The 57,671-nt window shown below is 45.0% G+C and carries 57 protein-coding genes (2 of these 57 running past the window's edge); 13 read left to right on the top strand and 44 right to left on the bottom strand.

The genetic code is table 11. The features are described 5' to 3' along the window. The 6 genes from ppiD to tig form a co-directional block, all read right to left on the bottom strand. A protein-coding gene (ppiD, locus tag HOP38_RS03985) for a peptidylprolyl isomerase (RefSeq protein WP_198557453.1) crosses the window boundary here: on the bottom strand, positions 1–1,794 show its 5' portion. 66 nt of this gene lie to the left of the window's left edge; the window shows 1,794 of its 1,860 coding nt (coding positions 1–1,794); its start codon is at positions 1,792–1,794; its stop codon lies beyond the left edge, outside the window. Between the two features lie 185 nt (positions 1,795–1,979). Then, positions 1,980–2,252 (bottom strand): HU family DNA-binding protein, encoded by a 273-nt coding sequence (locus HOP38_RS03980; RefSeq protein ID WP_006075676.1) that lies wholly within the window; start codon positions 2,250–2,252, stop codon positions 1,980–1,982. Between the two features lie 195 nt (positions 2,253–2,447). Beyond that, complete coding sequence (gene lon / locus HOP38_RS03975; RefSeq protein ID WP_038229802.1) at positions 2,448–4,799, bottom strand: endopeptidase La; 2,352 nt, start codon at positions 4,797–4,799, stop codon at positions 2,448–2,450. A gap of 117 nt (positions 4,800–4,916) precedes the next feature. Beyond that, positions 4,917–6,197 (bottom strand): ATP-dependent protease ATP-binding subunit ClpX, encoded by a 1,281-nt coding sequence (gene clpX, locus HOP38_RS03970; RefSeq protein WP_038229801.1) that lies wholly within the window; start codon positions 6,195–6,197, stop codon positions 4,917–4,919. Positions 6,198–6,320: 123 nt separating this feature from the next. Further along, the gene (gene clpP / locus HOP38_RS03965) at positions 6,321–6,944 is read right to left on the bottom strand and encodes an ATP-dependent Clp endopeptidase proteolytic subunit ClpP (protein ID WP_038229800.1); all 624 of its coding nucleotides are present in this window, start codon (positions 6,942–6,944) and stop codon (positions 6,321–6,323) included. A gap of 105 nt (positions 6,945–7,049) precedes the next feature. Continuing rightward, a complete protein-coding gene (tig, locus tag HOP38_RS03960) occupies positions 7,050–8,354 on the bottom strand; it encodes a trigger factor (RefSeq protein WP_038229799.1) in 1,305 nt (434 codons plus the stop codon). Between the two features lie 560 nt (positions 8,355–8,914). Between tig and HOP38_RS03955 the strand changes: the two genes are divergently transcribed. The 3 genes from HOP38_RS03955 (at position 8,915) to HOP38_RS03945 (ending at position 12,340) form a co-directional block, all read left to right on the top strand. After that, entirely contained in the window at positions 8,915–10,705 is a 1,791-nt protein-coding gene (locus tag HOP38_RS03955) for a sensor histidine kinase (protein WP_198557452.1), read from the top strand. A 3-nt stretch (positions 10,706–10,708) separates the two neighbouring features. Continuing rightward, positions 10,709–12,055, top strand: coding sequence for a sigma-54-dependent transcriptional regulator (locus HOP38_RS03950; RefSeq protein ID WP_006075547.1), 1,347 nt, complete (start codon positions 10,709–10,711; stop codon positions 12,053–12,055). Positions 12,056–12,151: 96 nt separating this feature from the next. Beyond that, positions 12,152–12,340: a hypothetical protein gene (locus HOP38_RS03945; RefSeq protein WP_006075546.1), complete on the top strand. Its 189-nt coding sequence runs from the start codon at positions 12,152–12,154 to the stop codon at positions 12,338–12,340. A gap of 32 nt (positions 12,341–12,372) precedes the next feature. Here HOP38_RS03945 and HOP38_RS03940 read toward each other — a convergent pair whose 3' ends face one another. The 17 genes from HOP38_RS03940 to lafA all read right to left on the bottom strand — a co-directional run bounded on the left by HOP38_RS03940 (position 12,373) and on the right by lafA (position 28,730). After that, complete coding sequence (locus HOP38_RS03940; RefSeq protein WP_006075545.1) at positions 12,373–13,734, bottom strand: TRAP transporter large permease; 1,362 nt, start codon at positions 13,732–13,734, stop codon at positions 12,373–12,375. Positions 13,735–13,736: 2 nt separating this feature from the next. Beyond that, positions 13,737–14,390, bottom strand: coding sequence for a TRAP transporter small permease (locus HOP38_RS03935; protein WP_198557451.1), 654 nt, complete (start codon positions 14,388–14,390; stop codon positions 13,737–13,739). Between the two features lie 80 nt (positions 14,391–14,470). Then, complete coding sequence (locus tag HOP38_RS03930) at positions 14,471–15,469, bottom strand: TRAP transporter substrate-binding protein (protein WP_031493103.1); 999 nt, start codon at positions 15,467–15,469, stop codon at positions 14,471–14,473. Positions 15,470–15,711: 242 nt separating this feature from the next. Continuing rightward, positions 15,712–16,968 carry an ABC transporter substrate-binding protein gene (locus HOP38_RS03925; RefSeq protein ID WP_038223373.1) on the bottom strand — a complete coding sequence of 419 codons (1,257 nt, stop codon included), beginning with the start codon at positions 16,966–16,968 and terminating at the stop codon, positions 15,712–15,714. 98 nt (positions 16,969–17,066) lie between these two features. Next, complete coding sequence (locus HOP38_RS03920) at positions 17,067–18,521, bottom strand: ATP-binding protein (RefSeq protein ID WP_198557450.1); 1,455 nt, start codon at positions 18,519–18,521, stop codon at positions 17,067–17,069. A 3-nt stretch (positions 18,522–18,524) separates the two neighbouring features. Beyond that, positions 18,525–19,253, bottom strand: a complete 729-nt coding sequence (locus HOP38_RS03915; protein WP_006074338.1) for a response regulator — start codon at positions 19,251–19,253, stop codon at positions 18,525–18,527. A gap of 161 nt (positions 19,254–19,414) precedes the next feature. After that, on the bottom strand, positions 19,415–20,872 hold the full coding sequence (locus tag HOP38_RS03910) for a protein adenylyltransferase SelO (RefSeq protein WP_198557449.1): 1,458 nt from the start codon (positions 20,870–20,872) through the stop codon (positions 19,415–19,417). Between the two features lie 418 nt (positions 20,873–21,290). Further along, on the bottom strand, positions 21,291–21,581 hold the full coding sequence (locus HOP38_RS03905) for a hypothetical protein (protein WP_006074335.1): 291 nt from the start codon (positions 21,579–21,581) through the stop codon (positions 21,291–21,293). Continuing rightward, on the bottom strand, positions 21,574–22,542 hold the full coding sequence (locus HOP38_RS03900) for an OmpA family protein (protein WP_124941227.1): 969 nt from the start codon (positions 22,540–22,542) through the stop codon (positions 21,574–21,576). Before HOP38_RS03900 ends, HOP38_RS03905 begins: the two co-directional genes overlap by 8 nt. A gap of 16 nt (positions 22,543–22,558) precedes the next feature. After that, entirely contained in the window at positions 22,559–23,425 is an 867-nt protein-coding gene (gene motA, locus HOP38_RS03895) for a flagellar motor stator protein MotA (protein ID WP_006074333.1), read from the bottom strand. Continuing rightward, on the bottom strand, positions 23,413–24,120 hold the full coding sequence (locus HOP38_RS03890; RefSeq protein ID WP_006074332.1) for a sigma-70 family RNA polymerase sigma factor: 708 nt from the start codon (positions 24,118–24,120) through the stop codon (positions 23,413–23,415). The genes motA and HOP38_RS03890 overlap by 13 nt, the downstream gene beginning before the upstream one ends. 9 nt (positions 24,121–24,129) lie before the next feature. Further along, a complete protein-coding gene (locus tag HOP38_RS03885) occupies positions 24,130–24,564 on the bottom strand; it encodes a flagellar biosynthesis sigma factor (protein ID WP_124940757.1) in 435 nt (144 codons plus the stop codon). A 2-nt stretch (positions 24,565–24,566) separates the two neighbouring features. Continuing rightward, positions 24,567–25,124 carry a flagellar hook-length control protein FliK gene (locus tag HOP38_RS26195; protein WP_423250087.1) on the bottom strand — a complete coding sequence of 186 codons (558 nt, stop codon included), beginning with the start codon at positions 25,122–25,124 and terminating at the stop codon, positions 24,567–24,569. 623 nt (positions 25,125–25,747) lie between these two features. Next, positions 25,748–26,050 (bottom strand): hypothetical protein, encoded by a 303-nt coding sequence (locus HOP38_RS03875; RefSeq protein ID WP_006074329.1) that lies wholly within the window; start codon positions 26,048–26,050, stop codon positions 25,748–25,750. Beyond that, positions 26,034–26,438: a flagellar export chaperone FliS gene (gene fliS, locus HOP38_RS03870; protein WP_006074328.1), complete on the bottom strand. Its 405-nt coding sequence runs from the start codon at positions 26,436–26,438 to the stop codon at positions 26,034–26,036. Before fliS ends, HOP38_RS03875 begins: the two co-directional genes overlap by 17 nt. A 12-nt stretch (positions 26,439–26,450) precedes the next feature. Continuing rightward, positions 26,451–27,773, bottom strand: a complete 1,323-nt coding sequence (fliD, locus tag HOP38_RS03865) for a flagellar filament capping protein FliD (protein WP_198557447.1) — start codon at positions 27,771–27,773, stop codon at positions 26,451–26,453. Between the two features lie 66 nt (positions 27,774–27,839). Then, on the bottom strand, positions 27,840–28,730 hold the full coding sequence (gene lafA / locus HOP38_RS03860; protein ID WP_124940754.1) for a lateral flagellin LafA: 891 nt from the start codon (positions 28,728–28,730) through the stop codon (positions 27,840–27,842). A 165-nt stretch (positions 28,731–28,895) separates the two neighbouring features. Here lafA and HOP38_RS03855 point away from each other — a divergent pair, with 165 nt between their 5' ends. After that, complete coding sequence (locus HOP38_RS03855) at positions 28,896–30,983, top strand: flagellar biosynthesis protein FlhA (protein WP_124940753.1); 2,088 nt, start codon at positions 28,896–28,898, stop codon at positions 30,981–30,983. Between the two features lie 66 nt (positions 30,984–31,049). On the opposite strand, the gene HOP38_RS03850 is transcribed toward HOP38_RS03855, so the two are convergent. Further along, positions 31,050–31,565, bottom strand: coding sequence for a glycine zipper 2TM domain-containing protein (locus tag HOP38_RS03850; RefSeq protein WP_198557446.1), 516 nt, complete (start codon positions 31,563–31,565; stop codon positions 31,050–31,052). A gap of 192 nt (positions 31,566–31,757) precedes the next feature. Between HOP38_RS03850 and HOP38_RS03845 the strand changes: the two genes are divergently transcribed. Both HOP38_RS03845 and HOP38_RS03840 read left to right on the top strand, forming a co-directional pair. Next, positions 31,758–32,111, top strand: a complete 354-nt coding sequence (locus tag HOP38_RS03845) for a hypothetical protein (RefSeq protein ID WP_124940751.1) — start codon at positions 31,758–31,760, stop codon at positions 32,109–32,111. 63 nt (positions 32,112–32,174) lie between these two features. Beyond that, on the top strand, positions 32,175–32,774 hold the full coding sequence (locus tag HOP38_RS03840; protein ID WP_124940750.1) for a thiol:disulfide interchange protein DsbA/DsbL: 600 nt from the start codon (positions 32,175–32,177) through the stop codon (positions 32,772–32,774). Between the two features lie 68 nt (positions 32,775–32,842). Here the strand turns inward: HOP38_RS03840 and flgA are convergent, their stop codons facing one another. The 19 genes from flgA to HOP38_RS03745 form a co-directional block, all read right to left on the bottom strand. Beyond that, entirely contained in the window at positions 32,843–33,550 is a 708-nt protein-coding gene (gene flgA / locus HOP38_RS03835; RefSeq protein ID WP_198557445.1) for a flagellar basal body P-ring formation chaperone FlgA, read from the bottom strand. Continuing rightward, positions 33,543–33,962 carry a hypothetical protein gene (locus HOP38_RS03830; RefSeq protein ID WP_198557444.1) on the bottom strand — a complete coding sequence of 140 codons (420 nt, stop codon included), beginning with the start codon at positions 33,960–33,962 and terminating at the stop codon, positions 33,543–33,545. The genes flgA and HOP38_RS03830 overlap by 8 nt, the downstream gene beginning before the upstream one ends. Next, entirely contained in the window at positions 33,952–34,239 is a 288-nt protein-coding gene (locus HOP38_RS03825; protein ID WP_198557443.1) for a flagellar biosynthesis anti-sigma factor FlgM, read from the bottom strand. Before HOP38_RS03825 ends, HOP38_RS03830 begins: the two co-directional genes overlap by 11 nt. Positions 34,240–34,299: 60 nt before the next feature. Continuing rightward, the gene (locus tag HOP38_RS03820) at positions 34,300–35,307 is read right to left on the bottom strand and encodes a hypothetical protein (RefSeq protein ID WP_198557442.1); all 1,008 of its coding nucleotides are present in this window, start codon (positions 35,305–35,307) and stop codon (positions 34,300–34,302) included. A gap of 13 nt (positions 35,308–35,320) precedes the next feature. Then, a complete protein-coding gene (locus HOP38_RS03815) occupies positions 35,321–36,325 on the bottom strand; it encodes a FliG C-terminal domain-containing protein (RefSeq protein ID WP_006074317.1) in 1,005 nt (334 codons plus the stop codon). Between the two features lie 25 nt (positions 36,326–36,350). Further along, a complete protein-coding gene (fliF, locus tag HOP38_RS03810; protein ID WP_198557441.1) occupies positions 36,351–38,024 on the bottom strand; it encodes a flagellar basal-body MS-ring/collar protein FliF in 1,674 nt (557 codons plus the stop codon). 14 nt (positions 38,025–38,038) lie between these two features. Then, positions 38,039–38,422 (bottom strand): flagellar hook-basal body complex protein FliE, encoded by a 384-nt coding sequence (fliE, locus tag HOP38_RS03805; RefSeq protein ID WP_124940746.1) that lies wholly within the window; start codon positions 38,420–38,422, stop codon positions 38,039–38,041. 21 nt (positions 38,423–38,443) lie between these two features. After that, positions 38,444–39,361, bottom strand: a complete 918-nt coding sequence (locus HOP38_RS03800) for an OmpA family protein (RefSeq protein WP_198557440.1) — start codon at positions 39,359–39,361, stop codon at positions 38,444–38,446. Between the two features lie 8 nt (positions 39,362–39,369). After that, positions 39,370–40,254, bottom strand: a complete 885-nt coding sequence (flgL, locus tag HOP38_RS03795; protein WP_198557439.1) for a flagellar hook-associated protein FlgL — start codon at positions 40,252–40,254, stop codon at positions 39,370–39,372. Positions 40,255–40,264: 10 nt separating this feature from the next. Continuing rightward, a complete protein-coding gene (gene flgK, locus HOP38_RS03790; RefSeq protein WP_198557438.1) occupies positions 40,265–41,644 on the bottom strand; it encodes a flagellar hook-associated protein FlgK in 1,380 nt (459 codons plus the stop codon). Further along, complete coding sequence (locus HOP38_RS03785) at positions 41,644–42,240, bottom strand: rod-binding protein (protein ID WP_198557437.1); 597 nt, start codon at positions 42,238–42,240, stop codon at positions 41,644–41,646. The genes flgK and HOP38_RS03785 overlap by 1 nt, the downstream gene beginning before the upstream one ends. Further along, positions 42,240–43,367, bottom strand: a complete 1,128-nt coding sequence (locus tag HOP38_RS03780) for a flagellar basal body P-ring protein FlgI (protein ID WP_006074310.1) — start codon at positions 43,365–43,367, stop codon at positions 42,240–42,242. The genes HOP38_RS03785 and HOP38_RS03780 overlap by 1 nt, the downstream gene beginning before the upstream one ends. Next, entirely contained in the window at positions 43,367–43,999 is a 633-nt protein-coding gene (gene flgH / locus HOP38_RS03775) for a flagellar basal body L-ring protein FlgH (protein WP_420883069.1), read from the bottom strand. Before flgH ends, HOP38_RS03780 begins: the two co-directional genes overlap by 1 nt. A 129-nt stretch (positions 44,000–44,128) precedes the next feature. Next, on the bottom strand, positions 44,129–44,914 hold the full coding sequence (gene flgG, locus HOP38_RS03770) for a flagellar basal-body rod protein FlgG (protein ID WP_006074308.1): 786 nt from the start codon (positions 44,912–44,914) through the stop codon (positions 44,129–44,131). 11 nt (positions 44,915–44,925) lie between these two features. Then, on the bottom strand, positions 44,926–45,660 hold the full coding sequence (locus tag HOP38_RS03765) for a flagellar basal body rod protein FlgF (RefSeq protein WP_006074307.1): 735 nt from the start codon (positions 45,658–45,660) through the stop codon (positions 44,926–44,928). A 4-nt stretch (positions 45,661–45,664) separates the two neighbouring features. Beyond that, positions 45,665–46,891 carry a flagellar hook protein FlgE gene (gene flgE, locus HOP38_RS03760; protein ID WP_006074306.1) on the bottom strand — a complete coding sequence of 409 codons (1,227 nt, stop codon included), beginning with the start codon at positions 46,889–46,891 and terminating at the stop codon, positions 45,665–45,667. Positions 46,892–47,020: 129 nt separating this feature from the next. After that, positions 47,021–47,686 carry a flagellar hook capping FlgD N-terminal domain-containing protein gene (locus HOP38_RS03755; RefSeq protein WP_006074305.1) on the bottom strand — a complete coding sequence of 222 codons (666 nt, stop codon included), beginning with the start codon at positions 47,684–47,686 and terminating at the stop codon, positions 47,021–47,023. A 45-nt stretch (positions 47,687–47,731) separates the two neighbouring features. Beyond that, entirely contained in the window at positions 47,732–48,160 is a 429-nt protein-coding gene (gene flgC / locus HOP38_RS03750; protein WP_006074304.1) for a flagellar basal body rod protein FlgC, read from the bottom strand. Between the two features lie 24 nt (positions 48,161–48,184). Beyond that, positions 48,185–48,532 carry a flagellar basal body protein gene (locus HOP38_RS03745; protein WP_006074303.1) on the bottom strand — a complete coding sequence of 116 codons (348 nt, stop codon included), beginning with the start codon at positions 48,530–48,532 and terminating at the stop codon, positions 48,185–48,187. A gap of 170 nt (positions 48,533–48,702) precedes the next feature. Here HOP38_RS03745 and HOP38_RS03740 point away from each other — a divergent pair, with 170 nt between their 5' ends. Genes HOP38_RS03740 through flhB form a run of 6 tightly spaced genes read left to right on the top strand, consistent with a single transcriptional unit; the run spans position 48,703 to position 52,802 of the window. Continuing rightward, on the top strand, positions 48,703–49,470 hold the full coding sequence (locus HOP38_RS03740; RefSeq protein WP_198557436.1) for a flagellar motor switch protein FliM: 768 nt from the start codon (positions 48,703–48,705) through the stop codon (positions 49,468–49,470). Beyond that, positions 49,463–49,846, top strand: a complete 384-nt coding sequence (locus tag HOP38_RS03735; protein ID WP_006074301.1) for a FliM/FliN family flagellar motor switch protein — start codon at positions 49,463–49,465, stop codon at positions 49,844–49,846. The genes HOP38_RS03740 and HOP38_RS03735 overlap by 8 nt, the downstream gene beginning before the upstream one ends. Positions 49,847–49,872: 26 nt before the next feature. Then, complete coding sequence (fliP, locus tag HOP38_RS03730) at positions 49,873–50,610, top strand: flagellar type III secretion system pore protein FliP (RefSeq protein WP_006074300.1); 738 nt, start codon at positions 49,873–49,875, stop codon at positions 50,608–50,610. Continuing rightward, entirely contained in the window at positions 50,607–50,876 is a 270-nt protein-coding gene (fliQ, locus tag HOP38_RS03725; RefSeq protein ID WP_006074299.1) for a flagellar biosynthesis protein FliQ, read from the top strand. Before fliP ends, fliQ begins: the two co-directional genes overlap by 4 nt. A 5-nt stretch (positions 50,877–50,881) precedes the next feature. Next, complete coding sequence (fliR, locus tag HOP38_RS03720; RefSeq protein WP_198557435.1) at positions 50,882–51,661, top strand: flagellar biosynthetic protein FliR; 780 nt, start codon at positions 50,882–50,884, stop codon at positions 51,659–51,661. Continuing rightward, positions 51,654–52,802, top strand: a complete 1,149-nt coding sequence (gene flhB, locus HOP38_RS03715; protein WP_198557434.1) for a flagellar biosynthesis protein FlhB — start codon at positions 51,654–51,656, stop codon at positions 52,800–52,802. The genes fliR and flhB overlap by 8 nt, the downstream gene beginning before the upstream one ends. Here flhB and fdhF read toward each other — a convergent pair. After that, positions 52,783–56,898 carry a formate dehydrogenase subunit alpha gene (gene fdhF, locus HOP38_RS03710; protein WP_198557433.1) on the bottom strand — a complete coding sequence of 1,372 codons (4,116 nt, stop codon included), beginning with the start codon at positions 56,896–56,898 and terminating at the stop codon, positions 52,783–52,785. The two genes, flhB and fdhF, sit on opposite strands and share 20 nt — an antisense overlap. 424 nt (positions 56,899–57,322) lie before the next feature. Here fdhF and HOP38_RS03705 point away from each other — a divergent pair, with 424 nt between their 5' ends. Then, positions 57,323–57,671: the 5' portion of a hypothetical protein gene (locus HOP38_RS03705; RefSeq protein WP_006074295.1), read on the top strand. Its footprint extends 59 nt past the window's final position; the window shows 349 of its 408 coding nt (coding positions 1–349); the start codon lies at positions 57,323–57,325; its stop codon lies off the right edge, out of view.

Raw genomic sequence — 57,671 nt, 5'->3', positions numbered from 1 at the left:
GTCTTGTTGAGTCGCCTCACGTTCCATTTGAGCGCCGATTTGCTCGTTGTATGCTTCGTTGTACTCAGAAGCGACTTTAGTTAGCTCAACAACAACAATGTTGCCTTCCATATCTTTAGTCTGAGCGTAGGTCGCTGCGTTTTCTGCTGGCTTAGTCATTGCAAACACAGTGCCTGCTAATGGAGAGCTACGGTCGATAGCTTCCAGTTCTCCAAAACTTAGACTGTTCGCTTGAAGTGCGTCTTGTTTGCCTTCTTTTAGCTCATTCACTAACTGAACACCCAACTCCATAGCCGCTTGCTCACCTTTAACCTTCGCTAGCTGAGTTTCCACTTGCTCTTTCACTTCTTCAAGTGGCAATACAGTTTGTTCACGAACGTCATCGACACGAACCACAATAATATGCTCTGGAGCCACTTCCATCACTTCAGAGTTAAGGCCATCTTCTTTCACTTCTGGTGACTGAATCGCTTGCATCACTGCTGGCGTTTTCAAGATTTCTGGCGCATCAACTTGAGAAATAAAATCAGTAGTCACGACTTTCTGATTTACCGCTTTCGCTGCATCATCCAGTGAATCAGGATATTCGAAAGCAACCTTCTCTAGTTCGTTTTGTAGGTTATAGAACTCATCCACCGCTACTTGGTCTTTAAGCTCAGCGATGATTTCGTCTTTCACTTCAGCTAAAGGCTTAGACTCAGATGCTTTGATAGCGTCAAGTTTAATGATGTGGTACCCGAAATCAGACTTAACTAAACCTGTTGTATCGCCCACATTCTTAAGAGCAAATGCAGCTTCTTCAAAAGCAGGATCCATTACATCACGTTCGATCCAACCTAAAGAACCGCCCTCTTCAGAGCTACCAATGTCTTCTGACTTTTCTTTCGCTAGCGTCGCGAAATCAGCACCAGCATTTAGCTCGTCCAAAATTGCTTGTGCTTTCGCTTCGTCATCGCCTTGAACCAAAATATGGCTCACTTCACGTTGCTCAGAAGTGGAGTATTTGTCTAAATGCTCGTCGTAGTATTTCTGAATTTCATCGTCAGTGACTTTAACTTGATCTTTAAGTGCTTGAGCAGATAGCTCAATGTAAGCCACTTTAACTTGCTCTGGACGCGTAAACTGTCCAGGGTTCTCTTCATAATACTTTTGAATCTCTTCATCAGTAATTTGAGCTTTCTTAGAGAAGTCAGCTAGCGATAGTGTCAGCGTTTTGATATCACGCGTTTGGGTTAGCAGCTTGCTTTGAAGCTCAATTTCGCTAGGAAGCGTAAACTCACTACCTTGCAATGCCGTTAGTAGTTGGTTACGAACCAAATCACGGCGAAGGTACTCTGCAAAGCTGTCAGCACTGAAACCAGCACGGCGCAGCGTTGCTTGATAAATGTCTTGGTCAAATTTTCCGTCATTTTGGAACTGAGGCATCTCAAGAATCATTTGACGGATTTGAGCGTCGCTAATACGTAGCCCCAGCGATTCTGCATGTTGCTCAAGCAACACATCATTAATCATACGATCAAGGACTGACTTACGGAAAGACGCTACGTAGCTTGGGTCACCAAGCAGAGTCGAGAAGTAATCACCAAGCTGAGATTGCATGCGATTGCGTTCATTTTGATACGCTTGTTCAAACTCACCACGACCGATTTCTACATTACCCACTTTTGCCGCAGTATTGCCAATTCCGCCTGCGATATAGCTACCTACACCAGCAAACACAAAAGACAGAATAATGAGTCCTAAGATAATTTTAACCGCGATGCTATTCACGCCTTCGCGAATTCGCTCCATCATAATTTTATTACTCTCCAGATAGGAAGGGTTATCTTCTACTGCATCGGATAATATCAGAAAAAGAAATGCGCATCAGTAAGATGCGCATATTTAAAAAAAGTTCGACTTATTTTGTCGATTAAGCCTTACAAAAGCTTAATTTTTGCTCAGTTGACGCAAGGTTTGCGTACAACTGTAACAAATGATTAGTTACAAGCGTCTTTAAGAGCTTTACCTGCTTTGAATGCAGGAACTTTAGCTTCAGAGATTTGGATCTCTTCACCAGTTTTTGGGTTACGACCTGTACGTGCTGCACGAGTACGTACGCTGAAAGTACCGAAGCCAACTAGAGCCACTTGATCACCTTCTTCTAGAGTAGTGCTAACTGCTTCGATGAAAGCATCTAGTGCACGACCAGCTGAAGCTTTAGATAGATCTGCGTTCTCTGCGATTTTTTCCACTAATTGTGTTTTGTTCACTGTGTTTCCCCTTTCTGTTACCGAATTGTTATTTTTTAAAAGGTAACGTTAGTTCCATTCTCGTAGTTGAAGACTCTAAGCCTTGTCTATCAAGGGCTTCAGAGTTACATAGCTAAACTTAGTGCTACAAAAAAACGCTGACAAGCTTTTTTTGCCTATCAGCGCATTTCTTTTACCTAAATTTGGAGCACATCACTATTTTACAGGTTCAAATGCCGCTCCAAGCGGTGCTCTCTCTAAAGCAACTTCAAGAACTTCATCAATCCATTGCACCGGAATCACCTTCAGATCCGCAATAACGTTGTCAGGAATTTCTTCCAAGTCACGTTCATTATCCTTAGGAATCAATACCGTTTTGATGCCGCCACGATGCGCTGCAAGTAGTTTTTCTTTCAGGCCGCCGATAGGTAGAACTTCACCACGTAGAGTGATTTCACCTGTCATTGCCACCTCAGCTTTCACTGGGTTACCTGTCAAACTCGAAACTAAAGCGGTGCACATTGCGATACCCGCACTTGGACCATCTTTCGGCGTCGCACCTTCAGGAACGTGAACATGAATGTCACGCTTCTCGTAGAAGTCTGAGTTAATGCCAAGCTTCTCTGCACGAGAACGTACAACCGTCATCGCGGCTTGAATTGACTCTTGCATCACATCGCCCAATGAACCGGTTTGAGTCAGCTTACCTTTACCGACCATCGCTTCAGTTTCGATAGTCAATAGGTCACCACCTACTTCCGTCCACGCTAGGCCAGTTACCTGCCCAATGCGGTTGCTGTCGTCCGCTTTACCATAGTCAAAGCGTTGGACACCTAGGTACTCTTTCAAGTTATCTTGATTTACCGTCACCGTTTTCAGTTTCGGATCAAGCAAGATGTTCTTAACTGCTTTACGGCAGATCTTTGAGATTTCACGCTCAAGGCTACGAACACCCGCTTCACGTGTGTAGTAGCGAATGATGCCAATGATTGCAGAGTCTTCAATTTCAATTTCGTTCGGCTTCAAGCCATTACGTTGAACTTGCTTAGACACGAGGTGACGCTTAGCAATGTTCAGCTTTTCATCTTCTGTATATCCAGAAAGACGAATCACTTCCATACGATCAAGTAAAGGCCCAGGAATGTTCATTGAGTTAGACGTTGCAACAAACATTACGTCAGAAAGGTCGTAATCGACTTCTAGATAGTGATCGTTAAAGGCATTGTTCTGCTCTGGGTCTAGAACTTCAAGCAGCGCTGATGACGGGTCACCACGCATATCTGAAGACATCTTGTCGATCTCATCCAGAAGAAATAGTGGGTTTTTAACACCAACTTTCGACATCTTCTGAATCAACTTGCCCGGCATAGAACCGATGTAGGTGCGTCGGTGACCACGGATTTCCGCTTCGTCACGTACACCACCCAATGCCATACGAGTATATTTACGACCCGTTGCAGCCGCGATTGAGCGACCGAGGGAGGTTTTACCCACACCAGGAGGACCAACAAGGCACAAGATAGGACCTTTTAGCTTGTTAATGCGGTTTTGCACCGCCAAATACTCAAGGATGCGCTCTTTAACGCGCTCTAGGCCATAGTGGTCTTCGTTCAGTACTTCTTCCGCTTTTGCTAGGTTCTTTTTCACTTTAGAGCGTTTAGCCCAAGGAACACCTACCATCCAGTCGATGTAACTGCGAACAACGGTTGCTTCAGCGGACATCGGAGACATCATCTTAAGCTTTTGTAGCTCTTGTTCGGTCTTCTCTTTCGCTTCGGCAGGCATTTTTGATTCTTCAATCTTAGCCTTCAGTGTTTCGAACTCATCAGGAGCATCATCTAAGTCGCCGAGTTCTTTCTGAATCGCCTTCATTTGCTCATTCAGGTAGTACTCACGCTGAGATTTTTCCATTTGTTTCTTAACGCGACCACGAATGCGTTTCTCAACTTGCAGTAAGTCGATTTCCGATTCCATTTGTCCCATTAAGAACTCTAAACGCTCAGTTACATCAAGCAACTCAAGCACTTGCTGCTTATCTACGAGTTTAAGCGGCATATGAGCAGCGATAGTATCAGCAAGACGCGCTGCTTCATCGATGCCACCGAGAGACGTTAGTACTTCTGGTGGAATCTTCTTGTTCAGTTTGATGAAACCCTCAAACTGGTCGATTGCACTACGTACAATGACCTCTTCCTCACGCTCATCGAGTTCTGGCGTGATCAGGTATTCAGCATCCGCTACGAAAAATTCTTCATCGCGGTAATTGTTAATTTTGGCACGCTGCTGACCTTCAACCAGCACTTTTACTGTGCCATCCGGTAGCTTGAGAAGCTGCAAAATGGTTGCAACTGTGCCTGTTGTGAATAGATCGTCGATTTTTGGCTCTTCAGTATCTGCTTCTTTCTGAGCCACAAGGAGTACTTGTTTGTCATTATCCATCGCCGCTTCTAAGCAACTAATGGACTTTTCGCGGCCAACAAACAAAGGAATCACCATGTGTGGATAAACAACCACGTCGCGCAGAGGCAATACCGGGATTTCTATACGCTCGGAACGTTCCAAGTTCATATTATTCTCTCTTCCGCTTAGTATTATTTTCAGTATATGGGGGCGTATTCGTTGGATTCAATAAAGAAATAAAAAAAGGAGGTATCAAATACCTCCTTTTTATCTCAGCTTCGCAAATTACTCGGCGCTGGCAACTTGATTATCGTTGTTTGTGTAGATAAGTAGCGGTTCTGACTCACCATTTATCACACTTTCATCAATAACCACTTTGCTTACGTCAGTAGCCGATGGTAATTCGTACATCGTTTCTAGCAGCACACCTTCAAGGATTGAACGTAGACCACGAGCACCTGTTTTACGCTCCATTGCTTTCTTAGCAATCGCACGCAGTGCATCTTCGCGGAACTCCAACTCAACACCTTCAAGGTCGAATAGCGCACCATACTGTTTGGTCAGTGCGTTCTTCGGCTCATTCAAGATTTGAATCAGTGCATCTTCATCAAGCTCGGTTAGAGTCGTTGTCACAGGTAGACGACCAATGAACTCTGGAATTAGACCGTACTTAACTAGATCTTCTGGCTCAACTTGGGTAAATAGCTCGCCGACAGTCTTAGTTTCGTCTTTTGAACGAACTTCTGCGCCGAAACCAATACCAGTGCCAGTTGCAACACGTTGGTCGATCACTTTATCGAGACCTGCGAATGCACCACCACAAATAAACAGAATCTTAGAGGTATCTACCTGCAAAAATTCTTGTTGTGGGTGCTTACGACCACCTTGAGGTGGAACCGATGCAATTGTACCTTCAACCAGTTTTAGTAGTGCCTGCTGAACCCCTTCTCCCGACACATCTCGTGTGATAGATGGGTTCTCAGCTTTACGTGAAATTTTGTCAATCTCGTCGATATAGACAATACCGCGCTCGGCTTTTGCTACATCGTAGTCGCACTTCTGAAGTAGTTTTTGGATGATGTTTTCAACGTCTTCACCAACATAACCGGCTTCGGTCAATGTTGTTGCGTCGGCCATTGTGAATGGCACATCAAGGAAACGTGCAAGCGTCTCAGCAAGCAGTGTTTTACCACTACCCGTCGGACCGATAAGAAGGATATTACTCTTACCGAGTTCAACACCGTCTGCCGTTGTATCACCATTGCGCAAGCGCTTATAGTGGTTGTAAACAGCGACTGAGAGAACTTTCTTCGCGTAGTCTTGACCGATTACATAATCATCGAGGTGTGCGCGAATGTCTCTTGGCGTTGGTAACGCTTCAGATTCCTTCTTCGGCAGCACATCTTTGATTTCTTCACGGATGATGTCGTTGCATAAATCAACACACTCATCGCAAATGTAAACAGACGGACCTGCGATTAGCTTGCGAACTTCGTGCTGACTTTTACCACAGAAAGAGCAATACAGCAGTTTACCGCTACCACTCTCTTTGCTTTTATCTGTCATTCGCTAACCTCTTAGCCTTTACTTTCTATGTTTTGAGTGTATATCAATTTAGACCAAATTGCGCCCGCCAATTTGATTTTCACAGGCTTCAATTTGGTCAATTGTTACTCAAACGATTGTCGATTAACCGCGATGGGTTAAAACTTCGTCAATAATACCGTATTCAGCGGCCTGAGCAGCTGACATAAAGTTGTCACGGTCAGTATCTTTTTCGATAACGTCGAGTGGCTGACCTGAGTGTTCTGCCAAAAGATTGTTCAGCTTCTGTTTGATAGTCAGAATTTCTTGTGCATGAATCTGAATATCTGAAGCTTGACCTTGGAAACCGCCTAGTGGTTGGTGAATCATCACGCGAGAGTTAGGCAGAGCAAAACGTTTACCAGGAGCACCACCTGCAAGTAGGAAGGCACCCATGGAACATGCTTGACCAGTACAAAGCGTGCTTACATTAGGCTTAATAAACTGCATAGTATCGTAAATCGACATACCAGCCGTTACGCTACCACCAGGAGAGTTAATGTAGAGGAAGATATCTTTGTCAGGATTTTCTGATTCAAGGAAAAGCATCTGGGCAACAATTAAGTTCGCCATGTTGTCTTCCACTTGACCAGTCAAGAAAATGATTCGTTCTTTTAGTAGTCGCGAATAAATATCGTAAGAGCGTTCGCCACGGGAAGTTTGTTCAACCACCATCGGTACTAGCGCGTTCATAATTGGCGACATTGCATTTTTTTCTTGGTAGCTCATATTCTTATGTCCCTAAAATAAATGGCCCGGATGATAAACATCATACGGACCATTGTTAGCAGAGAAGTCGACTCTAAGTCAACCTTCTATACAAGATATTGCTTATTAAGCAGCAGGCTGTTGGTTCATTAGCTCGTTGAAGCTAACTTCTTTATCAGAAACCTGTGCTTTAGCAAGAATTGCATCGATCGCTTGCTCTTCTAGTGCAACGTTGCGCATGTTGTTCATCATTTGCTCGTTTTGCTCGTAGTAAGAGATTACTTCTGATGGATCTTCGTACGCTGTTGCCATTTCAGAGATAAGCTCTTTCACTTTCTCATCGCTAGCTTCTAGCTCTTCAGACTTGATCACTTCACCTAGAAGTAGGCCAACAACTACGCGACGCTTAGCTTGCTCTTCGAATAGCTCACGTGGAAGCTGTTGTGCAGCTTCTGGGTTGCCACCGAAACGTTGTGCAGCTTGCTGACGTAGAGCACCGATTTCTTGGTCGATTAGTGCAGCAGGAACGTCGATGTCGTTCTCTTTAACTAGACCGTCAAGAGCTTGCTCTTTGATACGGTTCTTGATTGCTTGCTTAAGCTCGCGCTCCATGTTCTTACGAACTTCAGCTTTAAGAGCGTCAACGCCGCCTTCAGCAACACCGAACTTAGAAACGAACTCGTCGTTTACTTCTGGAAGCTCACGTGCTTCAACTTTGTTCACTTTGATTAGGAACTTAGCTGCTTTACCTTTTAGGTTCTCAGCGTGGTAATCTTCTGGGAAGTTTACGTCGATTTCAAATTCCATACCCGCAGTCTTACCTTGGATACCGTCTTCGAAACCAGGGATCATGCGACCAGCGCCCATTTCTAGTGGGAAGTTCTCAGCTTTACCGCCTTCGAACTCTTCACCGTCGATTGAACCCGTGAAATCGATAGTTACACGCTTACCGTCTTCAGCCGCTTCTTCAACATCAGTCCAAGTTGCTTGCTGCTTACGTAGAGTGTCGATCATTTCTTCAACGTCAGCGTCATTTACTTCAGTTGCAGGCTTTTCAACAACGATGTTTTCTAGACCCTTAAGTTCTACTTCTGGGTAAACTTCGAAAGTCGCAGTGAAAACAAGATCTTTACCAGCTTCGTTTTCAACAGGAGCGAAAGTAGGCGCACCAGCTGGGTTGATTTTTTCAGAAACGATTGCTTCGATGAAGTGACGTTGCATAACTTCACCCATCACGTCTTGACGTACTGCTTTGCCGTACATTTGCGCAACCATCTTCATCGGTACTTTACCTTTACGGAAACCATCGAAACGACGGTTTTTCGCGATGTTGCGTAGTTCAGCTGTCACTGCGTCTTCGATGTTAGCAGCAGGAACAGTAATGTTTAGACGGCGCTCTAGGCCCTCTAGAGTTTCAACAGTAACTTGCATTGTATAAACCTCAGTTTGGCTCAGTGTTGGCTGAGCGTATGAGCATCCATATCACGAGGATATTTCCGCTTCATCCTTGTTAGTACCAATAGGTACTTCTTTAAAGTGAGCATCGATAACCAGTAAATCATGCTTTAATTAGCATGTTATTTTGGCTATCGGACTAATGAGTGACGTCTTCATCGGGCTGAATAGACAGCCTCAAAGGCATCTCTGATTAGTCTCAGGACAAAATTTCAGACGCGACATTCTAGCGATCTCCGCCTACCCTGTCGAGTCGAAGTCGGGTCAATCGGTGGTTTTGTCTCTAATTACTCCAAGAAAACGTTCAACAATGACGTTTTCAACCGATTCCAACTTGAAATGGGGACAATATCGGCTTTTTCAAGAGAGTGAAGGGCTTTTTTTGGTGAATGGCGAAAAAAGAGATCTTGCTCCTGTTTTGCAACGCGTTAACCTCTCAGTTCTTATAACTTTTTTGCCACAAAACCCTCAAATTCGTTAACCTATGCTTTCAAACGACATACGGAATCGTTGGGGTTTAACGTTGGGGTTCGACGATGCGATTGAAACGGATTTTGCTAGGCTTTGTTGCCCTATTTCTCTTAATTTCGACTGTAGGCGGTCAATGGTACTGGCAGCAAAGCTACGCTGCTCTTGAAGAACAGCATAACAATTGGCTGAACCGATTCGTAGAAACCATCGACAGTAAACTGGACAAGTATCGACATATCCCACAACTCCTATCGCAAGATAAAGAACTAGTAGACGCATTATTGTCCCCAAACAACACTGCTCAAATTGAAGTGACTAATCGTTACTTAGAGCAAGCCAACCGGATTATTTTGGCTTCCGATACTTATCTCATCGACCGTTACGGCAACACCATTGCCTCAAGTAACTGGGCATTAGAACGTTCATTTATCGGCAAAAACTTTGCATTTCGACCTTATTTCCAAGAAGCCATTAACGGTGGACGAAGTACTTATTTTGCGCTGGGCTCGACATCTGGGCAACGCGGTTATTATTACTCTTTTCCTGTAACTTATGCTGCAGAGAACATTGGTGTGGTGGTGGTCAAAATGGATCTGTCTTCCATTGAACGCAACTGGCAAAGTGAAACTAGCACCTATGTTGCCACCGACAATAATCACGTCGTGTTCATGTCTAGCAACCCTAATTGGCTGTTTAACAGTCTTTCAACACTGAACTCGCAAACACTGCAACGTATCCGTAATTCAAGACAATACTTAGAAACCGACATTCACAGTTTGGGATTCATCGGTGACCTGACGGCAAAATCCGCCCAACTTGCTAATCCTGAGGGTAATATATTCACCAAACACTACTTGGTTACCCAGCGTGAATCCGGTATTCCAAACCTTATTTTAAGGGTATTAACTCCTCTCTCGACGCTCTATATTGAGCTTTTCGGCTTTATTAGCGTGCTAGCACTGGTTTTTATTACGCTTTACCTAGTCGTCGCTCTGATTGAGAACCGCCGCTATCGCCACCGACAGATCGAACAGGTGCAAACTGAGGCGAAACAAAAGCTTGAGTTTTTGGTGATGGAACGCACCGCCGAACTGCATGTAGAAATTGATGAAAGGGTCAAAACTGAGAAAGCCTTGCGACAAGCTCATGATGAACTCATTCAAGCCGCTAAATTGGCAGTGCTAGGTCAAATGTCTGCCAGTATTAGTCACGAGCTAAATAACCCTCTTGCAGCCATTCGCAGCTTTGCTGAAAACGGGCAACGTTTTATCGACAAAAACAAAGTTGACCGAGCAAAAGATAATTTACAGCGTATCGTCGCTTTGACTGAACGAATGGCAAAAATCAGCCAGCAACTTAAATCTTTCGCCAAGCGCAGTGATGCCAATGAGTTAAGTCGTATCAAGCTTGCTCCGGTGATATTTTCAACCATAGAGTTAATTCAACCACAACTTAAGAGTCATCGAGTCACGCTCGATTGTAAAATTGGTCAGCAAGATACCTTAGTACAAATCAATCCCATTCAGGTTGAACAGGTCCTCATCAATTTGCTGACTAACGCAATGCAAGCCATGCATGATAGTGAACAAAAACGACTAGAGTTGACCATAGAACAGGGTCAAACCAAAGTGACGATTCATATCGATGATTCTGGACCGGGCTTGGATGGCAACTCGATTGCAGAGCTGTTTGAGCCCTTCTATACCACCAAAGAGAATGGCCTTGGGTTAGGGCTTTCCATTTCCCAACAAATTATTCAAAACCTAAACGGCAAGATTCGTGTCGCTCGATCTCCTCTTGGGGGCGCTCGTTTCTCGGTTGAATTGCCTATTTTCACCCATGCGGACAAGGACTAAATTATGAGCCAAGTGTTTTTTATCGATGATGAAGCTGATATAAGAGCCGCGTTGGAACAAAGCTTCGAACTCGCCGATATTGAGGCGCGATTCTTCGCGTCTGTTGAAGATGCCATGTTGTGTCTAAAACAAAATGACCTTCCGCTTGCCATTATTTCCGATATTCGTCTACCTGGGTTATCAGGTCTGGATTTACTCAACACTGTCACCCGCCACCACCAAGGTATTCCCGTCATCCTGATTACTGGGCATGGCGATATTTCGATGGCGGTTCAAGCCATTCAAGATGGTGCTTACGATTTTATCGAGAAACCCTTTTCTGCTGAACGTCTCATCGAGATAACACAACGAGCGATTGAGAAGCGACAACTTACCCTTGAGAATGAAAGCCTTAAGCGCTCACTAAAAGCAAGCCAAACACTTGGACCGAGGATTATCGGTGACACCAATGTGATTCAAGAACTCCGCTCTACTATCTCTGTGGTTGCCGATACCGATGCCGATATTTTGCTGTTTGGAGAAACGGGCACAGGCAAAGAGTTGGTTGCACGTTCTTTACATGAACAAAGCTCACGGAAAGACGGTAATTTCGTCGCAGTAAACTGTGGCGCGGTTCCAGAGAATTTGATTGAAAGCGAGCTATACGGCCATGAGAAAGGAGCGTTTACCGGCGCAGAGAGCAAACGTATTGGTAAGTTTGAACACGCAGAAGGCGGAACCTTATTTTTGGACGAAATAGAATCGATGCCAATGCAAGCGCAAATAAGACTGCTGCGAGTATTGCAGGAAAGAGCCATTGAGCGAGTCGGTTCTAATGCTCTCATTCCCCTAAATATTCGCGTTATCGCCGCCACAAAAACCGATCTAAACCAAGCTTCGATGCAAGGTACTTTTCGCCAAGATCTTTATTACCGCCTAAATATCGTGACTTTAGATTTACCTCCTCTAAGAGAGCGGAAAGACGATATCGCTTCACTGTTCCACCACTTTCAGCTTGTCGCTGCATCCCGCTATGGAAAAACCGCTAATGCATTAACTCCTCACGAACTTAGCCAACTTATTGGCCATGATTGGCCCGGCAATGTGAGAGAGCTAAGAAACTGTGCTGAGCGTTTTGTCCTACTGGGTAAAATTCAAGCAGGCACGCCTAATCAAGAAGAAAGTAGCGAAGGACAGTCTCTCGCCGAACAAGTGGGGTTATTCGAAAAAAATGTCATTGAGCATGCCCTTATCGAAACCAATGGTAGCATCAAGGCGACAATGGAAAAGCTCAACGTTCCTAGAAAAACTTTGTACGATAAAATGCAGAAATATCAGCTCATTAAGGAATCCTACAAAAGCTCCTACTAAAATACTGTAGAAGTGTGAGCCAAGTCTCCTATACTTAAATTATATAGACAGGATGTTGCATAACAATTGGGTATAAGAACACGTAGGGAGACGATTATGGGCGAAAAAACAAAGGTTCCCTTTATTTCTGATACGGTAGAAATCGATGGTATTTTTTACGTTGAGCATCGCACCAGCGAGACTGTAGACAGAAGAAAAAAACAGAGTAGACGTGTTTTTTATGAAAGACGCTCTCAGCCGGATCCAAGAACACAGAATATCAAGCATATAGATGAGGAGGTCTAACGACCTCCTCTTTTTTTGTTATTAATAAATGGTTACTTAGTAATGATCTCTGGCCCCATTAATGTGGTCGGAAGCCAAGTGGAAACCCAAGGTACGTAAGTAACAATTATCAAGAATAGGAACATAACCGCCACCCAAGGCAGTGCTGCTTTCACCACACCCATCATCGACATTTTCGCCACCCCTGCGGTGACAAACAGGTTGAGTCCAACTGGCGGAGTTATCATCCCTATTTCCATGTTCACGACCATCATAATGCCAAGGTGAATCGGGTCGATACCCAGTGCAATGGCGATAGGGAAAACTAACGGCGCCACGATGATCAACAAGCCAGATGGCTCCATAAACTGACCACCAATAAGCAGTAGGACATTCACCACAATCAGGAAGGTAATTGGACCAAGGCCTGCCGAAAGCATTGATTCGGTGATCATTTGAGGAATACGTTCTTCTGTTAATACATGCTTAAGGATCAGAGCGTTAGCAATAATAAACAGAAGCATGATAGTCAGTTTTCCTGCTTCAAACAGAGTATGCTTGGTATCTTTATGCACAAAAGCTTGGAACACTTTAACTATCGCTGGCTTGGTATTTTCCTTATCAGCAAACGGCCCCATATCTTTGTAGATAAAGTTAGCAATCAAAAATGAATACACTGCTGCGACCGCTGCGGCCTCTGTTGGTGTAAATACACCACCGTAGATTCCGCCAAGAATAATCACTACTAACAGCAAACCCCAACTCGCTTCACGAGCGGAATCGAAAACTTCCTTCCAACCTACAAATGGTTGCTTTGGCAATCCTTTTACTTTTGCAGCGATATAAATGGCGATCATTAGCATCAAGCCCGCAAGCAAGCCTGGGATAACGCCACCAAGGAACATACGGCCTACAGAAACGTCCGTTGCCGCAGCGTAGACCACCATTACAATGGATGGCGGGATTAAAATCCCTAAAGTACCAGCATTACAAATGACCCCTGCTGCAAACTCTTTGGTATAGCCATTTTTGATCATACCCGCGATAACAATACTACCAATCGCTACCACTGTTGCAGGCGATGAACCCGATAACGCTGCGAACATCATACACGCCACCACTGATGCCATGGCAAGGCCACCGCGGAACCAACCGACCATAGCAATCGCAAAACGAATGATGCGCTTTGCTACACCACCCGTCGACATAAAGCTCGATGCCAGAATAAAGAATGGAATTGCAAGTAACGTGTAGTGGCCTGCAAAGGCGTTAAACAAGGTTTGCGCTACAGATGCTAACGATGCGTCCGAGTGCATTAGTAGGAACAAGATACTGGACAAACCCAGTGATACGGCAATAGGCACGCCAATTAGCATGAAGCCTACCACCATTAAGAAGAGTAATAGAATATCCATGCTTATTTATCCTTGTCTTTAACACTGTCAAACGCGTTGTCCTGCATTTCCGCTTTTAACGCTTCTAGATCTTCTTCAGCTTCATGACCTGCGATCAGTCGGTCCAACTTACCCGTCATTATCTGGTAAGCGGCTTGAGCAAATCTAAAGGTCAGTAATGCCATACCTATTGGCAGTGCCATATAAGGAATAAAGCGCGGCAGTTTTTCGTAACGTTCACCTTCATTTAGCCAGTCTGCTAAAAACTGTAAAACCTCAGGCATAGGAATATCGTCGGTTTCATACCAAGCTCGCTCGGTGGCAAAGGGGTACCAGTAGTTCCACGAACCGATTAGCAATAAGATAGAGAACACCAAACAAGCTAATACCGAGGCAATGGCAAACCGTTTGCGTTTATCCTCCGATACCATGTTGATGACAACATCCACACCGATATGAAAGTGCTTTTTAACACCATAGGACGCGCCGACAAGGACCATCCAGGCAAACATAAATACGGTAAGTTCAAGAGCCCAAAGGATATTATCGTTAAATACATAACGAGAAATAACGTTAGCAAAAGTGAGCAAAGTCATCGCGCCAAGGAAGAAAGCAATCAGCGTTTCTTCAAAAGCATCGGTCACTTTACCAATACGAGAAATAAGAGACTGTTCCATGTGATACATCGCTTTTGTAATAGTAGGGACAGAGGGTTAGGCCCCACTTCCCGTAGGGCCCTTAACAATGAATTTCGAGGTTATTGTTGGTTTGATGCTTGAGCGGCTTCGATCAAGTCCGCACCAATGTCTTTCTCAAACTTTTTCCAAACAGGTTGCAGAGCTTGAACCCACTGTTGACGTTGCTCTGGTGTCAAAGTACGCACGACACCACCCGCTTCAACAATATTGTTTTTATTGGCTAGGTTCACTTTGCTCGACTCTGAGTTACGAGTCTCAGTCACTTCTTTTAGGATCTGTGCGAACTGCTCACGAGTATCATCCGGCATACCATCCCAGAACTCCTTTGAAGTCACTACAAGATAGTCAAGAATACCGTGGTTGGTTTCTGTCACACCGTCTTGAACTTCAAAGAACTTCTTGCCGTAGATATTTGACCACGTGTTTTCTTGACCATCGATAACCTTCGTTTGCAGGCCGCCATACACTTCTTTGAATGACATTTTCTGAGGGTTTGCACCTAACTGTTCAAACTGAGCAACTAACACGTCAGAAGCTTGAACACGGAATTTCAGGTCTTTCGCATCACCAGGAACAAGAAGTGGCTTATTCGCCGACATTTGTTTCATGCCGTTATGCCAAAATGCCAGACCTTGCAGACCACGACGATTCATCGCATTCTTCAGTTTTTCACCCGACTCTGAGTTTTGGAAACGATCAACGGCTTCTACGTTTTCAAATAGGAAAGGTAGGTCGAAGATGCGGTACTTCTTGGTGAATTTCTCGAATTTAGAAAGTGAAGGAGCGGCAAGTTGAACATCGCCGTTTAAAAGGGCTTCGAGAACTTTATTGTCATCGTAAAGAGTAGAGTTAGGAAACACCTGCATACACGCTTTACCATTCATTTCTGTATTTACACGCTCTTCTAACAATGACGCGGCAATACCTTTAGGGTGTTTGTCGGTGTTGGTTACGTGACTAAACTTAATCACAATCTCACCTGGATCACACGCCGCAGAGGCATTAAAACTTGCTAGAGCAATAGCAGAAACAGACAGTAGGGATAGAGGCTTTAACATTATTATTCTCCTTTGGATTAATGCAGTCCCTTCAATGGGTACTGATAATCTTGTTAGAGCAATAACGATGCCAATCAAAAAAAAGCTATAATTACAACGAGTTATAAAAGATTTCTATTTTCAAGTGTAGAACCAGCCTTTGAAATGGGTGGAAAGTGACACATTTATAAAATGAAAAAGGGTAGAAACAAGCCCATTTCTACCCATGGTAACTTCCGCTTTTCTAACGGGAAAAGCAGTTACTAGATAGCCGCTTTAACCGCTTTCGCTAATTTGTGAGCAGCTTTCTTCGGATCAGCTTCTGGATCGTTAAAAAAGTTGGAAACTACATCCGTAATCGCGCCCAGTACATAACTCGTTGTCGCCATATTTTGCGACATACTTGGTACTAAACCACCATTTTCAATGCTTTGCTCAAATGTTTTTCTAGAATCCAGAGCGCACTTGTCAAAACCGTGCATATCCATATCGGTTCGAACCGGGAAAGATCCTTTGTTTAAGTTGAACACTTCTTGGAACTGCTTATCCATGATGGTTCTGGCGAGTGCTTTCTGGGCGTTCACTTCGGCTTCGTCTTTGATATCAAAGAAGGCGAAACTATCAACATTCTGGATAAACTGCCCTTTAGTACCCGGCGCGGGAACGCATAGGTAATCTTTACCCGGAATTTTTCCTGCGGCGGTAAATTCACCCTTGGCCCAGTCTCCCATGATCTGCATAGCAGCCTGACCATTAAGAACTCGGTTGGTTGCCACGTTCCACTCTCGACCTTGGACGTCCTCATCCATGTATTCGCGCATTCGGCCGAACGTCTCAAATACCTTCGCCATTTTGTCGCTCGACAAAGTGTCCATATCTAGATTAACAAACGCTTGTCTAAAATCTTCAGGTCCTAGTACCGCAAGGGCAATGGTTTCAAACAGTGTTGTGTCTTGCCAAGGGCCTGAGCCATTAGCAAGAGGTGTGAAGCCCGCAGCTTTGATTTTTTCCGCAGCAGCAAAGAATTGTTCTAAAGTTTCTGGAACCGAATCCACTCCCGATTTTTCTAATACTTGTGGATTGACCCAGAGCCAGTTAACTCGGTGGATATTGACTGGAACAGCAACATATTTGCCATCGTACTTCATGCCTGCCGCTACGACAGGTGGCAATACTTCATCCCACCCATCAGCTTTGGCAACATCATCAAGATTGGTCAGAAAACCTAAACCTCCCCACTCTTGAATATCCTCACCTTTGATCTGGGCAGCTGACGGAGGATTACCCGAGACCGCTCGGGTTTTCAGCACTGTCATAGCGCTTTCACCACCGCCACCAGCAATGGCAAAGTCCTTCCAGGTGTAACCTCGCTGCTCCAATTTCTGTTTTAGGATTTGAACCGATTTAGCTTCACCGCCAGATGTCCACCAGTGCAACACCTCAACTTCACTCGCTTGCAGAAAAGTAGGAAAGATTGTGGAAGTAAGCAGTAACGCTAGTAGTGATTTACGCATATTCATTGCCGTTATCTGTGCATCGATATCACTAAAGTGATATCGAGTTATTGGAATCAGTGACTTTAACGCTCTGTCTGAGGTTAATTCAATAGCTAGCCTGCCTAGGCCTCTAGGTTGGGCGGAATAAACACTTGTACTTCTAGCCCACCGAAATCTGCGTTACGAATGATCAAATCGCCGCCAAGGCCGTGCAATATACTGCGACAGATCCCCAAGCCTAAACCATGCCCCTCTTTATCCGTTGCAATGCGAACATATGGCTCGAACACTTCTTCGATGCGAGACTCCGGTATGCCAGGACCTTTATCTAAAATGGTAATGATGATCCATTTGGGATTCTCTTCAATGCTGACAAATGCTCGATTGCCATATTTAACCGCATTATCGATTAGGTTAGTCAGCACTCGTTTAATGGCTAGTGGCTTAACAACTACTGGCTCCATCGGAAGCGCGGTGAAACTAACCAGCGTATGCACTTGGTTATGTGTCTCTGAAACACTGCGAATCATCTCATTGAGGTCAATGTAGGCATTGTTTTCATGTAAATCGGTATCACGTACACACTGCAGCGCGCCTTTCACCATCATTTCAAGGTCATCCAGATCTTGGTTAAACTTGTCTCGCCTGACATCATCATCTAGAAGTTCTGCTCTCAACCTCAAACGTGTAATAGGCGTTTTCAAATCGTGAGAGATAGAAGAAAACAGGTGTTCACGGTCAGATACATACTGGCGAATACGTGTCTGCATACGGTTGAACGCACGTGTTGCTGTCACGAGTTCAGAAGCACCAGCTTCTCTTAATGGTGGCTGATCGATGTCCATACTCATTTCATTCGCAGCTTTCGCCAACCTTCTCAAAGGCTTAACTTGAGCACGAACCAAAAGGAAAGTCAGGATCAGCAACAAGGTTGTAGAAGTAAATAAGAACACCATTTGATCTTGAGTCAGCATGGTATCTTCGAGCTGAATATATGGTGAAGGCAATAAAGCCGCGATATAGATCCACTCATCTTGATTAAGCTTCAATTGCACCACCAGAATTGGTGGGTCTAGTGGACCTAGCGTTAACGTATGGTGAGCCCAAGATTTAGGCAGGTCCTTAATAAAAATATCGTTTTTAAGCAGTCGTAAGTTCTCTGCTTTCGAGAAGTTCACCTTTACAGCTTCTATGGTCGGTAGCTTCTCTTCCAGCACTTTGGTCACCGAATCCATAGACGCCAGTTTAAGTGGGGTGTCTGGAATGGGGTCAACGATGAGTTCTTCTTTATTGAATGAAACGAAGAAACGAGTACCACCCATATTACGTATCTGGTCGAGAACAATATGGCGATATTTAATAGGGAGTTTTTGGAAAAAGGTCACCGTTGAAGCGAACATTGTCGCCATACTAGCAGAGGTATCACGAATACCTGATAGCTCATCTTGCTTAGTTTTTTGGTACCAAATTGCCGTGAGTACACCTTGAGAGCACACGACTGCCAACAAAGTCAGCAGCAGTGTTCTCGCGACTAAAGAGTTAGGGCTAAAACGCTTTAGCCAATGAGTTCTAGACATGTGTTATTGGCCATATTCCACTGGAACAGACAGAATATACCCATTACCACGCATGGTTTTAATATAGTGAGGGAAGTTTTTACTAGTACCTAATCGATTTCGAATTCGGCTTAACTGAACGTCAATGCCACGTTCGTAAGGAAGGGCTTCACGGCCACGAGTCGCAAACGAAATAGTATCTCGATCAAGAATTTCATTCGGGCGAGACAGAAACAGCATTAGCAACGCAAAGTCACTACCGGATAAATCATGCGTACGGCCATTCACCTTATTGGTCATACGATGAGCAATGGTATCCAAATGCCAGTCGCCAAAATCGATCGTTCTTGGTGGCGTTTCTTCTGCCTTATCGCCATTGAGATGGGTCCGGCGCAACAGTGCTTTAATTCGAGCCATCAATTGACGCGGACTAAATGGTTTCGCAATGTAATCGTCAGCACCGATTTCTAAACCAATAATTTGATCGGTTTCGTCAGATACTGCGGTTAGCATAATAATGGGTACTTGCGAGTCTCGTCGTACACGCTGACAAAGAGTAAAACCATCGTCTCCCGGTAGCATGACGTCGAGCAGAATAAGATCCGGGTAGCCTTTAGCCTTAATAAACAGCTCCATTTCTACCCCATCTTCAGCAGTAGAAACTTGAAAGCCAGATTTCGTCAAATACTCATCGAGTAAGAGACGGATCTCTTCATCGTCATCTACAACCAAAATGTGCGTCTTAGCCTGCATTTTATTTCCTTAAGTCTGCACTTACTCCCTATAGTGTAAGGCTTTAGCGGAAATTTTATTATTGATTCGTTTATAAAATTTGCAGCTCGAATTTGCGCAAGGTCACAAAAATGACATGATGATACTTTTTAGCCATAAAGGGTTAACAAATTCATTCATCTTTATGATGAGCAACTGATTTCCATACGTTTACCCCATTCAGGTGGAAGCTTGGCAAATTCTTCATGTTCTGCTTGTTCCTCGTAAGGGAATTTGAGTAAGTCCGCCAACTGATGAACCAGTGAAAAATCGCCTTTCTCAGCAAGTTCTATGGCCTGTTGGGCTAAATAATTTCTGAGAATGTACTTTGGATTCGCTAAACGCATTTTTCGGCAGCGCTCGGCTTCAGAATCATTTTCTAACATACAACGTAGCAGGTAGCTTTCTACCCACGCTTGCGCTTTAGCACGATCGATAAACAGGTCAACAACAGGAGCAATGCCGGTACTATCGATATTCGATAGTGCCCTGAAAAATCGGGTGTAATCCACTTTTTCACTTTCCATGAGGTCAAAGCTTCGATTAAAGAAATCTCCATCTTCACTCTGCTTGGTCGACAACCCAAACTTGTCGCGCATTTGGCAACTGTACTCTGTCTGCAAGATTGGCGTAAAGGTTTCCAATCCATGATCTAAGTCTTTTCTATCTATAAGTGGAGACAAAGCATGAGCTAACGCGGTGAGATTCCACATCGCTATGGACGGTTGATTGTCGAACGCATAACGACCTTGGTAGTCGGAATGATTACAGATATAACCCGGTTCGTAGTCATCCATAAATCCAAACGGGCCATAGTCAAATGTCTGACCCAATATCGACATGTTATCTGTGTTCATCACCCCATGAGCAAACCCTTTGGCTTGCCAGTGAGCAATCATTTCTGCAGTTAATCGAACAACTTCAGCGAAGAACGCAACATAGGGCTTGTCAGCGTCCAAACAATCAGGGAAATGCCACTCAATTACTTTATCCGCTAGTAGACGAAGCTGCTCATGCTGACCGGTATAAAAGAAATGTTCAAAATGACCAAAGCGAATATGTGTGTCGGCAGCACGAACCAATAATGCTCCCTGCTCCACTTGCTCTCGATACACAGGCGTATCGCTTACCATCATTGCCAATGCTCTAGTGGTAGGAATACCTAACCCTGCCATGGCTTCGCTGCACAAATACTCTCGAATTGTCGAGCGTAGAACCGCCCGACCATCTCCCATTCGCGAATACGGTGTTTGACCCGCACCCTTGAGGTGAAGATCGAAAGTCTGCCCTGACTTTCCTGCGACTTCACCCAGCAACAAACCACGACCGTCACCTAAATCAGGGTTATAAATACCAAACTGGTGACCCGCGTATTTCATTGCGAGTGGCTTGATGTGCTCACTCGATACACTGCCCGAAAGAACATCAAGCAAGGCTTGTTCGCCTTCAACCATCTCTGGAAATCCCAGTTCACCTGCCAGTTCTTGATTCCATGCAACCCAACGAGGATTGTTGAGAGGCGTCGGTTCAACTTGGGTATAAAAGCTATTCGGCAGAGCTAAAAAACGATGAGAAAAGGATAGTGAATCCAGCGAAAACATAGGCGGCTCTATACAAGTCTTAATAACAATTACTTAGAGTATAGCGAGTCGCGGTGGATAGAAAACAAACGAAAAGTGTGGGTATTAACGAAAAGTAAGGATATTAGAAAAAAGAGAGCTTTATAACGGGGAGAAAAAACGATTTACGTTGCCTAGAGGAACACCCATCTACTAAACAAAGCGTCTGAGTTTGGGCTGTCCCCTAAGAAGTCTAAGTTATTAGAGCATAGCCAGAATGGCTACCACTGTACCGAGAGAGAACAGGCAAGTGCGACTAATAACGCCGAGGTTGGAAGGTTGAATCATTTCTTGATGCATAGGCAAACTCTCCTTTTTGTTACACTACCATTACAACTTAGGCCTAAATGGTTATTTTTGCAACGCTGTTCGCAAAAATCTTTGAAATAGAGCCAAAAAATTACCAGAAAACGGTCAAAACAACGATAGTGCAACCAAGAAAAGTTGCAAAGCAGATTGGGATAACAAGGTGCTTGTCTCTATCCAGTGAAATAAAGCCTGGCGGCTGATTGATGACAACGGTCACCAATAGGATATTGTACAGTGCGATCAAAACTCCAATAAGAAAAACATCAAAATATACTAAGCTCGTTGCCAAATAGACGTAAAAACCAATTAATACATAATCTATAACCACTAACCAAGCTAAGCACTTTCGCATGTTCAGCACAGAGTGAATGAGTTCAGTCATAACGGCTCATCACTTCAAATGATGTAACTGGCTGATTATAATCTGCTTTTTGCAGCGCTTTACGGTGCGATTCTCGTAAAACTGTGTCGAGTTCTTTTTCTGCCAATGGCGAAGGTCTGGTCGCTTGTTCTAGAGCAAAGGCTTTGTAAACCTTATTCAGTTGCGCCAAAGTTTCAGCGGTTAAAATGTACAACTCGATACGGCGATTAATACCGGATTTGGCGTTATTAAAGTCAATTGGTGCCGTATCACTCATCCCCGTTACTTGAAAAATATGACGCTCTTGAAGACCGCCCTTATCCAAATAGTACCGAGCGCTATTAGCACGATTGCTTGAAAGCTCCCAGTTAGTCATTCGACTTCCTTTATAACGACTTGCATCCGTGTGTCCGGTGATAATCATTTTGTTTTCGATTTTTTCTAGTAATCCGGCTAGGTTCAGCAATAAGTCTTGATAGAAAGGCGTTACCTTGGCCCCTCCTCGGAAAAACATCGGGCCTTTATCAGAGTCTGCGATGACTAGTTTCACGCCTTGAGGTGTTACGAACACACTGACGCTACCTAGGGCATCAATTCCGGATAACTCTTGTTTGACTCGCTGCGCCAAAACTTCCAGTTCTTGTTGGCTATTAAACTCACCCTCAAGTACAGAAGTGTCATTAATGCGATGCAGCTCCGCGTCGTAATGAGAGGTTGCTACATGAGGTAATGGCAGTGGGTTAATTGAGTTGCCGCCACTTTCGTTCGTTCCTAAGTGCATGATGGGATCATTGCCATAGGCAAAGTAATTCAACAATTTCTTCTGGTCATCCACATCGACGACTTGCAGTATCCACAACACGAGGAAAAGACACATTAGCGAAATCATCAAATCTGCCATGGCAACTTTCCATCCGCCGTGTTGCAGCTCGCCGCGCTTACGGCGCCCTTTTTTATTGATGATGACATTTGGCTGTTCCATCATTCGCTCCTTAGCCCTATGAAGGCTGCTGTCTGAGCACTTCGACTGCTTTTTCTAGCTCAACAAATGACGGCTTATAACGAGTTTCGATGTTTTTGCGTCCAGCATTAGCACACATGTGCGCCGATTGACCTTGAGCGTAAGCAGACAGGATTGATTTCACACACAGTAGTGGCGCTAACTGATTCTCAGAAACATCTTTGATACTGCTAGACATTGGCCCAAGTACACAATAACAACCAAAAACCCCAGTAAATGTTCCCACCAGAGCGCCAGCGATATTCTGACCAATCTCGCTGATCTCACCGTCAAGGCCTTGCATCGTCAGAATAATCCCCATTACTGCAGCTAAAATACCAAGCCCCGGCATAGCCTCAGCAGTAGCGTGTAGTTTCTCGGAAGGCTTGGTATATTCATCCTCGAGATGCTCGATCTCTTCTTCTAGAAATGCTTCCAATACATGTTGCGATTGTTTACCAGTGATCACTTGTCGAAATGAATCAATAATGAATTGAGTCGTAAGAGCGTCACTCGTGATCTTTGGATACTTACTGAAAATTTTACTTGAATCAGGATTCTCAACATGAATATCTAACGCTTTGATATTCTGAACTCGTGCAGTATTGATTAGCTCAAACATTAACGATAGTAACTGTTGATAATAGTCCTTGTTATAAGGCGTAGAACGAAAAGCGATGCCAACTTGCTGAGCCATCAATTTCATCGTTGCAGACGTAGTAGACATTAATAGACTGGCAAATGCCGCCCCAAAAATGATTATGATTTCCGACAGCTTGAAAATAAATTCAAACTTCCCACCAAGAAAAATGAAGCCGCCAAAAATAACGCTCAGCACGATAACAATACCGATTAGTTTTTGCATACATCACTCTCCTTCATTCTACTCTTGAGAATGTCTAAACCTCGGTGTTTTAATCGATGCACTTTGATTTCGTTGATATCGAGGACCAGTGCCGTCTCTTTGGTGCTTAAACTTTTCACGTAAACCAAGTAAAGAATGCGCTGCTCCATCTCAGGGAGCGTATTCAACACTTGTTTCACCTCATTAAAAAGCACTTCTCTGTCTGTCTCCGGAACGGCTGTCACCACCGTTTCCAGCTCAATATCATCAAACACATCCACTAACGTCATCGCTTGTTGATAATCATTACTTTCAATGCCTAAGTAATGACAAATCTCATTAGTTGTGGGCTGTCTTGCCAACTGCTGTACTAATTGTCTTTCAGCGAGCTTGATTCGATTCACCAATTGGCGTTTATCTCGCTCCATATAGTCGCGACGTCTGAGTTCATCGACTAATTCGCCTCGAATTCGTACCGCTACCGCCCGTCGAAAATCATCATTAGCAACATGGTCAAACTTCCTAAGCTCGATGACCAAAGTCATCATGGCCGTTTGCCGTAAATCCTCAAACGTTCCTTCATCAACTGCGTAGCGATATTGATACAGCAGTCCGTTAATCAACTTGATGTTTTGTTGCAGCACCAATTTTTCTAACTCCTGCAACGTCGCTTGGTCGTTAGTTTGGGTGTGCTGGTATTTGGGCTGCATCAACATAGTAACGACCTATTGAAATACCGCTTTGGTGACAAGTACATCGCCAACTTGCAAGCTCGGTAGTTCATCTAAGTCATCTTTGAGATCATCCTGAATCACATAGATAAACTGTTTGTTGTAGAAATAAGAGGCCTCTTTGACACTGAATTTTTTGATGATGCGGTTCTTAATTCGGCTTAATTGCTCATACACGTATGCGCCGTTTTTCTGTGGGGTAAACATAGAAACATCAAGCAAAAGCAAGCTTTGTCGATTGCCCAGATTAATAGGCACCAGTACATTTTCTAGCTGAATTTCAACCTGCTGCATTTTAGCTGGCTCTGGTTCTTTCGGTGAAAGCCAAGCAGTCAAGGACTCCATATTCAGCGTATTACTTTGGTACAACCAGAAACCTGTGACCGAAAGCGCGAGAGTAACGATGAACGTAACGATAATTTTAGTCATCTCTAAGCCCTCGCAATGTATGCACGATATTCCAAAACATCGCCGTTATCTTGAGAAGGAAGATCATGCGCTTGCGGGCTGACCTCTTGCTCTGAATGATCGCTCTGCTCTTGAGATTGAAACTGCTGTGAGTTCGATTGTTCCAAAGAGATATTTACCTCAGACAACTCACTATTTTGTGCGACGAGCTCCGCCCTCAAACGCTCTGACGTTGCTAAAATTGCCTCTCGCGTGGCAGCAGATGTAGCGCTCATTTGTATCGTGACCCGCTCGCCATCAACTCTTACGTGCATCTCCACTTTTCCAAGCTCAGGTGGATCAAAGCGTATTCGAGCCGCTTGATTCATGGTGTCCAATTGAAGTTGTATTTTATCTCTCAACACTTGATGAATTTGTCTTTGACTATCTACATCAAGCGCTTTACTTACCTCAATGGTCGGTACTAATCGACTTGCTGTCGTTTCATTGGCTAGATACGGCGCTTCGATGGATTGATGGGTGATTGATCCAAGCGGTAATTGCGTACTAAGCTTTAAGCTAGCTGGTGTCCAAGGGTTCATAGAGCTAGCCTTAGACGCAATGCTAGGCAACGACGACTCCAAGTTGAGCAAATTAGGATTAGTCTGGGGAAGGCCCTTTGGTAGCCATCTGTCCTTAACATCCAATATCACAGCACTCAGTACCTGTTGAGAAAAGGAGGTATTGTTTGAAGTCACTAGCACTTCATCATTTTTGTACTCGTCAGCTTCAAAAGAAAAAAGATGGGACTGCGATGACGCTTCTAGCACTTTAATAGAATCTGCGATTGAGCGTGCAACTCCATTTAGTCGAAGCGGTAACTGTTCTGCTGGCAGAAGCAAGTTAACACTTGACGTCCGCGTAGGCTCTTCAAGACTCACAGACTCTAAATTACGGCTCTCATTAACCCTGCGAATAACGCTCTCAGAGACTACGACGTCTTGTTCAATAGGCAAGGACTGCTGCACCTGATTAAGCACTGAGAACAGAGTTTGAAATGAATGAGCGAGTGGCGTCATTCGGGTTTCCCCAAGCTCAGAAGACAAGGAACTGAGAGCCGTAGAGGTCGAATTGCTCTTCACCGTCGCATCTACCGCCGACAGCAAATCAAAAACCAATCCATTGGTCGCCCAACTATTTGATGCCATATTCCCTTGCAGTTCCATCACTGTTCTCCTGCTCTCACTTGTGTCTGGGCATACGCTTTATCTCGCTCGCGCAGACTTGAATTGTCACTAAGCTGCTGTTTAAGGATGACTTGTTCATGCTCTACTAATGCTCTGCATTGGTTGTGAACACTTTTCAATCGCACGACCAGAGGCAGATAGCTCGGATGTGATTGCTCTATGGTTAGCAGCACCTGTTTGAGCAAACGATTTAACTTTTCTATCTCAGAAAATTGTCTGTTTTTGACCGCCTGTTCTAGCTTGAGAACAAGACGTTCTACTTGCTCAGGACTGGGCTTCATCAAGCCACTCCATTGCGCCTTCCCATCCCTCTTTAAGATCAGTCATCACTTCAATAAGCTTGTCGATCAGCTCGGTATTCATCTCCTTAGATGCTTCAAATACAGTCGCAATACCATGTTCATAGAGCGCATGGATGTTCTGAATCAAAGCTTCACCTGTCGACAAATCGAGAGAAGCGTCTAGCCCAACTAAGATATCAATGGATTTTTGAGAAGCTTTGGATTTGAGCTCGAGATCCTTATGCTCTATCGCGTATTTAACGCTTTCTAACTCTTGAATCAGACGCTCATGTAGCATACATATCAACTCAAAGCTCGATGAGACCGATGCGTTAGCAGCGACTTGAACATTGGCATAGTTAGCTTGTTGCTGTTTTCCTAATAGCATGGCGGTTTCTCCCTAAACCGTGAAAAGTCCGGAAACAGAATCCAATTGGCTACTTAGTGAGTTCAATTGGGTAAACTGGGCAAGGTAGCGGTTGTAATAGGTTTCATAACGCGTATCCAAAACGGATAGAGCGTCGTTAATACGACTTTTTTCATCGTTCAAGGTATCAATTCGGCGATTGAGCGAGCCATTTGAGAAGTCGATATAGCTCTCTAACTGCGTTTCAAACGCTTCAAAAACACCGCCCGTACCTGTAAATAGTGTTTCAAAATCGATGCTAGAAGCCGCACTTTCAAACGTACCCGAGTCCAAACTCAATCTGCCGTCGCGATCAATTTCCAGCCCTAACTCAAAGAGTCGAGTTCCGTCATAGTCAGCTCTAATAACATTGGATAATTGATTTTTGATATTGCGTATTGTGCTATCGGAAGCGAGCACGCCCCGTGCTTCATCTTCGTTTCCTGATTGAGTCAAGTTAGTGATTTCGCTGACGGCGTTGTTGTAGGCGTCTACAAACTCTTGCAGCGATGCTACGGTGGCTGATATATCATCGCCTATATTGATACTAGTCGCAGTATCACCGCTGGTGTTGGCTTTGCGAACCGTGAGGTCTACACCATCTATTAAGTCTTCGAAAGTATTGCTAGAGCTGGTCAGCTGCGTACCAAATTCATTGCCGAGAGTAATAATGGCATCTTGACCAGCTTGTAACGGCGCCGCACTTGCCGCTGCTACCGTAGTATCCCAACCACTTGCCGCATCTGCAGATAAGGTGAAACTGGCATCAACCCCTTCATTGTCGGAGCCAAACAACACTTTCATCGCCCCTTGCGACTTCACTAACGTTGCTTGAATTGAACCGTCAAACTGATCGTTGAAGTAAGTGACAAATTCACTGTAGGTGACATCGCCACTAATGTCGGTATCGGCATCCATAATGTTGATGTTGGTCGTGACTCCACCTTGAGTCACTGAAAAACTTCCAGCCGTAGCCATAACATCGTTCGGATCGGTAGAATTAGCATCAAATACAACTTGATGATTAGAAGCCATCTGCTTAACGAAGACATCAAGATTAACGTCTTCAGCACCTGGACTTGTGGTTAACGAAAAGTAGTCTTCACTAGAGATTGATGTTGAGGTTTGAGTGAGACTAGAGCCGGTTTTTGTAAACTGGTAGATTTTATCTTCGAGAGATTGTAATGCGGTTTTGACTTTGTTGATGGCAGAAGTCTTAGACGAAATCGTTGACAATTTTTGGTTATAGCGCAGCTCAAAAGGCTGTACATCTAAGCTTGCAAAATTACTGGCGAGCTGCACCGCATCAACGTTCATGATCCTTCCCTCTTTAGTACAATAAGGAGGTACAGCTCTCCCCTCCTTGGAATGTTGTGACTATGGTTATCCTAATAAGCTCATCGCTAGTTGAGGTACCATTTTCGATGCACTAAGCATTGACGCCCCTGATTGCATTAGCATTTGTTGTTTGCTCATATTGCCCGATTCTGAGGCAAAATCAGTGTCCATAATTCGGCCTTTAGAAGCGTCCACATTTTCAGTCATATTACCAAGGTTGGTAATGGTGTGTTCTAGTCGATTGATTGTGGCACCAAATGTAGAGCGAATTTCACCTAGGTTACCGACAAATCCATTGTCCGTTGCCGTTGCTGGAACGCCAGTCAAAGCATCCATAGCGGCAAGTGCATTAGCTTGTGTTGTCAAATCACCAATACCTAATGACCCAGAAGTACCTACAAAAGTCTGAATGTCGGCTAGAGCCGATGACCCTCCGCCAACCGTTGTATCGAATGTCAACGTTTCTGCTGATGTGCTACCTATCTGGAAATCGATAGTGGCATCAAAAGCCCCTGTACCACTCATCAAGTTGTTACCACCGTAGTTAGTGTTTGCCAAAATATTCGCCAGCTCTTCACCTAACTGCTGATACTCTGAATCCAATGCAGCTAAATCTGCTGTAGTATTCGTGCCGTTAGCCGCTTGAGTCGCTAGGTCGTTCATTCGATATGCGATATTAGTCATCTCATCGAAGGCACCCTCTGCTGTTTGCAACATCGAAATAGCATCTTGTGAGTTACGCATTGCTACATTCATACCACGAGACTGCGCTTCCAAACGGTTAGCAATTTGCAAACCCGCCGCATCGTCCGCAGCTGAGTTAATTCGAAAGCCGGTAGACAGTTTTTCCATAGATTTAGTTAACGCACTGTTTGTCGACTGCAAAGTGTTCTGCGTGACCAAGCTTGCGTAGTTAGTGTGTACTGATATAGCCATCTGATGATCCCCATCTGTGTTTGCTGTTCAGTAACTGCTAACGACAGTGGAAAAATTCCATTTCATTTTTTTCGAAAAAAATCACTAAACCTTAAAATTGCAAGACTCAAAAATGAGAAGTGCGTGAAAAATATCCTAGTATTTTAATCAACAATAACCACAAAAATGGCTGTTATGGGAAACGTATTTAAGGCAGTGGCATCAAGGTTAACGATTCCAATCGTACTACTCATGATCCTCGCGATGGTTATTCTGCCGTTGCCACCGATCCTGCTCGATGCGTTTTTTACCTTTAATATCATGCTAGCTATTGTGGTACTGCTGGTCAGTAGTACCGTCACTCGAGTTCTCGACTTTTCTATTTTTCCATCCCTGCTTCTGGTCGCGACATTGCTTCGTTTAACGCTGAATGTGGCATCAACTCGCATCGTTTTGCTTGAGGGTCATAACGGTGGCGATGCCGCTGGTAAAGTCATTCAGTCGTTTGGTGAAGTCGTTATTGGTGGTAGCTACGTTGTTGGTATTGTGGTGTTTGTGATTCTGATGATCATTAACTTTGTGGTGATCACCAAAGGTGGCGAGCGGATCTCAGAAGTATCTGCACGATTTACTCTTGATGCGCTACCAGGGAAACAGATGGCAATCGATGCCGACCTCAATGCAGGTGCCATAGACCAAAACGAAGCCAAAGTTCGACGCTTAGAAGTCGGTGAAGAAGCGGAGTTTTACGGCGCAATGGACGGGGCGAGTAAGTTCGTTCGAGGCGATGCTATTGCTGGACTATTGATCCTGTTCATCAATTTGATCGGTGGCGTGCTGATCGGGATTTTTGAACATGGACTTTCTGCAGAAGAAGCGTTTCAAACCTACGCTTTACTGACTATAGGTGATGGCCTCGTCGCCCAGATCCCATCACTATTACTCGCGACTTCCGCTGCCATTATCGTGACGCGTATTAGTGACAATGATAATGACATGGCACAAACCGTAAAGAGGCAGTTGCTCGCCTCGCCAAACAACCTTTATATGGCAGCGGGCGTAATGTTCGTAATAGGTAGCGTGCCGAATATGCCTCATCTGGCTTTTTATACTTTCACTGTCCTACTGGCATTTGTCGGTTGGCGCCAGTCAAAGTTTCAGGCTACCCCTGAACAGGTTGAATCTGATGTGGGCTCTTTACCTCGCACCAATCATGAAAGCACAATTGATTGGAGCATCATTCCCAATGTCGATGTGATAGCACTCTCTCTGGGATTTAAATTGGTACCTCTTGCCAATAACAAGAAAGGAGGCAATCTGATCAAGAGTATTCGCGGCAGCCGAAAAACACTTAGCGAACAAATTGGCTTTGTTATTCCAGAAGTGATTATCACCGATAATCTCGCGCTCAAACCCTCAGAATACGCAATTAGCATTGATGGTGATGAAATAGAACGTGGTGAAGTCTATGCCGATAAGTCCATGGCAGTGGGCAACCGAATTGATCATCCAGACTTAGATGGCATCGTGGGTGTCGACCCTGCTTATCAGCTTCCAGCTCTATGGATTAATCAAGCAGACAAAACTAAAGCCATTAACCTCGGATTTCAAGTCATTGAGGTGTATGACGTAATTGCGACTCACGTCAGTAAGGTATGCAGTGAACATCTCGATAATATCTTTAATTATGATGATGTTAAGGCAATCAATCATCGACTCGCTATTCACCACCCTGAACTGGCAGAAAACCTCGCCAACATCATTTCACCGAACCTGCAAATGCAAGTGATTCGTCAGTTACTTGCTCAGCAAGTGCCAATCATTAATGTACGAACCATAGCGAATACCATTATCGAAAGTATCGATACCGTCAAAGATCCAATCTTGCTGTCATCAAATATTCGTGTGGCGTTAAAACGTACCATAGTAAATTTGGTATCACCCAACAGCAAAACTATTAACGCCTTTATTATCGGTTCTGCGTTGGAAAATGAGCTTAAGGGCGCGATTTCTCTTAGCCAACAGAGCGATCCTAACATTCCGTTAGATGCCATCCCTGTCGAGCCCTCTGTCTTACAGAAGTTTCAAAATCGTATGCCGACCATAGTACAAACCATGCAAAGCCAAAATCTGCCACCCGTTATCGTTGTTCCACCAACCACACGACCTATGGTGGCCAAATTAGCTAAGGCTTTTGCCAAAGAGCTTATAGTGCTTAGCTACAATGAAATTCCGAATGAGTATGGGTTAAACGTACTTGGCGATGTTGAGTAGAGTCAAAAAACCGAGTTACGTTAATAACTCGGCATCAATCAACTCTTTTTTTGGGGGTGGAGACGTTTATTGAGGAATAACAACTTGCCCTGAAACAATCGGAAAAGTACCCGTCTTTGGCTTACTATCCATTCGGATAGTCGTTGGAGTACCTGAGACTTCATAAGTGACATCGTAGCCGACCACTTTGGTAGACGTAGTGTATTTTGTTGTGCAGCGTCTTTCTGTTGTACTTACGGTGTCATTCTTCTGAGCATTTTCTTGGATTTTTCTTCCTGTCATAGCACCCGCTACAGTGCCGACTGCCGTTGCGACGGTTTTTCCTGAACCTCCACCAACTTGATTACCTAGTGCAGCACCTGCGGCCGCCCCACCTAGCGTTCCTAAGAGCTTATTCTCATCTCTAACTTCAGCCTGTCTAGTCACCACTACATCATTACACTCTTGATGCGGTGTTTTTATTGCCTTGGTCACCGCTTCTACAAAAGTTATTTTGGCTTCCGTTGGAGCTTCTTGCTCTTTTTGACAACCAGACATTGCCAACATCGTCATTACTACCAGCGCCACTGCTTTCTTGTTCATGGAATTCTCCTAGTTATTGTTGCTACGGCTGCATGATAAGGAGGAAAGAACCGTGTATTTCAGCGGTGAATGAATTCTATGTCATTGTCTGGTAAAGAGTCAGAGCACTATTAGCGCAGCGTCAAACTGTGATGGTAAACCTGTATTTTTAATGTCCCTAGGGTATGATGCTCGCGTCCTAATCGTTGTTTGATGGCCATGTTTTCTCGTTGTTTTACCGTTACACTAGCTCTGTCCCTATCAGTCATTATGCTGGTAGTGAGTTTTGTTGCGATCAGTAACGAGTCAAACGAAGTCTTTTCCCATTCTCTCTCAACGCTCGATAGCCACACCAACTCAGTTGTCTCTAACAAAGCACTATCAAACAAAGTGGAAATGGCTAATCCACATCAATGCTGTGCGTCATTTTGTTTGCTTAAAGTTCCTTGTGGACAATCATTGGTCGTACTTAACTCGGGCACCACGTCGCTCGCCTTAATGTCAATTGATGACATAGGCAAAGCAATTGGCAGAGTTCAAACCCTTTTCCGCCCTCCTATCGCATAACTCCGTTTCCCCAGCATTTAACGCGAGATTTCGCACCCTATTTATTTTTTCGGAGTTATCCCTATGAAGGCATTGTTTACCCTTTTTTCTGCGCTACTACTCAGCGTATCGGCTCATGCGGCTAAATTTGAGCAAGGTACTCACTACAAAGTATTGGATGTTGAAAAGTCAGCCACACCCAAAGTAACCGAGTTCTTTTCATTTTATTGTCCGCACTGCTACAAATTCGAATCTGTAGTAGAAAACCTCAAGCCTGCGCTAGCTGATGGCGTTAAATTTGAGAAAGTGCACGTTGCGTTTATGGGCAATGATATGGCAGTACCAATGGCAAAATCGTACGCCACCATGGTTGCTTTAAAGGTAGAAGATAAGATGGTTCCTGCGATGTTTAATCAGATCCACGAAATAGGCAAAAGACCAGTTGACGAGCAAGAGCTCAAACAAATCTTTGTCAGCAATGGTATTGATGGCAAAGCCTTTGACTCGGCGTACAACAGTTTTGTCGTCAACTCAATGCAGAAGAAATTTGATAAGCAGTTTGATGCGAGCACATTAACTGGCGTACCTGGTGTATTAGTTAACAACAAATACATCGTTCAGCCGACAGGTATTAAAAGTTATAAGGAGTACAACGAATTAGTGAATTACCTGCTCACGCTGTAGTGGCTTTAGTTCTGCTCAGACAAGCATAAGAAAAACCTAGAGCTTCACCTTCGCTCTAGGTTTTTTCGTTAATACACTCTCACTTGATTTTTCTTGATCACTACACCCCGCAACAGTTTCCCTGACTGCTGATTTTGAACCGATACCGTGTCGCCGACTAAACCACTTTCAAGAGCCGTTCCCAACGTCTCTAGCCGTATCGTCTCTGACTGGTAAACTACATCAACAGCCTGACCTTTCTCCACATCGTAATCAAGATACAAACGTGATGTGGTCAGAAGCTCGCCCTTTTTCACCGATCGCTTCAGTTTACTTCCCACCACTTCACTAGGTTTAAAAAACACCTTTTTATCGGTGTAGAGTGTAATTGGCTTTATGGCGATGTCGGAGGGAGATAAGCGCTGGCCTTTTCGCAAAGCTTTGTCAGCTGTCACAGCCCAGATAGTGAGGCTGGCTGATGAGGTTGCAGATAAACTCCACCTCTGAGTTTCACATCGTAATGTCCACTTCTGCTTTCCCAGTTTTATCTCACTACGATGATGAATTGCGACTGGTTTTGAGCATGGCTGGAGTTTATGAATAGCTTTTGAAAAACGAATGCTGACATCGAGTTGATACTGTTGCGGATAGCGGTAGCGAACAGTCTGCTCTATGAGCGAATGAATACGAGTGGAAAGATGTTGCTCGAACTCAGAACTCGAAGCAACAGCGGCTTGCATATTGATGATGCAGCCGTAAGCGATAAGCAATATGAGTAATAATCCGGTCTTAGACATTAATCCTTAACTTATGTTTTCCAAGCGCTTCCTCCATCGCTTGGTGCTGCATCAGCATGATATTACCTTGGCGCTCCAGCTTGGTCTTACATTGTCCAATTGATTGTTCAATCTGCTTATCCAAAGCTTGAACTCCTTGCAGCACCCCACCTTGTAGTTTTGCCTGTATCACTTTGGTGTATTGCCTGTCCCGACAACCCAGTCGCTTTGCCATTGCGTAACGCTTTAGGTCGGCTTCAGCCAATCGATGAGTTAGTGAAGTGATGGTTTGGTTAAGCGACTCTAAATTTTGATATTCCCTATTGAGTATCGCCGCGCGAATATCGTCTAGTCCAGAAGATAGTTGGCGAGAAAACTCCAAAATATGCTGACCATAGGTAATGTAGCCTATCAACGTGCTTTTATTGCCCATGGTCTAGTCTCGCTATAACTTTCGCTAGCTCATCCATATCAAACACCAATTCCCCCGAGGCTATTTGCGCTTTGATTTGTTCAACCTTGGCGCTATCAATTTCTTCAACTCCGTCAAAAAAACTCTTCGCATTTTCCAACAAGTCCACTTCATGTTGTGACAGATTGATTTGCTTCACTTTGACCTTTTGGTCTGGCTCAACCTTTTTGTTTTGAACCACATCAACTTGGGTATGCGGAACAATATGCTTCACATTATCGACCTTGATTTGACTCATATCCCGTTACTCACTTTGCTCACTTCTAATTAACTATAACGGCAATATTTCACGTCTGTTTCACCTTTTTCTCAGTAACTTGATAACGTTGTCTCGGCTAGGGCCACTAAAACCACGATGAATGGACTTCAACGATAGCTCTGGGTTATTTGCTAAATGCTGTTTAAAGCTGCCAAACTGCTCCAATTCAGGATGGGTACAAAAAGCAATGAGTTGATTTGCTCGTACTTTTTTTGTTTTTAGTACTTTCGATAGCGCTAAATACAACTTATTGACTCGCTCAAGCAGTGCTTCGATGTGTTGTATCGCGCCCGATTCATTCACCAGTAAACGACCAATGGTGTCTAGCACTGGATAACAGGCTTGAGCTTGAACGGCTATCGGAGCACCTTCAGCGTAACGCCCACCCTGTCCGGAAACGAAAACTTGGCCGTCCCACGCACGCCAATGCTCATCTCGCATTCCAATCACAAACTCTTGTTGTTGATTAAGTCGTAACTGCAAATGGGCATACGCAAACATCATCTTAAACTGCTCTAACAAGACTTCACGGTCTTCTGTGCGCTCAAAGGCTAACGCCACCAGCCGATTATTGATGTAGAGCGACACCACCTCATCTCGCAAACGCTCTCGTTGGAAATCGAGCCCTGGTATCGTAAATTCAATGAGAGGATTATCGGTTTGAATAGGAGCAAAGCTAGAATCCACGACATAGTGACCAAACAAGCGCTTTTGACTCCAAAACAGTAACTTCTTCTTGATGGTATCGATTTGGTTAGCTTGATCTGGACTGTAATGCGCCAACTCAGCAATCTGTCTAAGTTTGATAAGTTCACTAGCGACAGTTCTTAGAACTTCTCCGGCCATCATTAAGCGGCTATACATCTTGTGCGAATCGGACACTTCTGCGATAAGCTTGGGGCGTTCTTGCAAGTTCAACTGCATCATTTGCTGGTGCAATAAGACTGATGAGGGTTGGCGCGTCGAAAGCTTTTCCGGACGTTTTATCTTGCCCGCACTCGCTGGATTGACCTGATTTTTCCTCTGTGTAATCCCGGTTAACTTCATCCTACCTCTCCCACTAGGTCAATCGTGGCTCGTTGGCAAAGTTGAGCTTAATTATCTCTTCAGACTGCATCTGCTTAACAATGTCGATTACTTCTTTTCGAGCCTGTTCTACCTGACTTACGGGCACAGCACCGATACGTACCAAATTTTCTTTTAGCTCGGTAGAAACCCGCTGTGGCATAGAGTTGATGATGTACAGGCGGCAATCTTTGTTTGTCCCTTTAAGGGCGTATGCCCATAACTCAAGACTGACTCTTTCATTAATGAGGTTGATAGTTTCAAGGTCTTGATTAAACAGAGTGAAGAAGTCAAACATCGCCTCTTCTACCAGCTCAGCAGCTTCTTCATCATGATCGTGAAGAAATTGGAATAAGTTGCTCTTATCGCCGGAATAGCGATTGATAAGGTTTGCCACCACCTTTGAGCCTTGTAGGCTTGCTGATCCGCCGCTGTGATAATTGATTTTGCAGCGATCGATAAGGTCCTTTAGCGTCTCCATTAACCCAGAGGTCAAAACCTGTGTTTTGGATATTTGCAGAATCAACTCGTGGCACTCTTGTTCATCGTATTCGTCCATGACTCTAGCGCTGTACTCAAGTGGCAAATGAGCAATCAGTAACGCCTGCAAATTAATGTGTTCTTTCTTGAGGTCGTTGACTAACAAATCAGGCGGAATCCAAGCCAGTTTTTCTGCGTGCGAACGAATCTCATCACCGTAGATTTCGGATACCAAATCTCGTGCTAAGTTACCGTTGAGCGTCTTCTCCAAGACATTGGTTATATATTGTCGTGTCCCACCTAGAATGCCTGAGTGCTTTCTAAAATCATCAAAAAAACCGGACAACGAAACCAGCGCATCTTTAGCCTTAATGTCTTTCATTTTACTCATCGCATGAGTAATCTGTTTGATCTCTTCATGGGTGAATCCTTTGAGAACCTCAGACCCAATATCTTCGCCCATACTCAATACCAACATGGCGACACCATCCACAGACTGATAAGTTTGTTTGTCATCCATACACGTCCCCTCTGATAATCCTTTGCTATGCCTGAATCCACGTTCGCAAAATCTCGGCTACTCGATTTGGGTCTTCTTTAGCGATAAGTTTCAGGTGCTTGATCTGCACCTCTAGCGGGCTATCGGCCGATGGCAAATTGTCGTCCAACGCTTTGATACCCGTAGCATCAATGCCTAGTGATTCCAGTTTCGACTGTAAGGCCGCTTCTGCTGCTCGTTCTTCTTTGGTAATCACATCATCGTATTCCATGCTCTCGGCTTCTTGTTCCTCCTGCTCAGCGGACTTCGTTAAATATTGAGCCAGCGGGCGCAAGACCACCATGATCATTAAACCACTCAACATCACACCCAATAGATACTTGAGTGGCTGCATAATATTGGTATTTTCAAACCAAGCTACGGGGGCTTGATCTGGAATACTGGCAACCACAAACGGGAAATGTGTGATGTGTATAGTGTCACCGCGAGTTTCGCTGAACCCTATTGCAGAGCGAACCACATTTTCGACATTAGTAAGCTCCTCCGGTGTCCAGGTTTGATTGGCGTTGGCCAAGTCATTGACGACAATAGAAACAGAAAGGTTTTGTAACACGCCCTGTTGATGTTGGATATGACGTACTTTGCCACTCACCGCATAATCTCGTGACGTTTCGCTGCGATTCACCTTAGCGTTTGGCTCCGGCTGAGGCTCGCCATCGGTCACTGGGGGCGTGTTACTCAAGGCACCCGGAATACCCAGAGCCATTGAGGACTCATTTACATCGTTAAGAAGAGTTTCCTTTCGCACAACGGGGTCAGCATAAATTTCTTCTGTCTCTTCTATGCGGGAGAAATCAATATCACTTGCGATTTGAACTCGGAAATTACTGGCACCTAGAATTGGAGTAAGCATATCTGTGGCTTGCGCAACCAAGGTTCTTTCTAGGTTACGTTTATAGTCAGATTGCTTACCTGTGGTGACCGTGATATCGCCAACGGTAGCATCGTTAGATAATAAGCGGCCGTGCTGGTCAACGACTCTCACATGTTCCGACTTAAGACCAATGACAGCACCAGATACCAAATTGATTACCGATTCAACTTGAGTCGGTTTGAGATCCATTCCATTGATGATGTGGACGATAACAGACGCTCTTGGTTGTTCTCCGTCTTCACGCATAAACAAGCTTTCTTTCGGAATAGCGAGGTGCACCCGGGCCAAGCTGACCGCACTCATAGTGGTTATACTGCGCGCCAACTCTCCTTCTAATGCATGACGGTAACGGGCATTCTCCATAAACTGGCTTTCACCAAGGCTTTTTGAACTGTCGAGTGATTCAAAGCCACTTGGCAGTTGTTCTTTTAACCCTTTTGACGCCAGAATCATGCGAATTTTAGCTACATCACCTTCCGGAACCAATATCTGACCATCATCTTGACTAAGCTGGTAACGTATCGATTCTTCGTCGAGGAGCTGCAAAACTTGGCTAGAATCGAAGTTGGCTGACTTGCTATACAAGGGCCGAAACCGCTCCGCCGATGTCCACAGCATTATGACAATGATCGCCGCCGTAATCGTGGCGAATATGGTGATAATAATGACGTTGCGTTGCGAGCTTTGCCAAAACGTATTAAGCCAGCCAGAGGCTTTGTTGAGCTTCTCTTTCGCCGCTCCCATATTGTTGGCTAACGCTGGTTTTGTTTCTAATTCTGCAGCCATCGCCGTTCCCTAGCCTAAATAGGCATCTTTATGATGTCTTGGAAGTTCGACACCATTTTGTTTCGCACTTGCATCAGTGCGTTAAAGGACAATTGCGCTTTTTGCGACGCTACCGTTGCGCCTAAAAGGTCATCGCTTTTACCCAATTCTACGGCGGTTATCTTGTCAGACGCGTGAGCTTGGTATTTGTCCACTGTATCCAGCACCCCTTTTAACGCATGACTGAACTGCAATGCACTCTCTGAAGTAGGGTTGACTTGGGTATTGTCATGAATAACCCCCTTTACCGCTGCCGATACCATCGTTTGATTGGAAAATGGATTGGTCGCAATTTGTTGCTGATTGTGCATTTTGCCAATTAGCTCTTGTTGTAATTGCATTGCGCTGATTTTTTCCATTACTCGCTCTCCATCGCTGCGTCACTTACGTACCAATCGAATTTCTACGCGACGATTTTTGTCACGACCTTCTTCAGTGGTGTTGTCATATTTAGGGTAGCGATCACCATGTCCACGTATCTCTATCATCTTTTTCGACACCCCGTTTTCAACGAACCACTGTGCAACATCTGACCCACGCTGCTTTGAAATTTGCAGATTCGCCACGGAATCCCCTGAATTATCGGTATAACCATCTATCAAAATCTTAACGATTTTAGGGTCACGCTTTACCAGAGAACTTATGTCATCAATGGTACGTTTTTGCAGTTCCGTTAAGGTCACAGCGCCGCTTTGAAAATGCAGTTCAACGCGGCGTGCATGTTGAAAGTTCACGGGAGGCAAACCAAAGCGGCAATGGTTAAATTCATCTAGTGCGGGCCTGAAATTCGTGGTCGGGAAATAGATATCAAAATCCATAGCATTAATGTTGAACCAGGCACCACTAGCCATGTCTTCTAGTAGTAGCGTCGCACCATCTGCCGTGACTAAAGCGGGACCTTGCTGTTGGATCTTTTCAATGGTGGTTGTGGTATAGGATTTAGAAATCCCCCAGACAGGCTCTGTGGTATTAAACGAAGTGGAAGAAGGGAGTGAGCGTACGCCACGTTTCTCCACCTTGATTTGTAAAGGGTTGGCAGCCAGTAGAACAAACTGTACCGAAAAACCGGTATGAGGGTCGAAAGATTGCAAGACACACCGGTCAACAGATTGATTAAATTGCCATTGCACACTATCAAACGGAACAATATAACGTTGAGCTAGAGCCTGAGTAGGCATCATCACTTTAGCTATTATCAAGCTAACCATCATCAAACGAATTAAGTACAAGGCCCCAGACATAGACAGTAGTCGAGCCCCGAACCAATTCGGTAGTCTTGTATGACGAGGTTTAACCATATCGCTTCTCATATCAAATCAAACAGAGAAATACCGGCGACGCGCGCGAAGGTTTTTTGCGTGGCTTCTAGAGCAATCATACCTTGGTTAAGTTCCACCGAAGCTTGTGCATAATCCAACTCCTCAAGTTCTGAGCGCACCGTTTCGGCAAAAAACACCATATCAATGCTGGTTTCTTTGAGTCTATCCAAGGCGTTATATTGGCTACCAATATCTGTCAAAGACACCAACAAGTTCTGATGCAAAGCTTGATTAGTATCGAGCGCACTATCTAATGCTGGCGTAAACCCAGCTGTCGGAACTTCCAACTCAGCGATTGCATTGTCCAAATCAGTAAAAATAGCGTTGGTGCCGATAATATCCGTGATGGTTAAGTTGCTTGGTACATATTGGTCATCGCCAACTTTGGTTTCACGATAATCTGAATTGCTGTTTAAGGTATAAGGCGGTGTTGTCGATATGGCTTGGTTTGTTATGTCTGTACCTGAAAACAAATAGCTTCCTTCATTCGCTTGATTTAACGTGGTGAGCATCTCTGTTTTCAGCGATTTTAGCTCTAGCACTATCCCAGCACGACTTTGTGCATCTAAAGTACCATTCTTACCTTGAAGTAGTAGCTCATTGACCTGTTGGGTCAGCTCTTCTAACGTATTCACATTGGTTTCATAGCGAGTCAACTGAGACTGCACATTCTCAATATTGCGCTGGTATTGCTGATTATCAGAGACCGTCTTTTTTAGTCCTTCAAGGCGCACCGCCGCAATCGGGTCATCGGAGAGATGGTTAAGCTTCAACCCAGTCGACATCTGCTCAAACACTTTATTGAGACGAATGTTGTTATCCATTAGCGAACGCTGCATAACCGCATTAAATTGTGAGTCCGTTACTCGCATCACTGCTCTCCTAAAACGCTTTTAACAAGGTCTGAAACATTTGATTGGCCGTACTGATCACTTTCATATTGGCCTCATAGGCATTGAGATAAAGCAACATGTTCGCGGCTTCTTCGTCTGAGTTCACCGCGCTGACACTATCTCTGGCGACTTGCGCATCTTCCACGCTAATTTGTGCTGCTGTCGCTTCACTTTCAGCTTGTCGGGTAAAAATACCGATGTCTCCCAACAACCCCGAATATGCGCTATAGGGCGTTTTACCAACAACCGACCCATTGGTTAACGGCGTTTGAGAGAGCATGGAAAGATCTTTGAGAACATCACCGTTTCCGGAAAGCGTTGCACTAGAAGAGAACGCAAGCTCTTGTGCGCTAATCGCAGAGTCGATGGCAAGCGAGTGCGCCTCACTCCCCGCCGTGTAAGTAAATAAGCTTTGCCCAGCGGCTCCATTAAGATCAAAGCCCGTATTTAAGGCATTATTGACCCCGTCAGCGAGTCCTTTTGCGAGATCGGCCAATGTCGCTTTAATCGGCTCGTATTGGCTCAGTTTTAAGGCTTCTAGTGCACCAAGTTCTCCACCTAGCGAGTCATCAACCGCAGTCGTCATTGATTGGAAAGTAATGGAAAGATCGGTGCTATAAGGATCACCACTCGAAAAGTCGCGAGTGAGTGAAGCCGAAAAACCGCCAATAACCAGCGGCTGTCCATTAGGCGTGGATAACTCAACACCGCCCGCGGTATATATCACTTGCACATCTAACGATTTTGAGAGCTCGTTAAGCTGTTTGTCCATCTCATCTTGTAGTCCTGCTACTCCTTTACCGAGCAGTGCGTCTTCTTGAAGTTTTTGATTCAGAGCAGCGATACTTTCAAGCTGGCTATTTACATGAGACACGATGCCTCCGTATCGTTCACTTTGCGCCGCCTCTTGCTGACTAAGTTGGGCTGAAACTGAGTTGAATTGCTGTGCTAACGCATCTGCGTTAGTGAGCACTTGTTGTCTAAATGCGATGCTCTCTGGAGTCACACTGGCTTCATCAATCGCGGCAAAAAAGCCATTAAGACCCTGCGTTAAACTCAAACCGTCAGCACCCAACAGATTTTCAATATTAGATAAACCGTCAAAATAACTTTGTGAATATTGCGCCGATTCGGTAGCTTCGCGTAAACGATTAATGGAAGACTGCTCTGCAATCCGAATAATGTCTCCCACTTCAACACCCGCCCCCAAATTGATCCCGTTGACGAAATTTCCAGACGATGTTGCTTCTAAACTGACTACCTGACGACTATAACCCGGTGTATTCACGTTGGCGGTATTTTGCGCCGTCGTATTTAACGCCACACGATTGGCGAGTACACCACTGAGTCCAATATTGACCATTCCCATTATTTACTCTCCTTATCTAGAGGACGGTTGGGAACTTGCGATGACAATTGCTTGAATATCATCTCGGCGAGCCCAAATGAGGATTGACGGCTAATACGCTGCGCCAACTGGGCATCGAGCATTCCTTGAAACATGCCATCCGACTTCATGGACAGCGGATTGTTTTCATCACTCATAGCCTCGCTTGCAGAGCGCATACGAGTGAGCATTTGTTGCAGAAATAACGCCTCAAACTGCTGCGAAGCTGCCAACAATCCCGCTCCAGAATTGTCGTGTTTCATTTGAGCTAAGGCATGATTGTCTAAATAGAAGTTCGCGACATGTTGGCTCGCCTGAGTATGAGCTGGAACCGATAATTGCCCGGAGAACGTTGCCAGCCCTGCTCGCTGCGAACTTTCAACCATCAAGGTTTCAAAACTCACTGTTTGCGCTTGTGCAGGGCTCGGCGAATGTAATGACGACGCCACTACGGATACGTCAGCTTTGGTGGATGCAACGTTCTCTATCCCAGGCTTAATTTCACACCGCTGCTTTACGGTGAAAGGAACGTGGCTAGATAATTGGGTTATTAAAACCAGTGCGTTTGAATCAAGCATTAGATCACCACCAAATCACCGTTGATAGCACCTACTTCATCCAGCGCTTGCAAGATTTGCATCAACGCTTCTGGAGTAGCGCCAATATTATTAATCGCATCGACGATTTCTTGCAGATTGGTACCACGAGGCCACACCATCGTCGTACCGTCATCTTCATCGACGCTAATTTGAGTATTTTGGACAATGGCTGTTTCACCCGCAGTATTGAACGCACCTCCCGGCTGTGACACCGACTCGGATTCTAAAATTGTCACGGTAATCCCACCTTGGCTTACCGCCGCCTCGGAAACCGTCACATTCTGGCTGATCACTACAGTGCCTGTTCGCGAGTTGAACACCACCTTAGGCAAACGACGACCTTCTTCGACTTGCAACTCTTGAATCATCGCAACAAACATCACTCTGTCTTCGCTATCAATAGGTGCAGACACTTCAACTTGGCCCTTATTGAGCGCCTTCGCAACTTGCCCACCAAATGTCTGATTGATAGCTTTGGAAATGTTCAGTGCAGTTTCGTAATTAGGCTGCTTGAGTTGCAAACGAATCGTCGGATCCCGGTCAATACCGGTTGAGATTTCTCGTTCTAAGGTCGCACCATTGGGTATGCGGCCAACGGTCGGGGTATTTCGAGTCACGCTGGTGCCGTTTTCACCCGTAGCGTTAAACCCGCCAACTACCAAGCTACCTTGAGCCACCGCATAAACTTCACCATCAATACCTCGAAGTGGAGTAAGTAACAAAGTCCCACCGCGCAGGCTTTTGGCATCCCCTAACGAAGAAACCGTTACGGTCAGGGTTTGACCCGCTCCTTGATGTGGCTCGACCGCGGCAGTCACACTCACCGCGGCAACGTTTTTCAGTTTAGGGTTGGTGCTGTCGTCAAGTTGCACACCAAACTGTTTGATCATATTCACCACAGACTGCTGAGTGAACTTCACTTGCGATTTATCACCGGAGCCATCTAGCCCAACTACCAAGCCATATCCAATCAGTTGGTTTTGTCTGTCGCCGTAGACCTCCGCGACCTCAGCAATCGCTCTTGCGGCCAAAGTTGATGGTGCCCAGCTAAGTAGCCACAAAGGCAACAACAAATGGATGAGGTAACGCCATTTCAACTTCATCATTAAAACGGCATCCAGGGTGAATTAAAGAATTGAGTCAGCCAGCCAGCGGTATTGGTATCGGCAAAAGTTCCTCTGCCTGCATATGTGATACGCGCGTCTGCAATACGTTGAGAAGAAAGTGTATTATCGGCTTGAATGTCATCCACTCGCACATTCCCCGTCAGACGGATGTATTCATCGCCTTGATTGAGTTTCAGCCACTTCTCCCCTCGAACTCTAAGCACGCCGTTAGGCAGTACATCGTAAACCGTCACCGTAATAGAGCCTGATAAGCTATTACCCTGTGTAGATGCAGCGGCACCATCAAAATCTCGTGTTGCATCAAGAGCGGCGCTGCCTTCAGCGTAGGTCGTCGTGCCAAGAGTCGGCGCAGCAATCGTTGCGCTGGAATCTTTACCATATTGTGTCGAAGCGCTCTTATCTGACTCTGTTTTCTCATCAAGCATAACAGTAAGAATATCTCCCACCCGATAAGCTCGACGGTCTTGAAACAAGGTCATGGCTGTCGTTCCAGTATACAAGCTGCCCTTGCTAACTCGTGTAACCTGATAATCTAATTCTGGCGGAGCATACGCTTCATCATTAGGAGATGGCGGGATAAATTCATCCTGCCGACCCGCGCAACCAATCATATTCACGACCAGAAGTGCGACAACTGCGATGTAATAAAGCACACCAATCGCATGAGACTTTGCAAGCCCCGCTTTATTCGCTTTTTGCTTTTCCATCTCAGCTTCCTTCATGCCTACTTCCCTCTGTCGCTATGACTGCTGAGCAATGTATTGCAGCATTTCATCGGCTGCACTGACCATTTTTGCGCTCATTTCATAGGCTCTCTGAGTGGCAATCATGTCGACCATTTCCTCCACCACCTGAACATTGGAACCTTCAAGTGCACCTTGTTTTAATTGCCCTGAGCCCTCGGTTCCTGCCACTAGCTCTACTGCTTCTCCAGAGCCTTCCGTTTCAGCAAACAAGTTGCCGCCTTGCGCAGCGAGTCCCGCTGGGTTCATGAATTTCACTATCGTAATTTGGCCTAAAGCCTCTGGGTTTACTTGTCCCGGAATCGTTGCTGTTGCTACGCCATCAGCAGTAATGCTCACCAACGTGGCTTCTGGCGGAATGACAATTTCAGGGATGAGTGGGTAGCCTTGTGTATTGACCAACTGCCCATCTGAATTGGTTTGAAACTGACCGTTTCGGGTGTAGAGAAGCTCACCATCCGAGTTCTCTATTTGGAAAAAACCGTCACCAAGTATGGCTAAGTCAAATTGCTGGTTGGTGTTTTGAACATTACCTTGAGTAAAGACTTTTTCTGTCCCTACTACGCGAACGCCATTCCCTAACTGAATTCCTGTAGGATGCTCATTGAGTTCGGTGGTTTCTGTACCCGCCTGCTTATCGACGCTGTAAAACAGGTCTTCAAATACCACGCGGTCTCGCTTGAAACCGACCGTATTGATATTGGCAAGATTGTTAGAAATGGCGGTCATTTTCGCATCTTGTGCAGCCATCCCTGTTTTGGATATCCATAAAGCACTGTGCATAATTTTCTTCCTTAAGCCTTAAGTAGCTTATTCCCTATCTGAGCAATTTCATCGGCCGATGCCATGACTTCAATTTGCATTTCATATTGTCGAGTGAGTGACATGATGCTAACCAGCTCTTCGAGGCTTGATACGTTACTCGCCTCCAGATACCCGGAACGTACTTGAACCGTAAAGTCTTCAGCTAACACACCGCCTCCTTTAGGAACAAAGTGGCCGCTGGCATGCATGGTCATTTCATCGTATTCAGGTTTGACTAACTTGAGCGCTCCTACCTCGACCGAGGCTTCTCCACCAATTGGAGTCACTGAAATCAGGCCGTTTGCACTGACGGTAATAAACTCAAAATCGGGCAGAATCATAGGGCCTTCGATTGACATAACACGGCGCTCACCAAGATAAAGCTGACCATTGCCATCTAATCGAAAATTTCCGGCACGGGTGTACAGTTCGTTCGGTTCGCCATCCAAGCCTTCTAAGGTAATAAACCCATCGCCATTAATAGAGACATCCAAAGGGCGTTCGGTGCGAATATCTTCACCTTGCGCGAAGTTATTGATCGACGAATTGGTTCTAGAAGTCACGGAAGTCAAAAAACCAGAGCCTTCCAAACGCATTGGTGAGGAGTGTTCCATCAGTGCCTTAAACCCTATGGTGTCGGCATGAGAGAGGTTGTTGGCGCGAACGTGCTGAGCAAGCATGGTTCGCTCAGCACCTTTCGCTGCACTAAACAGTATTGGATTCATAGTCCTACACCACGTTGAATAGCGCTTGTGTTAACTGATCTGAGGTTGAGATAGATTTGGTGTTGGCTTGATAGTTACGCTGTGCGGTCATTAAAGCCACCAACTCAGAAGTCAGATCCACATTCGAGCCTTCCAAAGCCCCTGACGTTAAATCACCGAACACGCCACTGCCTGCAGTACCTAAAACTGGAGTTCCGGAGCTAAAGCTTTGTAGCCATGCGGTATCACTAGTTTTGATCAGGTTTTGAGGGGCGGCAAAGTCTGCGAGTACCACTTGGCCTTGCAGTTGAGATTGTCCATTGGTGTAAGTGGCAAAAATGCGTCCATCATTTTCCATTCGAACACTGGCATAATCACCGGAGGTGTAGCCGTTGGGACTATTTTTAGACACCACAAAGTCACTACCAAACTGAGTAACCGACGATAAATCTATATTGACTGTCACACCGTTTGCACCATTAGCTGGGTCAAAACTCACGCTGTAGTTCCCCCCTGATGCAATGGTTCCATCTGCGTTAAAGGTAAAATTAGCGCTATCAGTGGTAGTTGGAGAACCCGCAGGAACTAATGCGTCAGCGGCATTAATGGCTTGACCATCCACTAAAACATGGACATTCCAATCATTGGAAGCCCCTTTCACAAAGTACTGACTTACCGTATGTGGATTGCCCAGCGAGTCATAAACTGGGGTAGTGTAAGAATGGTTGTAGGTAGAAGAGTCACTGTAATCAAATGCCGCAGCAGGGACTTGCTCTCGCGCATCTAAATTAGCCACAAACTCGATACTGTCGGTCTCTCTTGCTTGCAGTGAAGCCGTGCTGATTTGTACTGTGCCAACCGAACCCAAGAGCAGATTATTATTGCCATCCACTGAATAACCTTGCAGCGCTGCACCGCTATTGGCGGTAATAACACCATCGGCATTCATATTGAAAATACCCGAGCGGGTATAAAGAGTTTGCCCTTTGCTGTCTTCTAAAACAAAGAACCCATTGCCACTCAAGGCCATGTCCAGTGAACGCCCAGTGCCCGTTACCGTGCCACTTTTCTCAAAGTTTTGCGACACACCAACTACTTCAACGCCACCAGCTTCACTTCCGCTGTAAACCGACGCAAACTCGGTTCTCGACTCCTTAAAGCCTGTTGTTGAAACATTAGCAATATTATTGGAAATAGTGTTGAGCTCTGAGTTAGAGGCATTTAGCCCACTCAGTGCAATACTAAAGCTCATAATGTCATCCTCTTCATTCAAAAGAGGCTATCTCCGCTAACTCTCTGGTTAGCGGAGAACGACAGCCGTCATCTTACTTACAAAAACTTAAAAAAGGTCAAAGACCAAAAATACTTGCGAAAATACAACTTAATTAGAGAAGGCCGCCACGTCGTAAAACGCCACTAAACCTACTCCTTGCACTTGCAAATGGCTTGTTCCGCCTACAAGCGGCGTTGTCACCTGCTCAACCTTGCCATGCTGATAAATCACTGGCTGGTAATTTTGTCCACTGTCCAATGTCACTTTCATTTGGTACGCGCCATTCAGACCCATCGCTTTGGCATCAAAAGCAAAATCAACCCGCCCTGCACCATTGGGGCCTAACGTTACCGTTTTCACTTGCCCAAGATGATTCACCAACTCGACAGCCACTGTATTGGACGCGGCTTGCAATTGAATATAACCAGTGTGTGTGCCCTCACCCGATGCGGATAGTTGGTCACTTTTGACGGTGACTGTTTTGTCCACCAAGGCTGCAGTACTCAGGACTTGCAAGTTATCGAGCATCGTTGTGTTGTTTTGCATCAACTGAACTAGGTTCTCTGTGCTCTCTACTTGAGAAAACTGCGCCAACTGCGCAACGTATTCAGTCCCATCTGTCGGGTTCAACGGATCTTGGTTTTCAATCTGCGCCACCATCAAGGTGATGAATTCATTCTTTAACGCCCCAGCACTGTTCGGGTTTTCTTGAGGGGGCAATGTTGACGCAGACTCAATATTATTGACCTGCGCAGCTCCGGATATAGTCGTCATAGGTATATTCCTTAGAAACCACTGGTTCGCAAATGCAGGATACTGCTAACTGCGCCACAGTCCCATTAGTGATTGCTGCATAGACTTGACGTTACCAAGCACTTCGACACTGGCTTCGAAACTGCGAGTCGCCGAGATCATATCAGCCATCTCGTTGACGACATTGATACCTGAGTAGTAAACATAACCTTCGTCATTTGACAGAGGATTGTTTGGTTCATAGCGCCCCTCCATCATCGAGGACACTTCAACAACGTCGGCGATGCGAATTGGTACCACACCTTGATGTTGGGTTTCTTGTGCATTGAAATGGTTGTAAACCGCGGAAAATATCGGTTTGAGTGGTTTATAAACTTTTGAAGGGTCACCAGAAACAGAATCGGCGTTCGCCAAGTTACTGGAGATAGTGTTAAGCCTCACGGTCTGAGCACTCATTGCTGAGCCCGCCGTTTCATAGATACCTAAGAATGACATGGTGTCCCTACCTAATCAATTCACTTACTGGCCCTTGATGGCCGTTTTGATACCGTTAATTTTCGACTGCAAAAATGCCAAGCTTTGGTGATAGTCCATCACATTTTTGGCGAATCTTGCCTGTTCATTTTCGAGTTCAACGGTATTGCCATCTCGCGTTCTTTGCACTGGAATCCGGTATTGTGCTGAGGTATCGATATACCAGTCTTTGCTGTTACCAATACCACTCAATACTGCATCAAACTTTAGATCCATTGCCTTGTAATTTGGGGTGTCCACATTGGCAATATTCGAGCTTAATACCGCTGCTCTGTCCAAACGAAACTGCACTATCTTGGGGTGAACCCCAAGCGCATCGTCTAAGTGAATCATGCCCTAGCCTCATCCATCATCGACCCGATTTAAAAGCAAAATAGGTCGTTATAGTTTTGTGTATTTCTCACTCAACCCAAGTTGAAATGAGAATGCTATAACCTATAGTTAGGAATAATTAGCGTGTCAAATTTGAGAACGCTCACAAATAATAATTATTGGGACTTGACATGAAAGAATGTTCGTTAACTGAATTCGGTAACCCGAGTATTAAGATGCGTAAATTCCTGCTTAAAAACGCCGGGCATTTCTCTAATGAAGTTGTTGATATTTTTAAATTTAACTTCTCTTGTCGACACGTTAAAGCCAGTTTTTCAGAGGCGCACAAACCACCTAAAAACAGCATCAAAACAGTGCTAAACATCGAAGACTTCGGTCATGTTTTTTTCTTTATCGAGCCACAAGCTGCCGATATTCTGCTATACAAGCACCTAAACACACCATCACCTACCCGAAAATCGAAGAGAAGTAGTAGTGACACAACACTCACTCAAACTCACTTAAGACTGTTTCAAAAGCTCACTATGGCGATCACTAACATTCTTACTGCTGATGCAAGCCATTACGCGGTTGAACATACAGATCATCAGCCTTCAGACATTGGTACTACCATCACTTTCAGCTTCGATGAGCAACAAATCGACATCACTTTTATGTTGGATGATAGATATGTTAAGAAGCTACGCGACGTGATGGAAAGTAACGAAACTTTCGATAGAGAGGAAATCCTAAACAATTTGCGATATCAGCCGGTTGAATTGGGGTGTGTAATGCTCCACGGACAGTGCACGCTGCACGAGTTGTCCAAACTGCAACCCGGTGATTTTATGCCCATGACCTTATGTAAAAACTTGACGGTCAAAGTAAATGGGCACCCAACTTTTTTTGGCAAACTTCAATCTATTAACTCTGAGTTAGGAGTAGAAATCGATGGCTAGCGATAAACAAACTCCGCCCATTGACAATTCGATGAGCGACCTCAACTTACACGAAGAATTGCCAGATCTCGACGATTTGGATTTGGATGACCTTGCAGACGATATTGAATTCGAAGCTGAGCAAAGTGATGTCAGCAATGTATCCCTACTGAAAAGCATTCCTGTCGACATCACGGTAGAAGTTGCTCGTAAAACGTTAATCTTAGACGAGCTGCTTAATTTGAAAGCCGGCAGCGTAGTCATGTTAGAGAAACACGAAGGTGACCCGGTCGATATAAAAATCAATGGTACTGCATTTGGTACTGGCGAAATCGTCTCAAAGAATGGTCAATATGGCGTTAGGTTGTTGAGCATTATAAAAAAACCTAGCAAGTAGCTGTTTGGGCGAGCTCAAGGACGACAATGCCAATACGAATTTTACTGATGGTACTTACTTTTTGGTTCTCTCCTACGCAAGCAGAGGGGCTGACTATATTGAGTGAAACCAACACATCAGAAGGGACTGAATACAGCGTTAAGCTGCAAATTCTGATATTGATGACGATGCTGAGTTTTGTGCCAGCGTTTGTCATCATGTGCACCAGTTTCACAAGGATCATTATCGTATTAGCGATATTACGCCAAGCCTTAGGATTACAACAAACGCCTCCTAATCAGGTTTTGATTGGTATTGCCCTGATCTTTACTTTACTGATTATGCGGCCTGTCTGGACCAAGATATACGACACGGCTTATGTTCCTTATTCCACCGACGATATCACTCTAATGGAGGCCTTAGCCTCGGCAGAAAAACCACTGCGCCGTTATATGCTGGACCAAACCCAACGCAAAGCGCTCGAGCAAGTGACGAAAATAGCCGGAGAGAAAACCCTCGCCTCTGATGAAAAAATCCCTTTCTTAATATTACTACCCGCTTATTTGCTGAGTGAGTTAAAGGTGGCGTTTCAGATTGGTTTCATGCTGTTTCTGCCGTTTTTAGTGATCGATCTCGTTGTCGCATCTGTACTGATGTCCATGGGTATGATGATGCTTTCGCCACTCATTGTTTCCTTACCCTTTAAGCTCTTAGTATTTGTCATCGTTGACGGGTGGGGTTTGCTGATGGGTAGCCTTGCCAATAGTTTTTGGATTAGCGGATGAGCCCAGAAGAAGCCGTCACGCTTGTCAGTCAAGCCATATGGGTCATTATCCTGATGGTCTCTGTACTAATTGTACCCAGCCTTATCGTCGGCTTAGTGGTAGCCATCTTCCAAGCGGTTACCCAAGTCAACGAGCAGACGCTTAGTTTTCTTCCAAGACTTTTAGTGACCTTACTGTCCATCATTTTGGCGGGGCATTGGCTACTCCAGGAAATCAGTGACCTATTTCTGTTTATCTTTGATGCGATTCCGACCAAAGTTGGGTAATCGTGATGCAGCTTACATTTACTGAAATCACTCAATGGCTTGGTATTTTATGGTGGCCATTTGTCCGTTTAACGGGCCTATTTCTTATTGCGCCTTTCTTTGGTGACAACGCGATTCCTGTAAGAGTTAAGCTACTGTTTGCTTTTATCTTTTCTTTACTGCTGGCTCCGCTGGTCCACGAAGTACCACCCTTTAATCCATTTAGCATCGATACCCTCTTGTTTTCCCTGTATCAGTTGATTTTTGGTTTCCTCGTTGGCTTCGCCGTTATGCTCTTCTTCACTATTTTTTCCATTGCAGGACAAGCTATTTCGATGCAGATGGGACTAGCGATGGCGGTGATGAATGATCCAGCTAATGGCATCAGTATCGCCATTATTGGACGGATTATGTTTATCACCTCAATGCTACTGTTCCTATCCCTTGATGCGCATTTGGTGGTGCTGTTGGTGTTCAAAGAGAGCTTTACCTATTGGCCGCTTGACTCCACTTTCCCCTTCAGCAGTATCGATTATGTACTCAAAATGGTGTCGTGGATGTTTGCGACAGGTTTGCTAGTGGCAGTGCCCGCGATAGTGGTGATGCTGCTTAGTAACATCACTTTTGGTCTGATGAATAAAGCGGCCCCTTCCCTAAACGTGTTCGCACTTGGTTTTCCAATGACCATGTTACTGGGCTTATTTGCGTTAATGGCATCCTTAACGGGTATTGGCGATCACTACTTTGATTTAGTTCTGGAGCTTAACCAACACCTGCATTACATGTTGAGGCTACCTAATGTCTGAGCATCAAGATTCGGGCGATAAAAGTGAACAGCCCAGCCAACATAAACTCTCCAAAGCTCGCAGAGAGGGACAAGTTCCGCGTGCCAAAGAGTTTGTCTCTTCTATCACCCTTATCAGCGTGGTGGCCTATTACGTCCTGAATATCGATATGATTAAGCAAACATTTATTGAGCTGTTCTTAGTCAGTTTTCAATTCGATACTCAAACCATCAGCCATTGGATGACTTCGGTCGAACTGTTAGGCACCGCCCTTTTTTCCATGGTGATGTTGTTTTTTCCGCTATTGATTTACCAAATTATCGCCGCCATATTTGGCTCTACTTTATTGGGAGGGTGGATTTTCAGCCCTTCACTACTAACGCCCAAGCTTGAAAAAATCAGTCCTATAAAAGGGATAAAGCGTATTTTCTCAACACAGTCCGTGGTGGAGCTGTTTAAAAATGTGTTTAAGGTAACGCTGTTTTTCAGTTTGTTGTACTGGGTGATTTTCAGCTATATCTCCGTCATCACTAACCTGGTAAGTGCCCACTTTGATACTGTGGTGTTCACTGTCGCTACGATTACCATAGAGTACCTTGGTTACTTGCTGCTTATTGTTCTGATATTTGGCCTTTTTGACTTCCCCTATCAGCGTCATGAATTTACTAAGCAAATGAAGATGACTAAACAAGAGGTAAAAGATGAGCATAAGGAGCAAGAGGGGCGCCCGGAAGTGAAGGCGCGAATCCGACAAATCCAAACTCAAAATGCCAAACGAGGTGCCAATGAAAGAGTGCCAAAAGCCAATGTGGTGCTCACTAACCCTACGCAATATGCCGTCGCCTTGATTTATGATTTGACTCAGGCCGAAGCACCTTTTGTTGTTGCGAAAGGCAAAGATGAAGTGGCGGTATACATTCGTGAATTGGCAGCGAAACACAGTGTTGAAGTGGTGGAAAGTGCTGAGCTTACTCGAGCTATTTACAATACGACCCAAGTTGAGCAAATGGTGCCTAATCAATTGTTTGTGGCCATCGCTCACATTCTTACCTACGTTAACCAACTGAAAGCATGGCGCCAAGGACAAAGAAGCAAGCCAAATGGCTTGCCTCGTTTCTATATCCCTAAGGTTTGGTCTGATCCTAATGAACCGGCTGAGTAACCGTCTCTAGTCTGACAGCCGACACTTTAAACTCAGGTATTTTGGCGTAAGGATCCGTAGCGGTATTGGTTAGCTTGTTCGCCGCAGACTCGGCAAAGTGGAACGGCACAAATACCACACCTTGTTGCATTCGCTTAGTGACAAAAGCAGGCGCACTAATTTCACCACGGCGTGACACCAGTTTCACGGTCTCACCATTAGTAATACCTAATCGCTCTGCTTCTTCCACACTCACCATAATGCGTGGTCCCGCAAGATTGTCTAACCCTTTAGTTTTACGAGTCATAGTACCAGTGTGGAACTGTTCTAGAAGACGCCCCGTCGTCAATATTAACGGGTATTCGTCATCAGGGAGCTCTGCGGCATATTCGAATGGAATAGCTTTCATCGCCCCTTTACCGCGAACGAACTGGTCTTTGTGCATGATGCGCGTACCAAATGGCTTAACCTCATTACACGGCCATTGCAGACCATTACCACCTATCGACTGCCAACGAATACCATGATATTGCGGTGTTACATCGGCGATTTCCTCAGTAATATCCTGAACCGTTTGGTAAGCCCAATCACTGCCCATAGCATTGGCGATTTCTTGAATAATGCGCCAGTCTTCTTTCGCTTCACCCGGAGCTTGAACCGCAGGCACTAAACGCTGAACTCGTCGTTCTGTATTGGTAAAGTGTCCAGCCTTCTCTGCAAACGAGTAAGACGGCAGAACCACATCCGCGAGTTGTGCGGTTTCCGTTAGGAATATGTCCTGAACCACTAAGAAATCGAGCGACTTCAATCCATGAACGGCGTGAGCTTGGTCTGGGTCACTAAGCACAGGGTTCTCGCCCATGACATACAACGCCTTAATGTCACCATCACAGGCACCATCAATGATTTCCGTCAGCGTTTTACCTTTCTCTGTCGGTAAGGTCTCACTATTCCAAGCCTTGGCGAATTTGGCCTGAACCTCTGGATTAGTGACCTTCTGATAGCCTGGATAATCCGTTGGTAGAGCCCCCATATCACATGAGCCTTGAACGTTTGATTGACCACGTAGAGGGTTAATGCCGCCACCTTCAACTCCGACGTTACCACAAAGCATTTGTAGATTGGCTATCGAGCGCACGTTGTCGTGACCTGTCGTGTGCTGCGTGATTCCCATCGAGTAGAACACTGACGTGACTTTTGCCGTGCCAATGAGCTCTGCCAATCGCTCGATATCGAACGCAGCCACACCGGTCACCAACGCAGCATTAGTCGGTGAGTAAGACTCTTTACGAATCTCTTCAAGCAAGTCGCTATAACCTTCGGTGCGCTCTTCAATATAGGCATCATCTTGCCAGCTATTTTTATCAATCACATGCATGATTGAGTTAAGTAACATAACGTCTGTACCTGGACGGTGACGAACATACAATTTGGCATGATCGACCATATCGATACGTTTTGGATCGGCCACAATCAAGGTTGCCCCGTCCGCGACTGCTTGTTTGATATGAGAAGCAATGATTGGGTGAGCAGCACTGGTGTCTGAACCAATAATAAAGATAACGTCCGAGTGTTTGATACTTGGAATATCGTTGGTCATCGCGCCACTACCAAACGCTGCTTCCAAACCTGTTACTGTCGAGGAGTGACACAACCGCGCACAGTGGTCGATATTGTTGGTGCCAATTTCACGACGGAACAGTTTTTGGAATGCGTAGTTATCTTCATTAGTGGTTTTTGCCGATGAGAAACCAGCCAAGCTGTCACTGCCATACATAGACTTAATTTTACTCAGCTTATCAGCGACGTACTGCACGGTTTCATCCCAAGAGGCAGGCACCAATTCGCCTGCTTTTCTAATCAGTGGCGTAGAAAGTCGCTCTTCACTTTGGATGAAATCAAAGCCAAAGCGGCCTTTCACACACAACATGCCTTGGTTTACTGGAGACGTTTTATCCCCTTTGACGTAACGAATTTTGTTGTTCGCCGCATCCACGTAAAGCTCAACACGACAACCTACACCACAATAAGTACAGATAGTTTTCACCGGTGTCAGCATCTCGATTCGACCGTGAGATTTATCTCGCTTATCAGACAGCGCTCCCGTTGGACACACCTGAACACACGCACCACATTGAACGCAGTTACTATCGCCCATAGTGGCACCGTTAGGAAAAGAAGGACGATGTGACGTTTCTGAAAAGTTTAATATACCGTGAACCGATTCGGTCTGACACGCATGAACACACGAGCCACAACTAATACAACGGTTTGCATCGAAAACAATAAACTCGCTGGTTTTGTCCACTGGGAACATTTTGCGCTGGTTAATGTTTATCTCTCGATAATCCACTTTGTACTCAGTGGCGTAATCGCGAAGGTCACATTGAGTGTTTGCTTGGCAGCCACATTCTAAACAGCGCGCAGCCTCGGCAATGGCCTTCTCATCCGACATACCCAGTTCAACTTCTTGATAAGTTGTTTGGCAGGCTTCTACTGACAACTGCTCAGCTTTAGCTCGCGCTTTGGCTTTTTCTTGCAGATATTCTGTTTGGCGAACTTCGCTCAAACGCTCTGCTTTGTGACTATTAAACGCTCTAGGTTCAGGTTTAAAGTGACCTTGAAGAATGTAACGCTCAATAGCATCGGCAGCCTTCTTGCCATCAGCGATAGCTTCAATGGCAGTCGCTGGTCCACGTCTGAAATCACCAATACTGTATACATTGTAACCATGGTGCATCGAATCACCGTCAGAAGACGCAGTACCCCAATCGGTCAAAGGCAAAGGATGTTTGGCGGATTTAAGAAACTCGACGTCCGGTTTTTGCGATAGCGCGGAGATAACAGTATCAAAAGCGACAGTCTCAGTTTTACCGGTAGAGACAGGGCGGCGTCGACCAGAACTATCAGGCTCTCCCAACTCCATTATCTCTAACTCGATCTGCTCAACACGCCCCTGTGAATCGGCAAGATTACATTTGGGATTGGTCAAAAACTTAAACTTAACCCCTTCTAGCTCTGCCGCTTCAATCTCATGCAGTTCGGCTGGCATCTCATTTCGAGTGCGACGATAAATGATGGTCGTCTCCGCACCTTCGCGAATGGCAGTTCGCGCACAATCAATCGCGGTATTACCACCACCGATCACTGCCACCTTCTTGCCAATGGTGAAGGTTTTGTCCGTCATATGGTCTTTTAGGAAATCAACACCAAGTACACAACCCTCTAAGTCAGAGCCCGGATACGGCATATTGACCGCTTTGGTTGCTCCAACAGCAAGGCAGACCGCTTCATAGTTGTCTGTCAGCTCATCAAGAGCAATATCTTTACCAAGAAGTGTATTGGTATGGATTCTCATCCCACCACGGCACATCAGCTCAATTTCTTTATCCAGAATATCTTTCGGCAAACGGTACTCTGGAATGCCATAGCGAAGCCAGCCACCAGCCTCTGGCATAGATTCAAAAATGTCGACAGCAAAACCTTGGTAGCTAAGGTAATAACCACATGCCAATCCACCTGGCCCTGCACCAACAATGGCGACTCGGTGGCCGTTGTAAGGGAGTTTCGGCGGCTCAAATTGCTCGGCTAGCGATAAATCAATATCTGCGGCGTGACGTTTAAGCTGGCGAATTGCGAGCGGTTCGTCAACCAAGGTACGACGACATTCATGTTCACAAAAAGCAGGACACACACGACCAATGGAAATCGGCATAGGTAGCGTGTCTTTGATGATTTTTACGGCTTCGTGATGATCGCCTTGTGCGATATGGTGTAGGTAGGTTTGAATATCGACATGTGCAGGACATGCGACTTTGCAGGGTGCTTCACAGTCGGCATTGTGATCCGCAAATATTTTATTGAGTGCCTGTCTTCTAAGGTTGTTAATTTGAGCGGACTGAGTAACGATGGTCATGCCATCTTGGATTTTTGTCTCACACGCCTTAACAATACCTTTCCCCACCACTTCAACGACACAAAGGTCGCATGACTGCTTGTCGTCGTGCTTACTGATGGAGCAAAGAGAAGGGACATCAACTTGAATATCTTTTGCGACATCTAGGATGCTCTTGTTTTCGCGCAGAAGATACGTTTGACCGTTGATAATTACATTCATATAGAGCTATCTCTTTCAGATCGATGAAAAAACTCCACTGAACTCGCACTCGAAAGCACACGACGTTATCGCCGTGTAAGAAAGGTAACACGCAGTTTATTGACGCTATCTAGCGACTGAAAAACCTCGTAGACACAAAACCTTGTAATAAGTACGACAAACCATCAGTCAATCTCTGCTCTAATGATCCGTGTCACAGTGGTAGAACAAATCTAAAATGAGAAATCTTGGTGCTCTCAGGGAGTCCCCCTTCAAGGGGATTTAAATTAGGAGCGAAACTACCTTAATTATACCCACAGTGTAATTAAGGTCAAACATCCCTACTTTAAGTAAGTGTAATTCTCATTGGCGTAAAATGGTAAATAGTGAATCGCAGTGATTGATACCTTAATCCGGTCAGCAGAAATCATAACGAGGATTCAAAATGAAAGTACTTAAAGATATCGCCATCAGCTCTATTATCACTACTGTCGTAATGCTAGTACTCAATGCTTCTTGGGATTGGGTGTTCATCGCAAGCCTTGAAGTGGCAGTATACGCATCGGTGGTGTTAACCGGCATGCTTAAAGGTGCTATCTCGCTTGAAAAAGTTATGGCGTCGTACTTTCTTAAGCACAAAACTCTACCAAAGCTCAAACGTGGTATTTCGTCTTACATTATCTTAGTGGGCTCGAAGTTTCTCGCCATGGGCATTATCGCTATGCTGTTCGGTCAGCATGTAGCCTTTACAGGTGCATTTGGTGGCGTTGTCGCGTTCTTCGCTATTATCTTTG

The organism is Vibrio mediterranei (assembly GCF_013364395.1).
GTDB classification, from domain to species: Bacteria; Pseudomonadota; Gammaproteobacteria; order Enterobacterales; family Vibrionaceae; genus Vibrio; species Vibrio mediterranei.
This window is presented reverse-complemented; position numbering and strand designations above follow the sequence as displayed.

Coding starts and splice junctions, on each gene's coding strand:
- flgL (WP_198557439.1), bottom strand. CDS start 40,254: ATGCGAGTAACGGACTCACAATTTAATGCGGTTATGCAGCGTTCGCTA.
- HOP38_RS03940 (WP_006075545.1), bottom strand. CDS start 13,734: ATGGATATTCTATTACTCTTCTTAATGGTGGTAGGCTTCATGCTAATT.
- fliD (WP_198557447.1), bottom strand. CDS start 27,773: ATGAACGTTGATGCGGTGCAGCTCGCCAGTAATTTTGCAAGCTTAGAT.
- HOP38_RS03755 (WP_006074305.1), bottom strand. CDS start 47,686: ATGACGACTATATCCGGAGCTGCGCAGGTCAATAATATTGAGTCTGCG.
- HOP38_RS03765 (WP_006074307.1), bottom strand. CDS start 45,660: ATGAATCCAATACTGTTTAGTGCAGCGAAAGGTGCTGAGCGAACCATG.
- lon (WP_038229802.1), bottom strand. CDS start 4,799: ATGAACTTGGAACGTTCCGAGCGTATAGAAATCCCGGTATTGCCTCTG.
- HOP38_RS03815 (WP_006074317.1), bottom strand. CDS start 36,325: ATGGATGACAAACAAACTTATCAGTCTGTGGATGGTGTCGCCATGTTG.
- flgE (WP_006074306.1), bottom strand. CDS start 46,891: ATGAGCTTTAGTATTGCACTGAGTGGGCTAAATGCCTCTAACTCAGAG.
- fliQ (WP_006074299.1), top strand. CDS start 50,607: ATGAGCCCAGAAGAAGCCGTCACGCTTGTCAGTCAAGCCATATGGGTC.
- HOP38_RS03925 (WP_038223373.1), bottom strand. CDS start 16,968: ATGAATATGCGTAAATCACTACTAGCGTTACTGCTTACTTCCACAATC.
- HOP38_RS03955 (WP_198557452.1), top strand. CDS start 8,915: ATGCGATTGAAACGGATTTTGCTAGGCTTTGTTGCCCTATTTCTCTTA.
- flgH (WP_420883069.1), bottom strand. CDS start 43,999: ATGATTGGTTGCGCGGGTCGGCAGGATGAATTTATCCCGCCATCTCCT.
- HOP38_RS03945 (WP_006075546.1), top strand. CDS start 12,152: ATGGGCGAAAAAACAAAGGTTCCCTTTATTTCTGATACGGTAGAAATC.
- HOP38_RS03745 (WP_006074303.1), bottom strand. CDS start 48,532: ATGATTCACTTAGACGATGCGCTTGGGGTTCACCCCAAGATAGTGCAG.
- tig (WP_038229799.1), bottom strand. CDS start 8,354: ATGCAAGTTACTGTTGAAACTCTAGAGGGCCTAGAGCGCCGTCTAAAC.
- flgG (WP_006074308.1), bottom strand. CDS start 44,914: ATGCACAGTGCTTTATGGATATCCAAAACAGGGATGGCTGCACAAGAT.
- HOP38_RS03910 (WP_198557449.1), bottom strand. CDS start 20,872: ATGTTTTCGCTGGATTCACTATCCTTTTCTCATCGTTTTTTAGCTCTG.
- HOP38_RS03915 (WP_006074338.1), bottom strand. CDS start 19,253: ATGCAGGCTAAGACGCACATTTTGGTTGTAGATGACGATGAAGAGATC.
- flhB (WP_198557434.1), top strand. CDS start 51,654: ATGTCTGAGCATCAAGATTCGGGCGATAAAAGTGAACAGCCCAGCCAA.
- HOP38_RS03785 (WP_198557437.1), bottom strand. CDS start 42,240: ATGCTTGATTCAAACGCACTGGTTTTAATAACCCAATTATCTAGCCAC.
- HOP38_RS03855 (WP_124940753.1), top strand. CDS start 28,896: ATGGCTGTTATGGGAAACGTATTTAAGGCAGTGGCATCAAGGTTAACG.
- flgK (WP_198557438.1), bottom strand. CDS start 41,644: ATGGGAATGGTCAATATTGGACTCAGTGGTGTACTCGCCAATCGTGTG.
- fliS (WP_006074328.1), bottom strand. CDS start 26,438: ATGCTATTAGGAAAACAGCAACAAGCTAACTATGCCAATGTTCAAGTC.
- HOP38_RS03840 (WP_124940750.1), top strand. CDS start 32,175: ATGAAGGCATTGTTTACCCTTTTTTCTGCGCTACTACTCAGCGTATCG.
- HOP38_RS03845 (WP_124940751.1), top strand. CDS start 31,758: ATGGCCATGTTTTCTCGTTGTTTTACCGTTACACTAGCTCTGTCCCTA.
- HOP38_RS03930 (WP_031493103.1), bottom strand. CDS start 15,469: ATGTTAAAGCCTCTATCCCTACTGTCTGTTTCTGCTATTGCTCTAGCA.
- HOP38_RS03825 (WP_198557443.1), bottom strand. CDS start 34,239: ATGAGTCAAATCAAGGTCGATAATGTGAAGCATATTGTTCCGCATACC.
- HOP38_RS03800 (WP_198557440.1), bottom strand. CDS start 39,361: ATGGTTAAACCTCGTCATACAAGACTACCGAATTGGTTCGGGGCTCGA.
- HOP38_RS03850 (WP_198557446.1), bottom strand. CDS start 31,565: ATGAACAAGAAAGCAGTGGCGCTGGTAGTAATGACGATGTTGGCAATG.
- HOP38_RS03830 (WP_198557444.1), bottom strand. CDS start 33,962: ATGGGCAATAAAAGCACGTTGATAGGCTACATTACCTATGGTCAGCAT.
- HOP38_RS03820 (WP_198557442.1), bottom strand. CDS start 35,307: ATGAAGTTAACCGGGATTACACAGAGGAAAAATCAGGTCAATCCAGCG.
- fliE (WP_124940746.1), bottom strand. CDS start 38,422: ATGGAAAAAATCAGCGCAATGCAATTACAACAAGAGCTAATTGGCAAA.
- HOP38_RS03890 (WP_006074332.1), bottom strand. CDS start 24,120: ATGTTGATGCAGCCCAAATACCAGCACACCCAAACTAACGACCAAGCG.
- HOP38_RS03900 (WP_124941227.1), bottom strand. CDS start 22,542: ATGGAACAGCCAAATGTCATCATCAATAAAAAAGGGCGCCGTAAGCGC.
- HOP38_RS26195 (WP_423250087.1), bottom strand. CDS start 25,124: ATGAACCCTTGGACACCAGCTAGCTTAAAGCTTAGTACGCAATTACCG.
- HOP38_RS03935 (WP_198557451.1), bottom strand. CDS start 14,390: ATGGAACAGTCTCTTATTTCTCGTATTGGTAAAGTGACCGATGCTTTT.
- lafA (WP_124940754.1), bottom strand. CDS start 28,730: ATGGCTATATCAGTACACACTAACTACGCAAGCTTGGTCACGCAGAAC.
- fliF (WP_198557441.1), bottom strand. CDS start 38,024: ATGGCTGCAGAATTAGAAACAAAACCAGCGTTAGCCAACAATATGGGA.
- fliP (WP_006074300.1), top strand. CDS start 49,873: ATGCCAATACGAATTTTACTGATGGTACTTACTTTTTGGTTCTCTCCT.
- fliR (WP_198557435.1), top strand. CDS start 50,882: ATGCAGCTTACATTTACTGAAATCACTCAATGGCTTGGTATTTTATGG.
- HOP38_RS03905 (WP_006074335.1), bottom strand. CDS start 21,581: ATGACTGAACTCATTCACTCTGTGCTGAACATGCGAAAGTGCTTAGCT.
- HOP38_RS03920 (WP_198557450.1), bottom strand. CDS start 18,521: ATGTCTAGAACTCATTGGCTAAAGCGTTTTAGCCCTAACTCTTTAGTC.
- flgC (WP_006074304.1), bottom strand. CDS start 48,160: ATGTCATTCTTAGGTATCTATGAAACGGCGGGCTCAGCAATGAGTGCT.
- HOP38_RS03950 (WP_006075547.1), top strand. CDS start 10,709: ATGAGCCAAGTGTTTTTTATCGATGATGAAGCTGATATAAGAGCCGCG.
- HOP38_RS03780 (WP_006074310.1), bottom strand. CDS start 43,367: ATGATGAAGTTGAAATGGCGTTACCTCATCCATTTGTTGTTGCCTTTG.
- HOP38_RS03740 (WP_198557436.1), top strand. CDS start 48,703: ATGAAAGAATGTTCGTTAACTGAATTCGGTAACCCGAGTATTAAGATG.
- HOP38_RS03875 (WP_006074329.1), bottom strand. CDS start 26,050: ATGAAGCCCAGTCCTGAGCAAGTAGAACGTCTTGTTCTCAAGCTAGAA.
- motA (WP_006074333.1), bottom strand. CDS start 23,425: ATGCAAAAACTAATCGGTATTGTTATCGTGCTGAGCGTTATTTTTGGC.
- HOP38_RS03885 (WP_124940757.1), bottom strand. CDS start 24,564: ATGACTAAAATTATCGTTACGTTCATCGTTACTCTCGCGCTTTCGGTC.
- fdhF (WP_198557433.1), bottom strand. CDS start 56,898: ATGAATGTAATTATCAACGGTCAAACGTATCTTCTGCGCGAAAACAAG.
- clpX (WP_038229801.1), bottom strand. CDS start 6,197: ATGACAGATAAAAGCAAAGAGAGTGGTAGCGGTAAACTGCTGTATTGC.
- HOP38_RS03735 (WP_006074301.1), top strand. CDS start 49,463: ATGGCTAGCGATAAACAAACTCCGCCCATTGACAATTCGATGAGCGAC.
- clpP (WP_038229800.1), bottom strand. CDS start 6,944: ATGAGCTACCAAGAAAAAAATGCAATGTCGCCAATTATGAACGCGCTA.
- flgA (WP_198557445.1), bottom strand. CDS start 33,550: ATGTCTAAGACCGGATTATTACTCATATTGCTTATCGCTTACGGCTGC.